This is a genomic window from Hungatella hominis (assembly GCF_014288005.1).
Taxonomy (GTDB): Bacteria; Bacillota; Clostridia; order Lachnospirales; family Lachnospiraceae; genus Hungatella; species Hungatella effluvii.
Genome location: NZ_JACOPB010000006.1, coordinates 230,687 through 288,357, shown reverse-complemented (window position 1 = coordinate 288,357; position 57,671 = coordinate 230,687). Strand labels below are relative to the sequence as shown.

Here is a 57,671-nt window from a genome sequence, read left to right as displayed (position 1 = left end):
ATACTATGTTCATGAGAAGGTGGGAGTTCCATTAATTGTGGCGGATGACGACATATCCGGAACGTTCGCATTTTTCAGGGCTTTGGAGGACAATGGATATGACAGGGAACTGCCGGCTAAGGCGTTTGGGGACACGTGGCTGAACTATATCATTGAGAATCGGACGATTCTATGGTGGGGCGGCCTGGGGCGGTCAACCGAGCATACGGCTTATTTGAATCTGAAGAACGGCATGGAGGCGCCGGAGAGCGGAGCGATCAGGACCAATGGAACCACGCTGGCAGAGCAGATCGGAGCACAGATTTTCATCGACGCGATCGCCATGGCCTGCCCCGATGATCCGGATCTGGCGGTAAGTCTGGTGAGAAAAGCGGCCAGCGTCAGCCATGACGGCATTGCAGTCGAAGCGGCCTGCCATTTAGCGGCGCTGGAAGCGATGGCGTTTACGGAAAAAGACGTGAACGTGCTTCTGGACCGGGCGGGGGCCTATGTGCAGAATCAGGTTTTAAAGGATATGATCGGTGATGTCCGGGATATCTGCGGCAGAGAAACTGACTGGAGAAAGGTTCGTGATTACCTGGATCCGAAATACGGCTATGAAGTATTTCCGGGCTGCTGTCACATGATTCCCAACCACGCCATGGTGATCGCGGCCATTCTGCTGGGCGGAGACGATTTCCAGAAATCCATCTCCATCGCCTCCTCGGCTGCCTGGGATACGGACTGCAACGCGGGCAATGTGGGCGCGTTCAACGGAATCCGGCTGGGGCTTGATGGAATCAATGCGGGAGCGGACTTCCGGACGCCGGTGGCCGATTTGATGTATGTCGTTACCTCGGATGGCGGGTCTGTTGTCTCTGATGCGGTGATAGAGAGCAAAAAAGTGCTTCAGGCTGCGGCCGCACTGCACGGGGAATCGGTTTCCGTATCGGACAAACGGTACACCTTCGAATACCCCGGTTCTCTTCAGGGCTTTGCAGTATGTGACTACGACCACGGCAGTCAGGCGTGCATTGAGCTTTCCAATTATAATGAAATATCGGAGGAGAACGGCCTGCTGATCCGCTGCCGCCACGTGGCGGACGGAGTGACCGCAGACGTTTCCACACAGACATTTATCGATTTCTCAAAGCTGGCACAGAATTTCTCTACCGTGGCGTCTCCGACGCTTTACTCCTCTCAGAAGGTGGTGACGGAGGCGGGCTTGGCTGGTTCTCCCCGCACCGGTTCACAGGAGGCAGTGACTCTGCGTCCGTATATTCTCTATTACGATATTGAAAATCAGGTCAGAGTCATGTACGGAGATGCGGTTCTGCTGGATGAAACGAAAAAGACATTTGAGTGGACCGTACCGGATACGAAGGGCATGTCCATCTTTAAACTGGGTTATGAGATTGCTGGCGGGAAACGTTTTGACGGTGATGCGGTGATCTACAGCATCGACTGGAAGGGAGCGCCCACGGACTTCGCACAGAGAGGCATGCTGATGACCTCCATCTGGAATACGAATCCGCTTTGGCTGGCCGGCTTTGCCAGCTCCGCGGTTCAGTTTGCGGCAGATTTCAAACATACCTACTGTGTATCCAATGTGGAAGCAGATGGTCTGGTGACGATCGGCAGCAGGGAATGGGAAGATTATACCGTGTCATCGACAGTCTTCTACAGCCTTCATGAGGCCGGAGGCCTGGTGGTGAGGAGCAGAGGCCATAAGCGGTACTATGGAGCTGCGCTCATGGATTACAGCCGCGCCGTGGTATATGTACAGAAGGACCGGGAACGGGTGATTTTGGCGGAGGTACCCTACTCCTATCAGGAGGATGTGGGATATACGCTTACCTTTGCGGCCCATCAGGAGAAACTGGAATTCTCAGTGAACGGGGAGAAGCTGATCGAGGTGGCGGATGCCGCTTACTCGGGCGGCGGAGCCGGATTTACAATATCAAAAGGAACTATGACGTGTGACAGCTTTATTGTTTCATAGGATGGTTCGTCCTATGAAACAATAACCCTCCGGGGGGATGCGCACTCCGCGCTTAGGGAATATGGCCGCTGAAGCGACCGCGGGGTCTGACCCAACGGAGTGCGGCCCCGCACGAAGTGAGGTCACTCCGGCGCGCGAGTCCGGCGAACCGGACTCTTTGTTTTTCATAAGAAATCGGCTGCATTACAAATAGGAGACAGAACATGGATTATATCATAGCATCGACAGTTGTTACGGATGAGATAAGATTTGCTGATAAAAAGACAGTGGAAAAGAAGGCGGGCGGAGCCGGGATCTATGCGCTGTGCGGAATCCGGCTCTGGTGCGACAGCGTTATGCCTGTGACGGGCGTGGGAAAAGACTATGAAGAAATGTTTGGAGAATGGTATCAGAAGAATCATATTTCCATGAATGGCCTGATCCAAAAAGACGAGAAGACACCTTACAACGTAATCCAGTATTTTGAGGACGGAGAGCGGAGTGAGACGGCCCTGTACGGGGCGGACCATTACCGGAAGATCGAGGTGACGCCAAAAGAGCTGGAGCCATATTTTGAGACGGCAAAGGGGATCTATATTTTTAAAAATACCTCCCCGGAGTTCTGGAACGGGATTCTTCCCATGATGGAAAGCAGTTTTCAGACACGCTCCCGGGCGGCCGCCGTCATGTGGGAGATTGCCAGCGATTCCACCTGCCCGGAATGCCTGGAAGAGGTGAGACGGATCGCCGGAAATGTAGATATCTTTTCGATTAATTTAACAGAGGCCCGGAATTTATTCGGTACAGAGTCTTTGGACGAGATAATTGGGAAATTCAGGGGCTGGATGGGCGGTCCCACTCCTTTTGCCGGACAGAATCATTTGAAGCTGATTTTTCTGCGCAGAGGTTCTAAGGGGGCGGTGATGATTACGCCGGAAGAGGTGGTATACGTGCCCACGGTGGATCACGTAAATGTGGTGGATCCCACAGGCGGCGGCAACAGTTCATCGGGGGCGGTGCTTTACGGGTGGTGCAGCGGCCATACCCCGGAGGAGTGCGGCCTGATGGGAAGTATATCGGCCGCCATGTGTCTGGAACAGTACGGCGTTCCGGACGAGATTGGAATGGAGAAGCGGGAGGCCGCAGAGAGACTTTTAGCAGCAATGAAAGGAAATAACCCGAATGAAAAGTGAGGAAATCAGAAAGAAACCGTCCATCAGACGGATACATGAGCAGTATGAATACTATAAAAATGTGCCGGAGCGCGGGCTCATGATCAAAGGACGTCCGGCGCTTACCCAGATTGACCACGAGAAGGTGGGGGATTTTGTCCTGATTACGGTGAGGGATCCCCTGTGCGCCTACGATGTGGACCCGGCGAAGAAGATTGCGGACAGACTGGAGAATGCGGAGCTGATCGGCAATTCCGGGATGTTTACCTCTTATACGGGAACGTATAAAGGGGCGAAAATCACCGTGGTCAGCGGCGGCAGCGGATCGCCGGAAATGGAACTGATTCTATATGATTTTATGGAATATACGGACGCGGGAACGTTTCTGCGGGTCGGCGGTTCGGGCGGAATCGGCGATGAGGTGAAGCCGGGAGATGTGGTGATCGCCAGCGGTGTGGTCAGGGAAGAGGCCATGACGAAAGCGTACATACCGGCAGGTTATCCGGCGGTCAGCCACTATGAGGTGGTAGGCGCCATGGTGGAAGCCGCCAAAACGCTGGGAGCGCCATACCATGTGGGAGTGACCCTGTCCGTGGACAGCGATTTTGTGGGCGGCGGCAGACCGGGGGTCGGCGGATACTTACAGCCGTGGAATATTGAAATAGCCGGAATCTACAACCGGGCCGGCGTGCTGAACGGCGACCGGGAATCTGCGGCGATCGTGACACTGTCCGCGCTGTTTGGACGCAGGGGCGGTTCCATCTGTTCCGTTGCGGATAATCTTTGCACCGGAGAGAAGTTTGAAGCGGGCGGCGGCCATGAGTTTGCGATTGATATCGCACTGGAGGGCTGTGCGGTTTTAAACCGGTTAGATCAGGAAAAGAACGAGAAAAAGGCAGAGGAGAAGCAGTGATATGAGTGAAACGTTGACGAAAGAGTACGACAACCCCATGTGCAGACAGGCGATGAGCCTCCCGGAGCTGATCCGGAGCCAGTATGAGGATCTGGAAGTAAAGACCAGAAAAGTCCTTTCTTTTCAGGAAATATTTAATATTCAGCGTGTGGTGCTGACGGGATGCGGTGATTCCTATGCGGCCTGTATGGCGACGAAGCATGTGTTTGAGATGCTGACAGGTATTCAGGCTGAGGTGGTGACAGCTATCGATTTTGGGCGGTATTACAGTGAATGCCACATGGGTGTGGACTGCCAGAATCCCCTCGTAATCGCGGTCAGCAATTCAGGCCGGATTGCCCGGATCTCGGAGGCGGTACAGCGTGCAAAATTCCATGACTGCTTCGTCCTTGGAATCACAGGAAATTTGACTTCCCCACTGGCTCAGAATTCGGATAAGGTGCTGAAGCTGGATATTCCGCCCTTTGAGAGCGCGCCGGGAACGAGAAGCTATATGGTCAGCGTAATGGCGCTCCTTCTGCTGGCTGTCCGTATCGGTGAGGTACGGGGCATGTACACCATGGATCAGGCCATGGACTACCGCTATGATATGAAAAATCAGGGAGATTTGCTGGAAGCTCTTCTGCCGCAGATGGCGGAAACGTGTGCGAAGATGGCGGAAGAATGGAAGGATTTCCCCTGCTTTGACTTTGTAGGAGCGGGCTTCGACTACGCGGCGGCATGGTTTGGCCAGGCGAAGATGCTGGAGGCCACAGGAAAATATTCCATGCATATCAACTCGGAGGAATGGTTCCATCTGAACTGTTTCGCTAAGGATCCGGAACACATCGGCACCGTGGTGGTGTCCAATACCACGAATCCGGGACTCAGCAGGACAAAGGACGTAATTCGTTACGGAAAGAAGCTGGGACGGCCGATGTTAGTCATCACCGATGGAGATGGAGCAGAAGGCGTATCCTGTGTAACCGTGCCGTCTCCCAAATATCCGGTCAATATGCCGGTGACCCAGTTCGTCCCGATATCTCTTCTCGCCGGTTACCTCTCCGCCATGTTGGGAGAGCAGTATGGGCGCGGATGTGAGGGACCATGGAGCTTCTGCGAAAATGGCTTCTGTGTCCAGAATAATGAGATCGTTTTGAAATAGCGGAGGATGGAAAAATGCTGAAAAACTTTAAAATAAAGACGAGATACAATGAGGTTTACGATATCACGGAACACGTGAAGAAGGCGGTGGAGGAAAGCGGAGTAAAAGAGGGCACCTGCCTCGTTTATAATCCTCATTCCACAGCGGGTCTGGCGGTATTTTCTCCATGGGACCCGAACGGGTTCCTGGATCTGGACGAGGAGATTCGCAGGCTGGTGCCGACCCGGATCGATTTCAAACACCAGCACGACACCCCGCAGGATGCGGCGGGCCATGTAAAGTCGGCACTTCTCGGCATTTCCGGGAATTTTATCGTGCATGAGGGAAAGCTGCTGGCCGGCGGTTCCCAGGGCATCTATTTCCTGGAATTCGACGGACCGAGAAACCGGGAATTCTTTGTAAAGATTCAGGCGGATGCGTAGAAACGCTCTCGGAACTGGAAGAAGTTCGCAGGAGTACTCAGATTGAGAAAAGAGGAGAATAGAATGGATAAAAAGAAAATAATCCTGGACTGTGATCCGGGTATGGACGACTCCATGGCCATTATCATGGCCTGTAAATCAGACGCTTTGGAGGTAAAGGCGATTACAGCGGTAAATGGAAACTACCGCGTCGATGTAACCAGTAAAAATGCGCTGAAGGTGCTGGAGCTGATCGGAAGAACGGATATCCCGGTTGGTAAGGGAATGCCGGAGCCGATGGTGAGAAAGTGCCCGAAGGACCCATTTACCCATGGGAAAGACGGTCAGGCGGAAAATAATCTTCCCGATCCGGTGACACCGCTGAGTGATAAGAACGCGGTGGAATTGATCATAGACACGGTTAAGGCAAATCCGGGAGAAATTTACATCCTCTGCACCGGTCCCATGAGCAATGTGGCCATGGCCATGAAAAAGGCGCCTGAGATCAAGGAGATGATCGCCGGGATCTATGCGATATCCGGAGCGTTCGGGCTGAACCGTTACGCATATACCAATGCTACAGGCGATACGCCGCAGAGCGAATGGAATGTGTATGTGGATCCGGAGGCGGCCGATATTGTATACAATTCCGGTGTGAAGCTGGTGGCGCTGGGCCTCGATGTGGCGACTCATTTCGATGTGAATTTGACGGATGAAGATATCCGTATGCTGGAGGAGAGCGACAAGCCGGAGGCAAAGTTCTTCTTGCAGGCCGTTCATTTTGTAAATGAAAGAGGCTTTGAGGCGTACTGTGCGGTAATCGACTGTATGGCGGTTGGATACGCCATCGATGCTACCCTGGTAAAAACCATTTCCGGCCATGTGGGTATTGAGACGAAGAGTGATTTGACGCTGGGAATGACGGTTCTGGACCGTAGACACCATTTCGTATGGGAATCGCTGCCGGTTGTGGAAATCGGAGAGAGCGCCGATTACGAGAGATTCTTAAAGCTTCTCATGAAGCTTGTGCTGGCTTAAGCGGGAGGTTTGCGTATGTTTGAAAAAGAAAAGATCTATATAGCGGGACCCGAGTGTTTCTATAAGGGCGGCCCGGACATTTTAAATGCAATGAGACGGAGGGCGGAGAGCCTGGGCTTCGGTGTTACGCTTCCCAACGAGCATCCTCTGGATATGGGAAATCCGGATCTTCAGAAGCGGGCAGACAGCATTTTCGAGGATCTGAAAATGATCATGAAGGAGACTACGGTCATCATCGCTGACTTAGAGGCTTACCGCGGCTCCGAGGCGGACAGCGGAACAATCTATGAGATCGGAATGGCGTATGCGGATGGGTTAAAATGCTACGGCTACACGAGAGATAAACGTCCGCTGGCATGGAAAGATCAGAAGTATGTGATGAAGGATGGCGTTGTCTACGATGAAAAGGGAAAAAAAGCGCCTTACAAGGAGCTGCCATTTTCACCGGCCGTGGTAGGTTCGACGAAGATCGTGGAAGGCGATTTTGACGACTGTCTTGCCATGCTGATGACGGATTTAGAGGAGGAGTGGAAGGCTGAGGGAAGAACGGGCGGAATGGCCGCAGCGCGGGATGGAAAAGCGTTTGGGGCGGCGAATGAGGCACAAGGCCGGGCGAATGAGACACATGATCCGGCTGACGTTCCGGCGAAGCCGAGAATCTACTTATCTGATGTGATCCGGTATGAGGAAGATGCGGAGGAAATTTATGGCCGCATGAAAGAACTCTGCGCTTCTTATGGTCTGGAGGCTGTCACTCCCTGCGACTGGGCGGAAGGATTTCCGGAGACGAAAGGCTTCAATCCCTATGTGAGAGCGGCAGCCCTGACGGAGAATTACTGCCGGCTGGTGAGAAGCTGTGATGCAGTAATTGCCGATCTGAGTGATTACCGCGGTTATGAGTGCTCCAACGATGTAGGATTCGAATGCGGTATGGGGTTTGAGATGGGAAAAAAGCTGTTCGCCTATATGAAAGACGCAAGACCGTGCATTGAGAAAATCCCACATCTGGGCGAGGCCGCAGAGTTCCGCGATATGACAGGCAGCAATGTGGAGAATTTCAATTATCCGGCCAATTTAATGTTCGGAAGCTCCATGAAGATTTATGAGGGGAGCTTTGAACAGGTGATTGAGAGGGTGGCGAAGGAACTGAACGGGTGAGATTATGGGAGAAATAGGAAAGGAAGTTTCAGAACATGGCTCGGATTTTAAATTATGGATCGCTGAATATTGATCATGTATACTCGGTTCCGCACATTGTCAAACCGGGAGAAACCATTTCCGCCGTGGGATTTAAGGATTTCCCGGGCGGAAAAGGTTTAAACCAGTCGGTGGCGATGGCGAGAGCAGGAGCCATGGTCTTTCATGCCGGTAAAATTGGAAATGACGGCGAATTCTTAAAAAAGATTCTGGTGGCTGACGGTGTGGACTGTACATGGCTGAAAAACAGCGGGGGACCGGGCGGGAGCGCCATCATACAGAAGGATGCAGACGGCCAGAATGCGATCATCTGTTACGCCGGAAGCAACGGAGAGATCAGTCCGGCGGAGATCGACGAGGTCCTGGCCCATTTCCAGGAAGGGGACATTCTCGTATCCCAGAATGAGATCAGCAATGTTCCATATCTGATTGAAATGGCGGGAAAACGGGGAATGCGGATCGCCTTTAATCCGTCGCCGATCGATGATACCGTGCTGCGCATGGACTTGTCTAGAGTTTCCTGGCTTATTATCAATGAGACGGAGGGCTGCGGCCTGACCGGAGAAGAGGAACCGGAGAAGATTGTGAAAAATCTGATTACCCGGTACCCCGGGATGGCCGTAATTCTGACACTGGGAGAAGATGGCTCCATGTATTGCCGGGGGGACGTGATCCTGCGGCAGGAAGCCTACAGCTACGGGGTGAAGGATACGACTGCGGCCGGCGATACGTTTCTGGGGTATTTCCTGGGAACGTATGAACTGGAAGGCGATGTGAAGGCGGCGCTCGATATGGCAGCCCGTGCGGCCGGTATCGCGGTTTCGAGAGAAGGGGCGGTGCCGTCGATTCCGGGGGTGGAGGAAGTCAGGTAGAGATAACGGCGGGAGGAATCACCCTTTCTCCTGCCTGTTACGACAGTTTCAAGCGGTGGTATTTGAAAAAAATGTTTGTGATAAATGTGGTGAGAAAATTTTTGAAAAAGCTATTGAAATATGAAAGTAAATTCGTTATAATATAAATGTATTAAAGATAATACATTGGAACAAGAGAGAACAAAAAACGAAAACGAAAACAAAAACGAAATACAGAAGCACTTCAATTTTTTTTACCATCAAATGTATTAAAGCTAATACATTAATAACTATAGCTAAAAGGAGAGGAAAGCTTTGGCAAAGAAAATGGTAATAGTATCTGTGGACGCATTGGTTGGCAAAGATTTAAAACTTGCATCCACACTTCCGGGATTTAAGAAAATTATGGATGGCGGAGCGAGAGTGGAGCAGGTTATGAGTGTCTATCCGACACTGACTTATCCTATCCATGTAGTTCAGATGACAGGAAGAAATATGATGAATCATGGAATTTACAACAATGAGCGTGTCATGCCGGGGCGTCTTTCGCCGGACTGGTTCTGGCAGATCTGGGACTGCAAGGTTCCGACCATATTTGACGCAGCTCACCGGAAAGGACTGACAACTCATGCCGCGATGTGGCCGGTGACGGCACAGGCGGATATTGATTGGCTTCTGCCGGAAGTATGGGATTTACAGAAATGGGAGGATCCTGCAATTATATATAAGAAGAACTGTTCTCCGCAGCTGTTTGACAAGTATTTTGAAAAACACCGGTTTAAACTCGGCTGGCATCCGAAGCCGGAGCTGGATGAATTTGGGGTATCGGTCGCAGAAGATGTGATTCGGAACGAAAAGCCTGATTTAGCCATGATTCATGTGTCGGCAGTGGATATTGCACGCCATGGTAACGGTATGTTTGGACCAGCCATCGACGATGCGATCCGGAAAGTGGACAGCTGGCTCTGCAGATTGGAGCAGGCGGTTTCAGAAAGCGGCAGGTTAGACGAAACCAATTTTATCATTGTTAGTGACCATGGACATTTAAAGGTGGATAAGCAGGTGAATTTAAATGTACTTTTTAAAGAGGAGGGACTGATTCAGACAGACGATCACGGTGAGCTTGTAAGTTATCAGGCATACTGCCATTCTTCCGGGCTTTCGGCTCAGATTCTGCTGGCAGATGCGGCCGATACAGAGGTTCGTAAAAAAGTGGAAGCCGTCCTGGAATATGCAAAAGACACAGAAGCATTTGGGATTAAGGCGATTTATACGAGGCACGAAGCCGAGGAAAAATTCCAGCTGTCAGGTCCCTTTGAGTATGTGATTGAAGGCGTGGGCGGCGTTGCATTTGCAGCAAAATGGGATAGCAGGGTTGTGATCAACGAGGAAGATCCTGATTACGATTACGTGAAGACCTCTCATGGACATCGGCCTCATTTGGGCCCGCAGCCGGTCATGCTGGCGAAAGGCCCGGATTTTAAGAAGAACGTCACAATCCGGGAGTGCAGTATTCTGGATGAAGTGCCGACATTTGCAGCAGTTCTGGGAGTGGAGATGGAAGGTCTGGAAGGCAGATGCTTGCATGAATTGTTAGTACGCCCTTGATACGGTATACTAACCTGGCCGAGAGGAGGGGGACTTTAAGTGGCTGAGATTATACTAAAGGATATCTGTAAAAGCTTTGGGGAGACCGAGGTGGTGAAACACGTAGATCTGACGATCGAGGATGGGGCATTTTCGGTAATTGTAGGGCCTTCCGGTTGCGGGAAGTCTACAATTCTCCGGATGATTGCCGGGCTGGAACAGCCGACTTCAGGAGAAATATGGATTTCGGGGAAATGTGTTAATTATGTTCCGCCGGGAAAACGGGATATCGCCATGGTTTTCCAGAATTATGCGATCTATCCGACAATGAGCGTGAGAGATAATATTGAATTTGGACTTAAGAACCGAAGGGTTCCGAAAGAAGAACGCGACACCCTGATCGGGGATGTCAGCGAAATTGTGGGGCTGACAGAATACCTGGGCAGAAAGCCGAGCGAGCTCTCGGGCGGTCAGCGCCAGAGGGTTGCTCTGGCGAGGGCTATGGTGAAAAAGCCCAGTGTATTCCTCATGGACGAACCACTATCCAATTTAGACGCGAAACTGCGGGGGCAGATGAGAAGTGAGCTGATTCAGCTTCATGACAGACTGGGAACGACTTTTATTTACGTGACTCATGACCAGGTAGAGGCGATGAGCATGGGCAATAAAATTGTTATTATGAATCAGGGAGAGATTATGCAGGTAGGAAAGCCGATGACGGTATACCACTGCCCTGAAAATATATTCTCCGCTCAGTTTATTGGAACCCCGCCCATGAATATACTGGCTGCAGAGGGGCTTCATGATGCGGTATGTTGTCCGCCGGGCTGCCGGTATGTAGGCTTCCGACCGGAGCGGATCAGCCTTGACAGGGAATGCAGCGAGGCTCTGGTCCTTCCGGCTGTCGTACAGACGAGAGAGCTTCTGGGAGCGGAAGCGGTCTATACCTTTGAATCAGAGGCGGGAAAGATTCAGATGAAGAATTATTCAGATTATTTACCCGAGCCGGGAGAAAAGGTGAATCTGATAATAGAGCGAAAACATCTCTTTTTCTTTGATGACAGTGGAAAAACGTTTGGTATGGACTGCGGGAAAAGAGAGGGGTAGAGAATATGAGAAATAAGAAACAGACCTCGTTCCGTGATGGGATCCGGCCTTACATAATGGTTCTGCCGTCGATTGCAGTTTTTCTGTGCTGTTATATTTATCCCATTTTCTATATGATTTACTTAAGCCTTTTTAAATGGGATTTCATAAGTCCAACCAAGGATTTTGTCGGCCTGAAGAACTTTATCACTCTGTTTTCCAAGGCGGAATTCCGCCAGGTGCTGTCCAATACGCTGATCTATACGTTCTGTTCCGTTGGAATAGCGATCGTCCTTGCACTTGTGCTGGCGGTTTGGTTAAACCATCCGGGAAAAATGTTCGCATTTGTACAGGGAGCAATTTTCAGCCCCCACATTATTTCTCTCGTATCCGTATCCTTTATCTGGATGTGGATGATGGAACCGTCCTATGGGTTGTTAAACTGGCTGCTGGGACTGTTTGGTGTCAAACCCTCCATGTGGCTGCAGCGGCCGGATACGGCGCTGATGTCTTTGGTGCTGGTATCTGTCTGGAAGCTGATTGGATACGATACTCTGATCCTGATATCTGCGCTGCAGAGTATTCCGAAGTCGATTTACGAAGCAGCGCTTCTCGATAAGGCGCCCGGAATCGTCACCTTTTTTAAGATCATACTTCCCATGATTTCGCCTAACCTGTTTTTTTTGGTGGTAATGAATACCCTTACCTCATTCCAGGCGTTTGAAACCGTGTCCATCATGACCGAGGGCGGGCCTATGAATTCCACCAACACACTGGTTTACTATATCTACCAGAATGGCTTCCGCTTTTATAAAATGGGATACGCCTCTGCGGCGGGAGTGGTGCTGCTGGTGCTGGTCGGAATTATGACGATTATTTATTTTAATTTACTGGGAAGAAAAGTACATTATCAATAGGGGGGTGAAACGATTGCAACTGACATACCGACTGAAAAAAATAGTATTGACGGTCGTGCAGTATATCGGATTTGCCATACTGCTGGTACTGTTTATTATTCCATTTGTCTGGATGGTATCCACGTCAGTCAAGTCCATCGGGGAAACGCTGACAAATCCGCCGATTTTTATTCCGTCTGATTTTCATTTTGAGAACTATGTAAAGGCATGGAAATCGGGGCCGTTTCTGCATTTCTTTTTAAACAGTGCCATTATCACATTTTCCAGCATGATCCTGCAGCTGTTGTTTGTTGTTCCGGCCGCTTATGCATTTGCCCGGTGCAAATTCCGGGGGAAGACGATCCTGTTTGGGATTACGATGATGACGCTCATGATACCGGGACAGTTGATCTTTATGCCGCTGTTTTTGATCTTTTCCAAGATGGGACTGATCAATTCCTACGCCAGCATGATTCTTCCGTTTTCTACCAGTGCGTTTGGGATATTTATGCTGCGGCAGAGTTTTATGCAGATTCCGGAAGAGCTTTTAGAGGCGGCCAGGCTGGATCAAGCCAGCGAGTGGCAGATCATACGGCACATTATGGTTCCAATGGCGAGGCCAACTATCGTCACGCTGATGCTTCTGACGTTTATCAGCCGCTGGAACGATTATTTCTGGCCGCTTGTTATGACAACCAATGATAAGGTCCGCACGCTTTCCATCGGTGTTTCCATGCTGAAAAATACAGAAGGCGGCGCTTCCTGGAACGTTTTAATGGCAGGCAATGTGATTTTAGTTCTGCCGATTCTGATAGTCTTTGTTTGTGCCCAGCGCCAGATCATACGGGCGTTTACCTATACAGGAGAAAAGTAAACAAGAGAGAAAAGGAGAGGTTGAAGATGAAGAAAACATTAGCTATGATGTCAGTTTTGCTGCTTGCCGGCACCCTTTTAAGCGGATGCGGAAAGAAGGCTGTTGAAGAGACGGCGGCGGGGCCTGCCGATACCCAGGGAACCACACAGGCAGAGACAACGGCAACGGTAGCTGCAGCCGACACTGGAGGAGAAAAAGTAAAAATCGAGTTCTGGTACGCCTGGGGAGACAAGATCGGAGAGACAAATGAGGAGCTGGCCAGACGGTTTAACGAGTCCCAGGATAAGATTGAGGTGGTGGCATCCTATCAGGGCAGCTATGACGATGTGCAGTCCAAGACACAGGCTGCTTTTGCAGCGGGTGAAGCACCAGCCATTACGATGAACGAAACGGCTTCGGTCGGTACGTTCGCCCGGTCGGGAATATCAAGGGACTTAACGGATATTATCGCCAGGGACGGGTATGATCTGAACAATTTTAATACAGGCCTGATGACGAATTCCTATGTGGACGGAAAGCTTTACGCACTTCCGTATATGCGCAGTACGCCTCTGATGTTCGTAAATACGGATATGCTGGAAGCCGCAGGACTCGATCCAAAGGGACCGGAAAACTGGGATGAGCTTACACATTATGCGGAAGTGATGGCGGCGCAGGGGAAAGACGCCCTGTGTTTCCCGATCGTAAATGAATGGTATTTTGAGGCATTTTTAGGACAGGCTGGCGGAACCATTTTTAACAAAGAAGAAAATGGTTTTGACTTTAACAATGAAGCCGGTGAATCCGTATTAAATTATTGGAGAGATCTGCAGAAAACAGGCGGAGTCAATATTCTTTTCGGAAGCGATTCCAGCAATATGTCGAAGGCAGAATTTGCATCTCAGAACTGCGCTATGCTTTTCGCTTCAGTAGCGGATATCAATTACTTTCTGGATGTGGCAAAGGACAACGGATTTAACTGCGCGACTGCATTTTTGCCGGGAAATAAGACGTTTGCGATTCCAACAGGAGGCGCTAATCTAATTATTACCTCTAATAAGAGCGAAGAGGAGACCAATGCGGCATGGGAATTCATGAAATGGGTGCTGGAGGATGAGCAGACGATTTATGCGTCACAGAATACCGGATACGTCCCGGTGACAAACAGTGCCGTGGAGAGTGATGCCATGAAGGCCTTCTATGCGGAAAAGCCGCAGTTTAAGGTAGCAGTGGATCAGCTGCAGTACATTCTGGCCAGACCGATTTCAAAACAGGGGCCGGAAGTGCATAAGGCCATTAAAGACATGGTAACGGAGTTCCTCATGGACGAGAATGTCTCTGCCAAAGAGGTTCTGGATAAGACTGAAAAGCAGTGTCTGGAAATTTTAAATGAGTGATAATAAAATATGGCTGCCGTAAAGATGCGGCAGCCAGCAGAGGCAGGAGAATTTATGGGGGTAAAATTAATTGTGTGCGACGTGGATGGCACATTGATTGATCATTCGGAAACCGTGATCCCGGAGCTGATTCAGATTGTGGATCAGTGCAGAAATGAACACATTTATTTTTCTCTCGCTTCCGGAAGAACGAAGGAATTAATTGAGGATATCCGGCTGAAGCTGCATGTCACGGAACCGTATATTGCAGCAAACGGGGCGTGCGTGTTTGTAGATGACACCTGTGTCCTGATGAAAGGCTTCTGCGCAGAACCGATCAGGGACATCATAAACGACGCAAATCAGGCGGGGCTTACGGTAACCTGTTCCGATGCATACCAGGAGCGCGCCCTGAGTGTTACCGATTATGTAATGGAACATCGGAAAATGGGAAACCGGTTTAAGCAGCTGCTGGATTTTCATACGGTGGACTGGAAAGAGCAAAAATTTGTTAAAATTATGTTTATGGATGAACACAGGACAGGAAAAATAGAAAGGATCAGAATGGCTTTAAAGCCATATTCCTCCCAATACTGGATCACGACGTACTCCGATGTAGCGGTTGAGCTGGGACCGGTACAGTGCAATAAAGCGACGGGAGTCCGGGAACTGGCGGGACTTATGGGAATTGGTATGGAAGAGGTGATGGCCTGCGGGGACTTCACGAATGATCTGGAAATGATCCGGGAAGCAGGAATCGGAGTTGCTGTGGCTAATGCCAATGAAATCCTGAAAAGCTCGGCGGACTATGTTGCCACCTCCGCCTGTGCCTGTGGGGTGATTGAGGCGGTGAAAAAGTTCTGCCTGGCGGGCAATGGAGTTCCATAATCTGGGAAATTATGATATACTGAAAAGTGCTTGAAAACTGCTTTCTGCCGTCCGGGAGCACTTGGCGAAGCGTTTAACTAAAATGATCAGAAGAGGAATGAAACAAATGGGGAACAGCAATGGTATCATGAATGAATCACCGATTCCACTCTACTACCAGATCTATGTCGATCTGAAGAACAAGCTGTTGATTAACAAGCTTGTAGATGAAAACGGAAAACTTCCGGCGGAAAAGGAACTGGCAGAATCGTATAAAGTGAGCCGGGTTACCATGCGGCAGGCCATTGCGGAGCTGGAAAAGGACGGTCTGATCGTCCGCTACAGAGGCCGCGGATCTTTCTTAAAATCGCAGCCGAACCCGATTCTTCATAAGCTGGGACTGCCGGGGCAGGCGGGCAGAGTGCGGATTGATAAGAGCCCAGAGATTGTGGAACTGAGCCATTTTGACACGACGTATGAGTACATTGGCCGTGCTTTAAACTATGAAGGAGATATCTTCTTTATTAAGCGTATTTTTCGCGTCGATGGCAATCCGGTTGCAATCAACCGAATCTGGATTCCAGCGGTCTTCACCCCGGAACTGGATAAAAAAGGCTTATGTGTGGAAGGTTCTCTCTCGAAGACCTTGAAGGAAGTATACCATTTAAAGATAGACCGCAGAGAAAATGTCATCGAGGCTGTAAGGCCCTCGGTATCCGACGTAGAGCTGCTGAAGATCACGTATGACACACTGATTCTCCAGATCACGAGCAAATCCTTTTTAAAAGACAATGTTCCGTATGAGTATTCCGTTACCTCCTGGATCGGCGATGCCATCAGGCTGGAGGTCGATGTGGAAGACATAGAGCACGGTATTACATTTCTGAAATAAGAAACCCGGCAGAAGCGTATTCTGCCGGGCTTTTTTACTAAGAGGAAGGCAGTAAGGATAAAAAATTTTACAGGTGCTGCAGGCATCTGCTAAAGCAGGAGGTTTTTAACTATGGAACGAATTCCAGTACAATTGGTGGTGTGCGATATCGACGACACCTTGATTCATAAAGATGACCATTTAAAGGAGGAGACAATCCAGGTAATTCAGGAACTGAAAAGGCGGGGAATCCAGTTTACCCTGGCGACAGGGAGAATGCCTTACCGCGCGGAATCCTATGCGAGAGATGCAGAACTTACAATACCGTATGTTGCGAATAATGGCAGCATTTTATATGACCGTGGGAGAATGATCTGGTGCAGGATGCTGTATGCGAAAATAATACAGGAGATCACACAGCGATACATGGAAATGTATCCTCAGTTTACGGTCATATTCAGTTTTACAGACCGGGAATGCCCTCTGGTAAGAACGGAGTGGATCAGGAAGCGTCTCGGTAAATATAAGGGATATGATGAGACACTGGGCAATACGCCGGAGGTTTGGAATCAGGCGGTGCACAAAATCTATGTTCTGGACGATGCGAGGTCCGGAATCATCGGAGCATTTGCCAGGGAGCTGGAACGCTGCGCAAATGAGATCAGCTTTTTTCAGTATGGAGAGTTTTCCATAGAGATAGTGGCCGGCGGCTGTTCCAAGGCATCTGGTCTTACAAGACTTTTAGAGTTTCTTTCCCTGCCGTCTGACTGCGTCATGGCGGTGGGAGATCACACGAACGACATTGAAGTGATCAAAAAGGCCGGGATTGGTGTGGCTGTGGCAAACGCCAATCCGCAGCTGAAAGCAGTGGCGGATTATATCACGGAAGGAGAACGGGACCAGGGGGTGAAGGAGGCGGTTGAAAAGTTTGTGTTTGGAGACAGGCTGGGGACTGATAAAATAATTTATCAGGCAGAAATATATTGAAAAATAACTAGATATAAATTATAATTAATTTATAGGTAAAAATAAGATAAATAATAGTGAACGTTGGTAATATAATTTAACTGTCCTATTATGTAATGAAAAACAGGAGGTAGAAACAATGTCAACACCACATAACCAGGCCTGCAAAGGCGATATAGCTAAAAATGTATTAATGCCCGGAGATCCGTTGAGAGCGAAGTTTATCGCAGAGAATTTCCTGGAGAAGCCCCGCCTTGTGAATGAAGTGCGTGCCGCATATGCGTATACGGGAATGTACAGGGGAAAAGAAGTGAGCGTGATGGCGAGCGGTATGGGGATGCCCTCCATGGGAATTTACTCATACGAGCTGTTCAGTATTTATGACGTGGATAATATTATAAGGATCGGTTCTTCCGGCGCCTATGTAACAGACTTAAATCTCTATGATGTAGTGTTGGCTGAGAGTGCTTGGAGCGAATCAAGCTTTGCCAGAACACAGAATGGCTCTTCTGATGACATTTTATATCCAAGCAGAGAATTAAATGACCGGATTCTGGAGACGGCTGAGAAATTGGGTTATCTGCTTACTCCCACACGCGTTCACTCCAGTGATGTCTTTTACTGTGAAGCGAACATGGACGATTACAGAGAAATTAACAGAAAACACCAGTGCACCTGTGTCGATATGGAAAGCTTTGCACTCTTCCATAACGCTAAGGTACTGAATAAAAATGCAGCCTGCCTTCTGACAATTTCCGATTCCTTCCCTACAGGGGAAAAGGCCTCCGCAAAGGAGCGCCAGGAGTCATTTACCACAATGATGAAAATTGCGCTGGAAGCCTGTACAACCATCATAAAGATACATACAAAATAGAATAGAAATGCCTCCCTTCCGACAAAACCAGTAATCAAAGGTTCTTGCCGAAAGGGAGGCATTTTTATTGCATTTCACCTCTCCGTAAGCGGAGCTTTAAATATAGATAAATATGAGATAAATAGTTAAAGAAAATCAAGAAAATACTGGACAACAAAAGGTGGAAAGGTGTATAATAAGGAAAATTGCTAAAGCGCTTTAGCTAAATAAAAAAGGAGGTATTTTTATGAAGAGGAACGGGTTTTATTCAGCAGTGCTTGCTGCTGTCATGGCTGGAGTGATGATAGCGGGCTGTTCTTCCGGAACGGGGAAGGGAGCTGCAGAGACTCAGGCACCAGCAGGGGCACGGACACAGACAGAGACTGCGGGGGAGCAGAAGGAGGCCGATCCGGCACAGGAGAAAGAATTGATTATGTGGCACAACAGGGGAGGCTCTAATGGAAAGTTTATTGAAGAGCAGTTGATTCCGGAGTTTAACGACACTGTCGGTAAATTGGCTGGGGTGAAGGTGGTGCCGGTTTATCAGGATGAAGATATTGTGAGTAAGCTAAAAGCGCTGATCCTGGCAAATGATGTGGCGAATATGCCCGATCTTGTCACTATTTATGCCGGCGATGTGGAGTACATGAGCACGGTAAAGAATGTCGTCCCTCTGGATTCGTTCCTTGAGGCGGACGCGGATTTTAAGAAGGAGGACATGGTACAGTCTCTGTGGGATACATATAATTTCAGGGGAAAACAGTACAGTATCCCATTTACAGGTGATGCTATGATCTTCTATTATAATAAGACGGCATTTGAGAAGGCGGGACTCGATCCGGAAAATCCGCCGAAGACCATTGCAGAGATGGCGGACTGCGCAGAAAAACTGCTGATTAAAGATGGTGATACGGTGAAGCAGTACGGAATCACCCTTGGCCTTCAGAATGTATACCTAAACAACTGGATCGGCGGCCAGGGTGATTACCATTTCATCGGCAACAACGAAGGCGGCAGGACAGGGCGCATGACGAAGGTGACCTTTGATGAGGATGGAACCATGCTGACTCTCCTGAATGAGTGGCAGAAGGTTCTCGATACGGGGGCTGTACAGAGTGTTGATGTGGACGATCAGCCAAAGGATGAGTTTTGTTCAGGCTTAAGCGCCATGTTTTGCGGTGGAAACTGGGCTATGACCTCAATCATTGAAGCGGCCAAAGAAAATGGATTCGAGCTGGGCATTTCGGAGCTTCCCAGGGTTCTGGATACGGATAAAGGCGGAGTATGTCCGGGTGGTACATCCCTCTATATTCTGAACAGAGGTAATTCAGATGTAGTGAGTACCGGATGGGAATTTATGAAGTACTGGTCCTCGGCGGAGACGCAGACAAAGCTGTGTATCGCAACCGGCTATATACCGACCAATGGAAAGACCATGGAAACAGAAGAGATGAAAGCATTTTTGAAAGACAATCCCAGCTACCGTGTGGCATTTGATTCCCTGATGAAGTCCAACCCGAAAGTTCAGGAGCATCTGGCACCGACTCAGCAGGAGTTCCAGCTGATTTTCAGAGATACTTCTTTGAGATGGGCCAAGGGAGAGATTACGGCCCAGGAATGTGTGGACAGCATGGCGGAGCAGTGCAACAGAGCGCTGGATGAATATAATGAGGCGAATCCGGTCGAAGAGTAAGATACTTCGCAAGAGTATATACGGGGAGAGGGGCGGAAACGTTGAAAAGAAAAAAGAAAATAACTCCATATCTGCTGATACTGCCATCCATGTTTTTTCTGGTGCTCTTTATCTATTATCCGGCAGTTAAGACGCTGTTTAAGAGTCTGTTTCTGATTAATTCCAGCAATATACCTGTTAAATTTGTGGGGATGGGAAATTATCGGAAACTGTTCAGTGATGAAACATTTTTAAAATCCATTGTCGTAACATTCGAGTACGCACTGGTTGTCATACCGGTGACGATTCTGATGGGGTATCTCCTGGCGCTGATCTCCGCGTCTGGGAGACGCCTCTCACCCGTTTATGAATTGATGTATGCGATGCCCATGGCAGTGTCCATGTCTGTGGCTTCTGTTATTTTTAAACTTCTTTTAAATGGGAATCTGGGATTTATCAATCATGTGTTTCACTTAAACATCATGTGGTTTACAGATAAGAAGTATGCGCTGTGGGCGATCATTATCATTGGCATCTGGATGGGACTTGGGATGACTTATATATTCCTGCTGTCTGCGGTCCGGTCGGTATCGGAAGAATTGTTGGAAGCGGCCACTGCAGAAGGAGCCGGGATCTGGCAGAAGGTGCGCTATATTTATACCCCTATGATAAGCCCAACCCTGTTTTACCTGTTTTGTGTCAACGTGGGAAGCGCGCTGATGATGTCCGGGCCTGTGATTATCCTGACCCAGGGAGGACCGGACAGTTCCACATCTACCATTATGTACTATATGTACCAGAAAGGATTTTACGTATATAATTACGGCCTTTCGTATTCGGCGGCTGTAGTAGGTTTTATCATTGGATTTACGGTTATTCTCATATCGTTTATCTGGGAGAAGAGAGGTGTTCATTACTGATGGGGAAACGCAGGATATGGAAGAGTGTACTATATCAGGCGGCGTCGACAGGAATTGGACTTCTGGTCATATTTCCTGTGTTGTACGCACTTGGTACATCCTTTATGAAGAGTACGGAGATTTTGAGCCTGAATCCCAGAATGCTCCCAAGGAGGATTGATTTTTCCAATTACCACGCGGTCTGGGAAAATACGATGATGCTGCGGTTTATCTGGAACTCGGTCTTTGTGACCACAATCACGTGTTGTCTGCGCGTGGTGACGGCGGCCCTGGCCGCTTATGGATATGCCTGCTTCGATTTTAAGGGGAAGAATCTGTTTTTTTATTTGACTGTGGGGACCATGCTTATTCCCGGTGAGGCGACACTTCTCACCAATTATGAGACCATATCGAAGCTTCATATGATCAATACTTACCAGGGAATTATAGTTATGTTTATTGGCTCAGCGACCAGTGTTTTTATTATAAGACAGTATTTTCTGGGAGTCTCGGCCTCTATAAAGGAAGCGTCTCTAATGGACGGGTGCGGAGATATCCGCTTCTTTACCAGAATTCTGATTCCGATTTCAAAACCGATTCTGGTTACCGTATTTATCACGGCGTTTGTTGAAATATGGAATGTATACTTATGGCCTATGCTGATTACGAACCGCAATGAGATGCGGACAGTCCAGGTAGGAATCGCGCAGCTGAACAGTTCGGAGGGATCCGCCTATGGTGTTATTATGGCGGGGGCCGTAATCGTCCTCATTCCGTCGCTTCTGGTATTTATCATCTTTCAGAAGCAGATTATCAATGGAATGGTAACCGGTTCAGTAAAAGGATAAAGAAAGATTGGAGAAAATGATGATCTACGAGACCAGGGTGGAAAAAGCAATAGAAATGACGGAGAACGGCCAGCCTTACATCAATCCTTACGATGGCTGTGTGTCTGGCTGTCCGTTCTGCTACTGGCTGGAACGGGAGGGCTGGGAAGGCAATATCGCCATCAGAAGCAATATCGCAGAGATCCTGGATCAGGAGTGTGAGAGATGGCCGGAAGGAGTCCGGCTTTATATCGGAGACTACTGCGATCCGTACATGCCGGTGGAGGAGACGTACGGGCTGACGAGACAGTGCGTGGAGGTAATTAAAAAACATGGTATTCCTCTTACCATCTGTACCAGTGCGAAGTCTCTTCTGATTGAGCGGGATCTGGATTTACTGAGGGGGATGGAAGATCTGTGTATCGTGACAGAACTGTGCCGTCTGGATGAAATTGAAAAGCTTAAGTCTGGAGAAGGACATGCCGGGATTGAGACGGGAAACCGACTGAGAGAAGCGGGACTGCCAGTGATTGCGACGTTTGCACCCATCATGCCGGGGATCACGGATGTGGACCTGGTGTTGGAAGCCTTAAGACCGGACATACCGCTCTATATTGACCGTTTCTACATGAAACCAGATTCCATACAGGAGATCAGGCTGATGGAATATTTAAGGGAAAAACGCCCGGAATTAATGGAGGAATACAGACGTCTGATCCGGGAGGGGAGTGACGCAGAATATGAGGCTGTGATACGCCGTTGTCAGGGCGGCGGCCGGGTGAGACAGCTGCCGTTCTGATTGACTGGAACCATTGCATTTTAAGGGATTTTCATATACAATGATAGATACACTTTTGTTAAAATATGGAAGTACTGTAAGACTGGAGACGTTATATGAAAATCACCGCAAAAGATATTGCCAGGGAAGCTGGGGTCTCGGAGGCCACGGTTTCCATTATTTTGAATAACAAGGCCGGGCACTACCGGATTTCTGAAAAGACGCGGCAGAAAGTACTGGGGATTGCAGAGCGTTATGAATTTACCTGCAATCCGATTGCGGTATCCCTTGCAACACGGAAAACGCATACGATTGGCCTTATTCTGCCAAACCTTGTGAACCCTTTTCTGGCCAATATATCCACGGGTATTGAGAAATGCGCTCAGGAAAATGAGTACGCCCTTCTGTTGTGCAACTGCGAGGAAAATGTACAGCAGTGTGTGAAGTATCTGGATATTCTTCAGAAGAGGTATGCGGACGGGATTCTGCTTGTGCTGCCAAGGGAGAAAGAAGTGAATGCCAATCAGAAGCTGGTAGAGGCGGCACTGCGAAAATGCCGGGTACCGGTAATTCTCATCGAGCATTACTTACAGAAAGCACCCTGTGATTTCATAGCTGTTGACAACGTTCAGGGCGGCTATCTGGCAGCCGAGTATCTTTTGAAGAAGGGGCATACCAGGATCGGCCATATTGCTGGAGAACAGTTTACCAGACAGCGTACCTGCGGCTATTTGAAAGCATTGAAGGATTATGGCATACCGATTGACCGCAGCCTGGTGATGCAGGGGGATTTCTCGATTGAATCCGGATATGAATGTGGAAAACGCCTTCTGCAGCAGGGAGTGACCGCTGTCTTCGCAGGGAATGACTATATGGCGCTCGGCGTCTGGCGGGCGGCCAGAGCGCTGGGCTTGCGCATCCCGGAGGACGTGTCTCTGGTTGGTTTCGATGACGACCCGGTGGCGGTGGTGATGGATGTCCCTCTGACCACGGTCCGTCAGCCTGGAACCACACTTGGAAAGGCCGCCAGTGAAATGCTGGTGCAGAAGATAGAGGCAGAGCGGGGCACATATCAGCAGTACTACTTTCCACCGCAGCTGATTGAGAGAAGCAGCGCGGCGGCCCGTTGAGCCGTCATGAAAACTGCACGGAGCTGTAGGGATTACAGAAAGGGGAGTCTGAACAGGAGTGAGTACGTGAATACTCATGATGTTCAGACTCCTCTTTTGGTTTTTCTTCCGTAAAACAGTAATATAATCTGCCCCAGGCTACAGGGTATAAAATTTTTCGACAGACTGTTCGATGGTTTCATCCGCGCAGATCAGCGAGATGCCTTTCGTTTTATGTTTCCGGTAGACGACAAGGATTTTGGAGAGATTCCAGGGAACCAGGATGCGGTCCTTGTCGGATGCGGGGATGGTTACCGTTTTCGTTATCGTCTTTTCTTTCGTGTCTGTGGTCTCCGTACTGTAACTATAGCCAAATTTTGTCTCTAACTCTGTGGCGAGCCCCAGTTTTACGCCCTTCAGCAATCCGGAGGCCTCCCCCTTGATCAGGGAACGGACGTCGACGGAGCATACATTTGTCTGTTTTAAGACGGATACCTGAGAGATTTTTATGGTAGTCGTCTGTGACTGGCCCGCCGGAAAGGTCTGAATATTGGAAGGCGCAGTATAGGCCACATACAGGACGGCCCCGAAGTAGCTGTCAACGAGCTGTTGTTTCTTCATCATATTGTCGTACTTCGGATCATTGATAACCGGCCAGTATTTCTGGGGGATATCATAGGGATCGGACAGGCTCAGGAAAACCGGTTTCGGGGGATAGCTGTAGGGAATATTCAAAAGCTGGTTCAGCGGTTTGCCTGTATTCTCCCCCATATCATTTTTTAATGCTTCCCAATTGGAAATATCCATGGTGTTTCCTCCTTAATCCACTTTTGTAATGGTCAGCAGATGATTGAAGTGGTGGCCCCTTGGCGGCAGTTCTTTCCAGCCGTCTACGCTATACATGCCGGATACTTTTAATGAGGACTTATTATCTTTTGAGTAAGGTACTTCGATTGACAGAGTCAGGGAACCGCTCGCCCCAATCCAGGTACACTGGCCCTGATAGCCGGTGGCGGTACCCTTAGATGCCCGGATTCCAAATACTTCTTTGGTTTCTCCAGCACCGATGGAGACAGGGGCGCTTTTATCCTTTCCTCCAAGGTACCAGATTCCCCAGTTCCTTTCATCGTTCTGTGCAACAAGAGTTTCCCCTGTCTGATTGCTGATTGTCATGTGGTAGGTCCATTCTGTACTGCTCATATTCTTTTCGAAAGCCTATCGTGAACAGGCTTTCTTCCTCCTTTCAAGAGTGATGTGTAATTGGTGTCTGAATCAGTAGCGCTACACTATTAATCCGATAAAACGAACGTATGTACGAATAAAATCAAATAAAAATAAAAAAATACTCTGGAAATAGATTAGAATCATTTTCCAGAGTTGTACCTAAGGTATCTTTTTTACAATAACGGCCGAAAAATCAAATAAATCCGCCTTATGAGTCGAAAAGGAATACTCGAACGGCATGCCGTTGTCCAGGAAGGCGATCTGCTCCACGACGGCTACCGGGCTGCCTGGTTCCAGCTGGAGATTCCTGGCGATGAACTCGGACGCTCCCTTGGCGCGGATGCGGACGTGGGAACTCTGAATCTCATAATGAAGCGTCTGACGGATATAGGCATAGATGGACGATTCCAAATGCGCCATCTTGAGACCTGGAATCAGATCAATGGGCATATAGGTTTCTTCTATTACACAGGGAACCCCGTTCCGGTTCCTGACACGGATAATCTTGTATACGAAGTCTTCTTCTGTGATATGCAGATTGGATGCGATCTTCGGTGTCGGCGGTATGACGGAAAACTCCAGGACGGTGGAGGTCACAGCTTCCTTGGCATACTGCCGGCTGAAACCGGTCAGGGCCTGCTGGGTATTGCATAAGTTCTCTTCCATAATATCCAGCTGCTGCTGCGATAACCCCTTTACAAAGGTTCCATGCCCTCTTTTTTTATAAATCAGCCCCTCGTCGACCAGGATGTCAAGCGCCTTTTTAATGGTCATCTTGCTGGCTCCATACTGGATACAGAGATCCTTCTCGCATGGAAGCTGGTCGTTTGGATGGTAAAGATTATCTTTTAATATGTGGTTCCTTAATTCATTCGATATTTCAATGTATTTATTCATAGAAAAATCCCCTTTTATAATAGCTTTATTCTAACACGGACGTAAGTAAAAAGCAATTACTTATATAAATGAAAGTATTGTTATAATAAACAAAAAGTATATATTAATTTAGGGAACAATGACGAAAATCATATAAGTATATACTTTTGGGCTTAAAGTACTTGATATATAGCTTGAAAAAGTATACGATAGGTACATAAAGATTCCTATCATATCAAAATAAAAGGAGCAGAAAAATGATTAATATTATGGAATTTGGAGCTGTCGGCGATGGCGTCACGTTAAATACGGAAAGCATACAGGCCGCTGTTGATCGGGCTTCTGAAACCAGGGAAGCTGTAATGATTCCCTGCGGAGTTTTTATTACAGGAACAGTTAATCTGAAAGGGGCGTCATTATATCTGGAAAGCGGAGCGGTACTAAAAGGTTCAGAGAATTTGGACGACTATCCCGAACAGGACTATATACACAATGAGTTAGGTGCGCTTCGGGCAATGCTGATTATCCGTGACTGTGATCATGTTACGATAGAAGGAAGCGGTACTATTGATTTCAGCGGAAGGGCTTTTTATGATACTTCAGCCAGAAATGTACCTGACAGCCGCGTTCCGTTTAACGACGAACAGATTTCTGAGTGTACCTATCCGATTGGACAGCGTCCCAATGAATGTTTGTTTTTTCACAATTCCCAAAATATTGTGGTGCGCGGCATTAAAATTATTGATGCACCATGCTGGACCATAAGCTTTCATGAATGCGAGAATATAAAGGTTATTGGCCTTACAATTGATACGGATTTGAATATGCCGAATAATGACGGCATGCACTTTTGCAGCTGCAAAGGGGTTATTGTTTCTGACTGCAACATCTCAAGCGGAGATGACTGCATTGCAATATCTGGTATAACAAATTGGGAAAAGCCGTGTGAGAATATTGTCATTACCAACTGCATACTGCGTTCCTGCTCGAAAGCAATTGTGATTGGTTATATATACAGCTGTGTCCGTAATGTAGCTATATCAAACTGCATTATTAAGGAAAGCAACCGTGGCTTGTGTATTATGTGCAATGATGAGAGCTCGCTGGTTGAAAATGTCCGTGTAACCAATATGATTATTGACACCGTAATTCGCGCAGGAAACTGGTGGGGCAACGGGGAGCCAATATTTATGATGGCAGTTAAGCATGATTATCATATTGCAGCCAATCAGCATCCGGAATACAAAACGGATTGTGCAATTCGTAATGTGTGCATAGATGGAGTGAGCTGTACGGGGGAAAATGCCATTGGCATTATTGGTCAGAACGGTAATATCAGGGAAGTGGAATTAAAAAATATAAATTATGTGCGCAAGCCGTCAAAAAATCTGTCCCTTAAGGGTGAAACGTTTGATTTTTCACCTGGCCGTGTGGACGTGGACATTCCAAGATCCTGTGGAATTTACGTCAGCAGAGATGCCGATGCAGAGCTTAAACAGATTAACACGCATGAATGGTCTGTGATAACGGATCAGAGTCCATTCTCAGGCATTAGTTAGATACATAGATTCATAATCGGAAATTTAAAAGTATTGTCATAATTAACAAAAAGTATATACTTAATTTAGCGAGAGTGCTGAAAGTGATATAAGTATATACTTTTTGGTTTAAAATACTTGATATATGTAGCGTAAAAGTATATGATAGTCACATGATGAATCACATTATTAAAAAAACAAAAGGAGAAGGAAAAGTAAAATGAAAAAAACAGGAAAACGTTTAGTAGCGGTGATGCTTGTTTCGGCATTGATGGCAGCTTTGACTGGCTGCGGGGGAAAGAGCAGCGGAGAAGGAAGCGGAACGGAAAAGGCAGAAGCAAATAAGGACGGAGTTACCCTTTCATTTGCATTTAATGTGGAAGACACGCCGGATAAATACGGTGTAATGGTGGAACCAATTCTGGAAGAATTTAAAGCGCTGCATCCGGAAGTGAAGGGCTTTGAGTATGTCAACTGTTCCAAGAGAACGGAAGAACAGGTAGTTACGATGATGAAAAGCGGTAAGTTTGAGGATGTTATGACCGCACCAATGGCTGTTTCCATCAAGGAGTATCCGAATTACTTTGCCTCCCTGGGAAATGCGGAAGAACTGAATGAGAAGTATTTTTACGGAGACTACATGTCCTATGAAGGTCAGACGTATGCAATGCCAATCGGTGTTGTCTATGAAGGGATCTTATATAATCAGAAGGTTCTGGACAAGTATTACGGCGGAAAGGTTCCGAAGACTCTGGACGAATTAAAAGAGTGCTGCGGAATTTTAAGAGATAACGGTGTGATCCCATTCTATACCAACGCGGGTGCAAAGTGGACGATGCGTTTCTGGGATAATCTGGCGGTTACCTGGTCAGAGGATATCAATTATGCCAACAGCATTGTAGAGACAAAAGCGCCGTGGGCAGACGGAACACCGCTTAACGAAGTCCTCTCCTTTGTCGGAGAACTGGCGAAAAACGGGGAGATCGAACCGGATACGGTTACGGAGCAGTGGGATAAGTCCAAGGTTGCCATCGCCTCCGAGGAAGCGTGCTTTATGCTTACCGGCTCCTGGGCCATCCCTCAGATGAAGGATGCGGCGGAGGAACTTGGCGGAAGCCGGGATGACATTGGATTTGCGCCATTTCCATATAAGAATGACGTAGGTCCGGATAATAAGCTGAATGTAAGAGTCTCTGAGGACATCTTCGTGGTCGTGAATAAAAACAGCCCCAATGTGGAACTGGCAACTGAATTTGCAAAGTTTTTCTGTGAGAGAATTTCTTTAAACCGCGGTATGAATGAAATCATGAGAGACGGCGGAAAGGTGGTAGACGATTTAAAGAACTTTGAAACCATGGATTATATCAACTTATACAGCGTCCCTACAAAGGATGTCCGGATATCAGAGATGGCTTCCAACGCTCAGATCGACGTGTTTTCACAGGGCTCCTACATAACAAAGTATGTCCTTGAACCGTGTCTTGCCGGTGGGGAACCGAATTTTGACGGATTAAATGGGGAGTGGGCTAAGAACTTTAATTAGTTGAGAGACAGGGCCGCCGGTGTCTTCCCGGCGGTCTGATAAAGGAAAGAGGGGCTCTGATGAAATCGATAAAACGTTATAAGAGGGAAAAGACAATATTGATTGTCAGCTTTCTTGCGATACCGCTGTTTTTGCTTCTGTTGTTTACCTTTTATCCAATCGCGGTGATGCTGATTAACAGCTTTACGGAATGGAACGGGCTTTCGTCGCCTGAGCAGTTCGTGGGCTTCGACAACTATTTGAGAATCTTTACGACAGAAAAATACCGTATGGTATTTAACAATGTGATCTACTATCTGGCTGCTGGCATGATTCAGCAGGTCCTGGCACTCTATTTTGCCACACTATTAAGCAGACAACTGCGGGGAGGCGGATTCTTTAAAGGGGTTATCTTCTTCCCGTTTATCATGAATACAGTAGCGGTTACCTTTATTTTTCAGATGTTTTTTGAAATCAACGGCGGTTTCGACTCGATTCTGGCTTCCATCGGTATGGCGGAGACAGGGCTTAAATGGATTGCGGATCCGAAGCTTGTCAAGTTCACACTGGCGTTTATCTATCTCTGGAAGAACATTGGTTACAGCTTCGTAATCTATTTAGGTTCCATGCAGTCGATTCCCAGCGATTACTACGAGGCGGCTTCCATCGACGGGGCCAATTCCTGGCAGTCCTTCTGGGCGATCACCTTTCCTGGCATGAAATCCATTATCGGCCTTTTGACGACTTTTGCCATTGTAGGATCTGTGGCGGTTTTCGATATACCGTATATTCTGACAAGGGGAACCAACGGAACGAATACATTTACGACCACGTTAATTGAGACGGCTTTCCAGTACAACTTATATGGCGTGGCGTGCGCGATGGCGGTACTCCTGATGATTTTCGTGGCAATCGTCATGGCAGTGAAAAATATTGTATTCAAGGAGGATGAGTGATGAGTGCAAAAGTAAAAAAGAATCTCATACAGGCAGGCAAATATATTTCTCTGATTCTCATGGCGCTTGTGGTGTTTGTGCCGATCATCAGTGTCGTATTTTCCTCCTTTAAAACAAAACTGGAGTATTTGAAAACGCCGAGGTTTACACCTCCGGAAAGCTTCTTAAACTTCGATAACTACATAAGAGTCTTTACAGACGGCAAGATTCTTCTGGGAATGGTCAACACCGTTATCATTATTTTAGGATCGCTGGTTTTGGGATTGTTGTTCGGAACCATGACGGCTTACGTCTTAAGACGGTTCCAGTTTCCTGGACGGAAAATCATCGAGGCGGCTTATTTGATCGCATCTTTTATACCGTCTGTAATCGTCCATCTTATTGTGTTTACCGTTTTTTCGAAGATCGGGCTGGTAGATACGCTGGCAGCCCCCATAATCATCTATGCCGGTGTGGACGTGGTGAGTCTCTATTTGTTTATGCAGTTTATCAGCCAGATTCCGTATGATCTCGATGAGGCGGCGCTTTTGGAGGGCAGTTCGTATTTTGGCATCTACAAGGGAATCATTCTGCCTCTTTTAAAACCTGCGATGATGACGGTAGCGATCTTAAAGATTACATCCATTTACAATGATTTTTACATTGCGTTTTTATACCTGCCGGGAGAAAAGAAGGCGGTTATGAGTACGATGCTGTACCGGTTTATGGGACCGTATTCTTCCCAGTGGAACGTAATCGCCGCTGGAATTCTGGTGGTTATCCTGCCGATTTTTATCATATTCCTGATTGCTCAGAAGCATATTTACAAAGGCTTTGTGGATGGGGCGGTAAAAGCATAGGAGAGAGGAAGCTGTATGAACTTTTATCTGATTTTTGATATGGGCGGAACTTCCGTGAAGTATGCCTGCGGAGATGAGGAGGGCTGTTTAAAAGACACCGGGGCATTTCCTACGCCGTCGGAAGGGCTGGAGGCGATGCTTGATGAGATGAGGCGGGTCTTTAAGACGGCTAAAGAGAAAATCGCCGGTATTGCCTTAAGCTCTCCGGGGGCCGTCGATCCTGTGAAAGGGATTGTCGGTGGAATCAGCGCAATTCCGTATATCCATGAGATTCCCCTTGCTGAGCGGATTAGCCGGCGGTTAGACGGACTTCCCGTCACCATTGAGAACGATGGTAACTGCTCGGCTCTGGGCGAATTGTGGAAGGGAGCCGCGGCCGGAAAACGCAACATCGTGTCCGTGGTGTGTGGCTCCGGAATTGGCGGTTCGATCGTCATAAATGGCACTGTCTGCAGAGGGCGGACCAATAACTGCGGAGAATTCGGAAACTGTCTGGTGAACCGTGCGGATGGTCACTATAAGACGTGGAGTTCCTATACCATGGTAAAACAGGCGGCAAAATATACTGCGGCGACAGGAAAAAGAACGGATGGAAAAGGTCTGTTTGTACTGGCAGAGGGCGGAGATCCGCTGGCTTTACAGCTTACGGAGGAGTTTTATGAGGCCATGGCGGTTGGACTGTTTTCCATTCAGTTTACCCTGGACACGGAATTGATCGTGCTGGGGGGCGGGATCAGCGAAGCGCCTTTTGTTATACCGGAAATCTATAAGAGAATGGAGAAAATGGCAAAAGAGGACCGGTTTGGCTTTCTGACACCGAAGATCGTTCCCTGCCGCTTTGGCAATAAAGCAAACTTATATGGGGCGCTGTTTCACCATTTACAGGAAATGAAGCAATAAAAGAAGTGAGGTTATTATATTTATCAATCAAATTTGGAAAATGAATGGAGGATATCATGAAATATCAATTCAACGACAATTTTTTATGGGGGGCCGCCAGCTCCGGGCCGCAGTCAGAGGGGACGTTTCCGGGAGACGGAAAGGCGGAGACGGAATGGGATTACTGGTTTAAGCAGGTGCCGGAGCAGTTTTTCGATGGAGTAGGACCTTCCGTGACCTCGGATTTTTACCACAAATATAAGGAATACGTAAAGCTGATGAAGGAAATCGGAATGAATTCCTACCGCACATCAATTCAGTGGAGCCGCATTTTTAAAGATCGTGAGGGAACGGTCAATGAAGAAGGCGTAACGTTCTACCAGGCGGTTATCGATGAGCTTTTAAGTCAGGGAATTGAACCTGTTCTCTGCCTTCATCATTTCGATATGCCGATGTACTGGATGGAGAAGGGCGGATTTGAAAACCGGGAGACAGCCGAAGGCTTTGCGGCCTTTGCGGCTAAATGTTTTGAATTGTTTGGCGGAAAGGTAAAACGCTGGATTACCTTTAATGAACCTATCGTGATTGCTGAGGGCGGATACATCTATAAACGCCATTATCCCGCTGTCTGCGACGCAAAGAAGGCGGCGCTGGTCGGCTACCATATTCAGCTTGCCAGCAGCATGGCGGTAAGAGAATTTCGAAAGAGCGGCAGAGAAGGCAGCATTGGGATCGTACTGAATCTGACGCCAACCTACTGCAAAGAGCCGGACAACGAAGAAGACAGGAGGAGCGCAGAAATCGCAGATCTGCTCTTTAATAAATCGTTTCTGGAACCATCGATCAGGGGCGAGTATCCGGAAAAGCTTGTGGAACTCTTAAAGGAAGAGGGAATCTGCCCGGAGGCAGCAGAAGAAGACTTAGAGATCATTGGCAGCAATACGGTTGATTTCCTGGGGGTAAACTACTACCATCCGAGGCGGGTCACCAGAAGAAGCACACCATACGAAGGACCGCTGATGCCGGAAAAATACTTTGAAGAGTATACCTTTGAGGGGCAGAAAATGAACTTTTCCCGCGGCTGGGAGATCTATGAGCCTGCCATCTATGAGATCGCCGTCAATCTCCGCGATCATTATGGAAATATACCCTGGTATATCTCGGAAAACGGGATGGGTGTGCAGGACGAGGAACAATTTCTGGATCAGGACGGTATCGTGGAAGACGATTACAGAATCGAGTTTATCCGTGACCATTTAATCTGGCTGAACAAGGCAATCGGAGAGGGCTGCAACTGTTTTGGATACCATTTGTGGGCGCCATTTGACTGCTGGTCCTGGAGAAACGCGTATAAAAACAGGTATGGCATGATCCGGGTGGATATTAAAAATGGCGGCGCTCTTTCAATCAAAAAATCAGGCCGGTGGTTTAAACAGGTTACGGAAAATTATGGATTTTGAGGTGAATCTTATGGAAAAGAGACAGATGAGAGAGGAACTGAAGTATCTGATTGAGTTTACGAAAATATACCGTTCGGAAACGGATAAATATATCAGGGAGGCGAAGTGTCTCGACTGCCAGATCCGGAAAATACTCGTCCCGATGACAAAAGAGGAGAAAATCGTCGGACGGGTGAGGCATATGGTAGTGGGCTTCAGCCCCCAGTACGGCGGTCTTTATACATACTTCTTTCACAACGTCCAGGTGGAAAAAATGATGGAGAAGGCGGGGAGCTGCTTAACCGGAGAGGAGCGGGAAGCGGTATGGGAGTGTTACCGCTTCTGGCAGGAGGAAAAGACGGTTCAGAAGCTGCAGCGGCGTTTTACCGAAAAACACGGGGAACTGGAAGTTGATTATAAGCCGTATGGCCCCAATATCGGTATGGATGATGTGCGCGCCCTGCCGGGGGAAAAGACGGAGGTCATAAAAAGCCTGGGCGTCGGCTCTTATCCGACAGCCAGAATCGCACTGACGATTCCGGATGATGATAAGCTGGTGCGCATGGGGATTCCCGGACTGCGGGACGAGGTGAAGCGTAAACAAAAGGAGAACGGCGAGAGCAGTTTCTACACGGCGCTGCTTATGATGCTGGATACTGTCTGCCTTGCCGCAGACACCTACAGGCAGCAGGCAGAACGGCTGGCAGATGCAGAACCGGAATACAGGGAAGCGCTTTTAAAGACGGCTCATACGCTGAAACATATTCAGATCCAGGCACCGGAGAACTTTCAGGAAGGCCTTCAGCTGTACTGGCTTTACTCGGTTATTTCGGATCAGATGAATACCGGGCGCATGGATGTATTTCTGGGCGATTTATACGTGAACGATCTGGAGACAGGCATTCTCGATGAAGAGGGAGCCATCGCCCTGCTGACCAGTCTCTATCAGCAGTATCTGTTCATTAATAAGGTGCACGATACGAGAGTCATTATCGGCGGAAAAGGCAGAAGAAACGAGGCGAATGCCGACCGCCTGGCGCTTGCAGTCCTGGAGACCTCCAGACGTGTGAAGGATGTGGTTCCCCAGCTCACTCTCCGATATTACAGGGGGATGAATGAGGAAGTCTTAAACAAGGCGCTTCTGGTGGTGGGAGAAGGCTGTTCCTTCCCGCTGCTTTATGGGGATGACACCAACATTCCGGCTGTCATGAAGCTGTACGGTATTTCCGAGGAGGAGGCCGAACAGTATATTCCGGCCGGGTGCGGGGAGTATGTCATCGAAGCAACCAGCACCGGGACGCCAAACTGTGGTTTCAACCTTCAGAAGGCTGTGGAACTGGTCCTTCACAACGGAGACGACGCCTATATGAAGTGTCAGGCGGGGCCGAGGACCGGGGAACCGGAAGAACTGGGTACCTTTGATCAATTCTGGGAGGCATACCGGAAACAGGTGGAACCGGAGATGCTCCGGGAAGCCTGGGGAGAGGCGGAGTGCTATTATACAGCGGCAGAAAACGCTGGTTATTTACAGCTCAGCCTTCTGATGAACGACTGCCTGGAACGCGGCAGGGCGATGCTTTCAGGTGGAGTCTGCTATATGAACGGCGCTCCCGAGATTGTGGGAATGGTGACTGCGGCGGACAGCATGACGGCGATCAAAAAGTATGTGTACGATGAGAAACGCTTTACACTCCGGCAGGTGAAAGATATGCTGGACTGCAACTTTGAGGGCTTTGAAAAGGAACGCAGGCTGTTCTTAAACGCCCCCAAATACGGCAACAATGATCCGGAAGCCGATGCCATGGTGTTAAAGGTGTATGAACATGTGGCGAGGGCGGCTATCGAATGTACGGAGACGGTAGGACTTGACCACTACACAATTGTGAGCGTGAACAACAGCGCCAGTGCGGACTGGGGAGAGTATACGATGGCCTCCGCCTGCGGCAGGAAAGACGGAGATCCCCTGGCTAACGCCAACGGAGCCTCAATCGGAGCCGATAAGTCCGGAATTACAGCGCTTCTCCACTCCATGAGCAAGTATGATCACAGCCTCCATTCCGGCGTGATCAACAATGTAAGAATCAGCAAAGAGCTGTTTCAGAATTCCTATGAAAAGGTGAAGGCTCTTGTCTGTACCTTTCTGGAAAATAACGGAACGCAGCTGAATCTGATGGTGATCGGCAGAGATGACCTGGAAAATGCCGTTAAACATCCGGAAGAATATCAGAATCTGATCGTCAGAATCGGCGGCTTTTCGGCCCGGTTTGTGACGCTGAATCCGGTGATACAGAACGAGATCATCAAGAGAACTACGTTTGAAAACTGACGGATGGGGAAAAGAACGATGGGAATTGTATTTGATATACAGAAGTTCAGCGTACATGACGGGCCGGGGATCAGGACATCTGTCTTTTTGAAAGGCTGCAATCTGTCCTGTATCTGGTGCCACAATCCGGAATCCATAAAGAGTAAGCCGCAGCTGGCCTTTGAGAGCAGCCTGTGCATCGGATGCCGGGAATGTGAAGCGCGGTGTGAAAACCAGGCCCATGATTTCACGGATGGCGCCCACAGGATCGATTTTACCCGCTGTGCCGCGTGCGGAAACTGTGTAAATGGCTGTCTGGCGGAAGCTTTGAAAATCTATGGGAAAGAAATGTCAGTTACCCAGGTAATGGTCGAAATCGTAAGCGACCGGATCTATTACGAGCGGTCGGGAGGCGGTGTGACATTTACCGGCGGAGAGCCGACGATACAGTTTGATTTTCTCATGGAACTGATCGGGGCGTGCCGGGGGGAAGGGCTTCACGTCTGTGTGGAAACCAACGGCATTTTAAATGATGAGAAGAGACGGCGGCTTGCAGAGACGGTGGATTTGTTCCTGATTGACTATAAGGCCACTCCCTCGGCTCTCCACAAAGAGCTGACTGGCATGGGAACGGAAGAAGTCTTAAAAACGCTTGCATACCTGGAGAAAATGGAAAGGCCTGTGATTCTGAGATGTCCCATGATTCAGGGCGTGAATGACAGCGAAAACCATTTTGCAGAGATCAGACGGATCAGAGATACGTATACCAACATCAGGCAGGTGGAAATCATGGCGTATCACTCCACAGGGAGAAAGAAATGGGAGACGCTGGGAATTCCATATCGGCTGGAACAGTTAGATTCGGCCGCGCCGGAGCAGAAAAAGCGGTGGGAAGAAATGCTGCGGGATCATGGATACGCCAAACCGGAAGTTCTTCGGGGGCAAGATGGATTTCCTGCCGGGAAAGATGGAAAAAATGGTGCAGGATTATTCGATTGAAAACGAGATAACCCAGGAAAGCCTTATTATAGAACCGTGTCTGGAGAACTGCGAAAAGATGCTTTTCGAACCCACATGGCCAGAATAATTCCCTGGTTTATCCCATCTGTCCTTTTTCGCCCCCTTCTTTTTTTCTATAATGAATACAGATGATATGCGCCGGCAGCGGCGGCATATGAATTCATTACAGGAGAAGAGAAGGGGGCGTTATTTTATGTTACCATGTGATATTTTAATTAAAAATGCGGCAGTTCTGATGCCCGATAAGAGCATTGCCAAAAATCAGACCATCGCCATTTCCGAAAACCGGATACTGGAGATCGCAGACACAAAACTTACCGATCAGACCAGTGGCTTCCAGGCCGATACGGTGATCGATGATCCGCATCTGTTGTGGATGCCGGGCCTCACAGACGGCCATCTTCACACCAGCCAGCAGTTCTTAAGGGGAAGTCTGCTGGATGAGAAGCCGGTGATCTGGAAACGGATCAACGTGCCGTTTGAGGCCTCTCTGACGGAGGAAACCATGGCGCTGTCCGCCAGGCTTGCCGGCGCGGAGATGATAAAGAGCGGTACCACATCCTTTGTGGATGCCGGCGGGCCTCATATCGAAGCCGCGGCCGAAGAGTATTTAAAAATGGGGATGCGGGGAGCTCTGACCTGGCAGACAACCGACGGCGCGAAGGTGCCGGACGGTCTGCGCATCGGCACCAGGGAGGCGCTGCCGCGCCTGGAGAAATTTCACAGGGAATACCACGGGAAAGGTGGCCTGCTCCAGGTGTACTATTCCGTAACCTCTTTGATGGCCTGCACGGAAGACCTGTTCCGCACCATATTTCTCGCGGCCAAAGAGCAGAAGGTGACGGCAGAATGCCATATGAACGAATACGCCAGCGAAGTACTTGATTTCATCGAACGTTACGGAGAACGGCCTTTCAGCTACTTAGACCGGATCGGCGCGTTGTCGGACCGTTTTGTAGCAGCCCACTGCATCATGCTGTCTGAATCCGAGATTCAGACGGTGCAGGAACGGGGGATTAAGGTGGTGCACTGTCCGTTCAGCAACTGCGGCAAGGGCATTCCCCAGACGCCGCGCCTCCTTGCGGCCGGGATTCCCGTGGCCTTCGGTTCCGACGGCGCGGGCCACGGCGGACTGGATTTATTCCGTGAGATGCGGGCATTCCGGTGCATCATGAACGTGGCCTACGGAATCACCACCGGAAATCCTGAGATTATGCCGGCTGGAACCCTTCTTTCCATGGCCATGGAGGGTGGAGCACAGGCCCTGATGAACAGCAGTCTGGGAGCCATCCGCCACGGAAACTTCGCCGATATGATCGCTGTCAACTTAGACCAACCCCATCTGACGCCGACCGGAAGTCTCGTCAATACCGTGATCGAGAGCGCCTCGGGAGCCGACGTAAAGCATTCCATCATCAACGGGAAACTGGTCATGAAAGACCGGAAGCTTCTGACTATTGATGAGGAAAAGGTTTTGTCGGAGGCCAATGAGGCAATGAAACATCATAAGCTGTTTACAAAAGCGGGGGCTTATGCGGGTTAAGCAGTGGGAAAGCTGAAACGTCTCATAGTATAATCTCATCAAGACTTCTTTTCGGCACATAATGGACCTGCTCCGCGTCACGGTAATAGCGCACGTCTCCGTCCGCCCCAACCGGCACCACCACGACCTTTTCCTTTGGCTTTCCAAGCGCCAGCACGAGATCAATAGAGTACTTTGCGGTATCGATATCCAGAAGCTCCGCCAGCCGTTTCCTCTCCACATTGCCGAGCATACAGCCGCCGTACCCCATTTCCACCGCCCCCAGCATGATGGTCTGGGCGGTGATCCCGTCGTCCTGAAGCTTATTCTTCCCAAGGGCAAGGTCACAGAGGATGATAAGATAGGCCGATGGCCGTTCTCCCTTTACGGGCCCGTCCCAATCCGGCAGCGCGCCCGCCCATTTCAGTGTTCCAAACACCCGCTCATTTTCTTCGTCCGTTCTGCAGATCCGGAACTTGAGCGCCTGGGAATTTGCGGTGGAAGCGGTCATCCTGGCCAAATCCACCAATTCCCGAAGCGCTTCTGCCGGGATTTTCTCATCCTCATAAAAACGCCGGTAAGATCTGCACCGGGCTACTAAATCCTTTAACATACAAAAGACTCCTTCCTATAGAATCAAGATCTTTCCTTATTATACCTTCTTATTCTTCTTCTGTGAATCCAACAATTTCAAGAATTTCTCCAGAATAAACTTATAAATTTACAGAATTATGAAAAGCTGCTTTCGACAATAACTTTAGCTGGATTTCGTGGTTTTTGTTCCGCCAGGCAGCCGGGGCCAGAGCGCTTTCCCCCAGTTTCGGCGATTTTTGCAGGGCGCCGGCAGCTCTTCCAGTCCTTTTCATCTATAATAAAGAACGATATCGAATAGAAGCAAAAAACAGTGAAATAAAGAATGAATATGACTGTACCCGTGCAATAGGCAGGGGTTTATTTTCGATACAGTTACAAGGGGCAGCGGCAATATTTATATCAAATATAAAAAGAATAAAAGGGAGAAAGCAGAGGAATTCCAAGCAGAAATTTATAAAAAATATCTCCAACATTGGGGTTATAATTCTGTAAGTTTATACTGAATTTCCCTTTCCCACCTTGGCAGCCCCTGCGATCTATGGTACAATACTTTGTCACGATTTCAGAATGGAGGATACCAAATGAATCATATGCAAAAGGTTTGGATTTGCGGAGCAAACGGCAGAGTCGGCCGCAAAATGACGGAACTTTTGGAAAATACGCCGGTGGAGCTGCTGCTTACGGACATCGACGCTGTCGATATCACCGATTCGAAAGCAGTCAGGGATTATGCAGGCATGAACCGGCCGCATTTCATTGTAAACTGCGCGGGGCTTACGGATGTGGCCGCGTGCGAGGAGAATAAAGAGGAAGCGTTTAAGGTCAACGCGCTGGGAGCCAGAAATTTAAGTGTGGCGGCCCGGATGGGAAAAGCCAGGATGATACAGCTCTCTACGGATGACGTGTTTGACGGAAGCGGACAGACGCCGTATACGGAGTTTGATACGCCGAATCCACAGACTATCTACGGAAAATCGAAGCTTGCCGGGGAGAATTTCGTGAAGGAATTCTGCAACCGCCACATTATCGTCAGGAGTTCCTGGATATTTGGAGAGGGCAGCAGTTATTTTTCGAAAATTATGAAGCTGGCGGGAGAGGGGAAGACGATTTATGCGGCAGCCGATCAGACCGCTGTGCCGACCGGAGCCTCGGAGCTGGCGGAAAAGATCATCGAACTGATGGAGTCTGCGCCGGATGGGTTATACCATGTGACTGGCCAGGGAAGCTGCAGCCGGTATGAATTTGCGCAGGAGATCGTGCGCCTCTCCGGATCACAGACGGAGGTAGTGCCGGTAGCGGCTGTGGATGACAGGCTTACCGCCATGCGCCCGTCGTACTCCGTTTTGGACAACATGATGCTGCGCATGTCCGGAATCTCCCTGCTTCCGGAATGGAAAATCATGCTGGAACGTTTTATAGCAGACAGGAAGGATTATACCAGTATATGAAAAACAGAAAAAAGACAGGATTGACAACAAAGATATTTATTGGGCTGCTGGCAGGCGCCGCGACAGGAATCCTGCTTCATTACGCCGTACCGGAGAGCGTGATACGGGATGAGTTCCTGATCGGAGGCATATTCTATGTCATCGGAAACGGATTTTTGCGGCTGATGCAGATGCTTGTGGTTCCGCTGGTGTTCTGCTCGCTGGTCTGCGGAAGCATGGCCATGGGAGATACGAAGAAGCTGGGAACCATCGGCGTCAAGACGCTGTTCTTCTATCTTTTTACGACGGCTCTCGCCATTACGGCCGCCATACTGGTGGCCAATGTGATAAATCCGGGCGTGGGGCTGGATATGTCCTCCATCGAGCGAAGCGAGGTAGCCATCGCAGGCAAGGTGAGTCTGCCGGATACGCTGCTGAATATCATACCGACCAACCCGCTGGGGGCGCTGGCAAGCGGAGATATGCTGCCAATCATCTTATTTGCGCTGATTGTGGGGATAATTCTTGCAAAATTGGGCGAGAGTGTGGAAACTGTCGGCAATTTCTTCAGCCAGTTTAACGATGTGATGATGGAAATGACGACCATGGTCATGAAATTAGCGCCTTACGGCGTGTTCTGCCTGATCGCGAAGACATTTTCGGGAATTGGATTCGATGCATTTCTGCCTCTTCTCAAGTATATGGCAGGCGTGCTGCTGGCGCTGGCGGTTCAATGCCTGGTGGTCTACATGGTGATGCTGAAAGGCTTTACGGGACTGAGTCCGTTTCTGTTTATCAGGAAGTTTCTGCCGGTTATGGGCTTCGCCTTTTCCACGGCGACCTCCAATGCCACAATCCCGCTGTCCATCGACACGCTCCATCAAAAGATGGGGGTCTCCAAGAGGATTTCTTCTTTTACCATTCCTCTTGGAGCTACCATTAATATGGATGGAACGGCCATCATGCAGGGTGTTGCCGTGGTATTTGCCGCGCAGGCGTTTGGGATCAGCCTGTCTGCCGCCGATTATATGAAGGTCATTCTGACGGCTACCCTGGCCTCCATCGGAACGGCGGGCGTGCCGGGCGTAGGGCTGATCACCCTTTCCATGGTGTTCACATCTGTGGGACTTCCGGTGGAAGCCATCGCGCTCATCATGGGAATTGACCGTATCCTGGACATGTGCCGGACCGCCGTCAACGTCACTGGTGATGCCGTGTGCACGACGATCGTGGCCTGTCAGGAAAAAGCAGTGAAAAAGGAAGTATTCTTAAATCCGGAAGCCGGTAAGCTGGCGAATTAACGGTATTTGGAGACTTCCTCGTAGTTTTCGGCCAGTCTAGCTTCGTTGAACGGCTGTGTCGGCCCGAGACGGAATACCGGCTTTAACAGGATCGGCGTGATGATTGTGGTAATGACGACCACGATGACCACCGGACCTAAGAAGTTAGAGCCGAGAAGACCTAACTGCTGGCCCTTGCTGGCGACGATCAGGGCGACCTCGCCACGGGAGATCATGCCGACACCGATTCGGATGCTCTGGTAATTCTTATAGCCGCACAGCTTCGCGCCCAGGCCGCATCCGATGACCTTTGTAAAGATTGCCACAAGCGTCAGGAATACGGCAAACAGGATGATCTGTGTCGTCATGGCGGGCAGTTCCACCTTAAGTCCGATGCTTGCAAAGAATACGGGCGACAGGAGTAAATACGACAGTGTATCAAACTTGGACGTCAGATACTGGGACTTCTGTGTATTGGAAATAATAACGCCCGCGATGTAAGCGCCCGTGATATCGGCTACGCCGAAGAATTTTTCTGCGGCGAAGGAGAGGAGCAGGCAGAGGGCAAAGGCGGCGATGGTATGACGCTGCAGTCCGTGCTCGGCGTTGTTGCTCCATCTGGCAAAGAGACGGTAGACGATGACGCCGCCCACTCCCGATAACAGGAAGAACGCCGCGATCTTTAACAGGACCGTAACCAGATTCACATTGGAGTCGGCCATGCTGGTGATGATCGTCAGAGCGATGATGCCCAGCACGTCGTCGATAATGGCCGCGCCCAGGATGGCGTTGCCGGAGTGGGTTTTCAGTTTTCCCAGCTCCTTTAAGGTCTCGACGGTAATGCTCACGGAGGTTGCCGTTAAAATGACTCCGATGAACATATTCTGAAGAAATGCGGTTCCCGATGCGTCGGAGGCGATGACTGACGGCCTGTTAAAGTAGGCTGCCACCGCGTATCCGCCGGCCAGCGGAACGATTACACCGATCAGAGCGATGATAAATGCTGATTTTCCGCTTTTTTTCAGCTCCCTTGTATCCGTTTCCAGACCGGCACAGAACATCAGGACGATGACGCCGATTTCGGCCAGTTTGTCCAAAAATTCAGTTTCGTGCAGCATATCCAGCACGGCCGGGCCCAGAATGACGCCGGCCAGCAGCGCGCCGACCACCTGTGGCATGTGAAATTTCCTGGTTACGAGTCCGAGTACTTTTGTGCTTAGTAAAATAATTGCGAGATTCAGTAAAAATTGATAGCTTTCCATGATGTCCCCCTGTGTAAAAGTAGTGAATAATTATGTATAATTCCGGGATTATCTTACGCCTCTTTTCGGAGGAAGTCAAATGAAACAGCGGAGAAAATTACAATCGTGTAATTTTCTCCGCTGTTTTGCCGTGATGTCTGTTTTTTGCCTTTAAGAAAGGGTAATCCAGTACCTCTGTGTAATCCTTTCAGCCGTCCTGATCTCATCTTCCAGAACCCCGCCGTTGTTCATTATCGTTCTGGCCGAGGCGAAGTTTAGCTTATTACAGGTGATTAAAACACGCATGATATGCATTTTCCTGCATTCCTCTAAGGCCAGGGACAGCATCTGGGTGGCATACCCCTTTCTCCGCTCGTCTTTCCTTACGCTGTACCCGATATGGCCGCCGCATTTTTCCAGGGCGTCATTCAGGCGGTGGCGGAGGTCCAACATTCCGACCAGCCTGTCGTTTTCATCGACAGCCAGAAATGTCGTGGCGGGAACAAGGCCTTCTCTCACCGTTGCCTCACAGGAATTGTCCAGGAGTGCCTCGTACCACTCTTTAAAGGTGCGGAAATTCAGTAATCCTGCGGTTCCATCCAGGCTGTCACCGTCTCTTTCAAATGATGCTTTGTAATCCAGAACCTGTTCCTCGTAGTCTTCCGTTGGTAATACCAGTCTTATCATAGTGATTCCCTCCTGTAAAATGATTGCGCCGATTCACGCCTGTTTTTTATTATCCGTACATTTTAGCACAGATCCGTGCCGATGGATAGCGGAACCGTAACCGGAACATGCAGCAGGAATAAAACCTTCCCGACTCTTCATGGACAGATACTCCACGGACGGTTATAATAGAAGCAGAGTAAAGGCCGCCTGCCTGCGGCCGAAATGATATGGAAGGAGCGCGAAGAGCGGTCTGCGGTCGGCCTGACGGCAGGCGTTCTTAAGAAGCACGGATATGAGGGATCGAGACAGCAGGACAGAGCGCCTGGTGGATGTGGCCAGGCTGTATTATGAGAAGGACCGGACTCAGAATGAGATCGCGGGGATTTACGGAATTTCCCGTCCCATGGTCAGCAAGCTTTTAAAGGAGGCGAAGGAGGAGGGGATTGTAAAAATCACAATTGCAGCGCCGGGGGAGGCGGAAGGGCCGGGGCAGGGAGATCCGTGGCTGGACCGTCTCCAGGATTGCTTTGGAATCCAGGGCGGGGCCGTGGTGGAAAACGGTCCCAATGATTTAGCGACCAACAACGCGGTGGCGAACGCGGCTTTAAAGCTGCTTGCCGGGCTGAAACAGGACAGGCTGGGAATCGGCTGGGGCCATATCATCGGCGATCTGACGGCCAGGATTGAGCGGAATCAGGGACCGGTCAGAATTGGAGGCCACATCTGCCCGTTGATCGGAAACGGCGGCGTAGGGCTGAAAAACTACCATTCCAACGAGCTGGTGCGGGTGATTGCCGAGCACAGCGAAGCCGAGCCGGAATTTATCTATACGCCGGCCTGTGCGCTTTCCGAACAGGAACTGAAGCTGACCATGGCCCTGGAGAATTATCATAAAATCTATCAGGCATGGGAGCGCCTTGACGTAGCCCTGGTCAATATCGGGAATTTTCCATCGGTGCCCGACTTCGCGTCGGAAGCGAGGTATGGCAGCCTGCTGGTGAAGCAGAAGGCGGTGGGGCGGATACTGAATTATTTTGTGACGGAGGAAGGGCGGGTGATCCGCTCGGACACGGACTATGCTATCCAGATTCCCCTGGAACTTCTGCGCCGGGTCCGCTATGTGGTGGGAATCTGTTCGGCCAATACGAAGCCGAAAGCCTTAGCGGGTGTCTTAAGGACCGGATATGTCAACAATGTAGTCGCACCGAAAAATGTGGTGAGTGCGGCGGCAGAACTGAATAATGAGTTACATATGTAACTGAGATATGGTGTGTTAAGGCCTTTAAAGCCATTTACGCACCATATTTTTGTGCAAAACTGTTAAAAAATAACAAAATAAAATCCGTTTATTGACAATAATATGTGAAAATGATAGTCTTTATTTATGACAAACGATAAAAACAAGAGAAAGGAGGTTACATATGTTACTTTCAAAGCCTGAGATAACCAGCATGCTTCGTGGTGTAGCCCGGCTCTGGTGCGCGAATAAGGACCGCTTAAGCGAGATTGATTCACGCTTCGGAGATGGGGATCACGGAGTCACCATCGGCAAGATCGCCGGACTCATCACCAAAAACCTGGACACATGGGAGGACGACGATATTGAGGAATTTCTCCAGTCCCTGGGAGACGATACGATGGAGATTGGGGGCGGAAGCGCCGGACCCCTCTACGGAACGATGATCGGAGGGCTGTCAGATCCGCTGTCAGGCAGCGACGCCATCGACAGCGAGGGGCTGAAGGCCATGCTGGAAGGATGCCTGGCCGCTATGGAGGACATTACGACGGCACGGACCGGGGACAAGACGATGATGGATGCCCTGATTCCGGCGGTTTTGGCGGCTAGAGACGTGGAGGGAGGAATCCCGGATATCTTAAAAGCGGCGGCAGATGCGGCGGAGCAGGGCGCCAAAGACAGCGAGCAGTACTTATCAAAGTATGGAAGGGCCAGGAGCTACAAGGAGCAGACCATAGGAACTCCGGATGCGGGGGCAGTCAGCACGTCGCTGTTTTTCAGGGGATTGTATGACGGTCTGATGGAAGCGGAACGATAATTCTTAGAACAGGAGAAATGAATGATGAGAATGAAAAAATTTATCAATGATCCGGAAAATTTGACACCTGAATTGCTGGAAGGATTTGCAGAAGCCCATAAGGAGCTGGTGGAGCTGGGAGACCAGCGCATGGTCATAAACAGGAAGCTTCCGGATGCGGACCGTGTAACGATCGTGACACAGGGCGGATCGGGACATGAGCCGGCGATCAGCGGATTTGTCGGAGAAGGAATGGTGGATATCTCTGTGGTGGGAGATGTCTTCGCTGCACCGGGACCGCAGGCATGTGTGGATGCGATCCGGATGGCGGATAAGGGAAAGGGCGTTCTCTATATCGTTCTCAACCACGCCGGCGACATGCTGACCGGCAACCTGACCATGAAGCGGTGCGCTAAGGAAGGCCTGCATGTGGTTAAGGTGGTGACTCAGGAGGATATTGCCAACGCACCGAGATCCAACGCAGACGACAGACGGGGCCTGGTGGGATGTATTCCTACCTATAAGATAGCAGGCGCCGCGGCCGCGGAAGGAAAGAGCCTGGAAGAGGTTGCAAAGATCGCACAGCGTTTTGCAGATAATATGGCGACTCTCGCTGTGGCCGTGACAGGAGCGACTCACCCGGCAACGGGAAGTCTTCTGGCCGATTTAGGAGAGGATGAGATGGAGATCGGCATGGGACAGCACGGAGAGGGAGGCGGTGGACGCCAGCCTTTAAAATGTGCCGATGAGACGGCTAAAATTATGCTGGATGGCCTGATTTCCGATCTGGATATCAAGTCGGGCGAGAAAATCATGCTGATTTTAAATGGCACTGGCGCCACCACGCTGATGGAGCTGTTTATCATTTACCGGAAATGTGTTTCCTATTTAAAAGAGAAGAACATCGAGATCGTGGCAAACTACGTAGGCGAGCTGCTGACCGTGCAGGAGCAGGGCGGATTCCAGATGTTTATGGCAAGAATGGATGACGAGCTGCTTCGCTACTGGAACGCACCGTGCAATACCCCATACCTGAAAAAATAGGAGGAGGTCCCTATGGCGGCAGAATATATGCATATTGGAATCCCTGTGCTGAACAGGAAAGAGGGAATGGTTTACAATGAGGCCATGAAGTTCTGGGTAAGCAATGTGGACGACTATGATTTTAAGATCGAATACTTAAAGTTTGAGGAGGGGACGCCGTTTCCGGAGATCCTTTCCAAGCAGCCGCATGTGGCTTACCGGGTAGATGATTTGGACGGCTATGCGAAGCAGGCGGACCGGGTCATCTTCGGACCGGTCGACGCGGGTCCGGGAGTACGGCTGGCCTTTGTCATCTGGGATGACGCGATCATTGAACTGTATGAAGAAAAGTAAGGAGCTGGCTGAATGTTAGTAAATATGAATGAGGTACTTGCAGCTGTCCAGACGCGAGGCTGCTGTGTGGGCGCGTTCGATACGCCCAATCTGGAGATTTTAATGGCCGTTATCCGGGCCGCGGAAAAACGGAAGGAGCCGGTCATCATCCAGCACGCCCAGCTTCATGAGCCGGAGATGGCGCTTCGCGTGATCGGGCCGATCATGATCCGCATGGCGAAGGAATCGACCGTGCCGGTCTGTGTGATGCTGGATCACGGCGAGGACCTGGACTATGTAAAAAAAGCCCTGGATCTGGGCTTCTCAGCGGTCATGTATGACGGCTCCTCCAGGCCATACGAGGAAAATGTCCGCATGACAAGAGAGACCGTTGCCATGGCTCAGGAATACGGCGCCAACGTGGAAGCGGAGATCGGGATCGTGACCGGCCATGAGGGAAAGGAATTCGTGGGCGGCGCCTATACGGATCCGGAACTGGCCGCAAAATATGTGAAAGAAACGGGCATTGATGCGCTGGCCGCATCAGTGGGAACTGTACACGGCTTCTATGCCGCCCAGCCAAAACTGGATTTTGACCGCATTGTGAAAATCAGAGAGCTGACCGGTGTTCCGCTCGTCATGCACGGCGGTTCCGGAATCAGCGTGGAAGATACCCAGAAAGCCATCCGCTGCGGAATCCGGAAAATCAACTACTTCTCCTACATGTCCAACGCCGGCGTAAAAGGCGTGCAGAAGCTTCTGGAGGAGAAAAACGTGAAGTATTTCCATGAGTTAGCCAATGCGGCGATCGATGCGATGGAAGTAGATGTTTTGAATGCAATGGCGATGTTTGCATTAGAGTAAGACAGATCAAAAAAAGTATGTATGTAATACCGCGGCCGGACTTTTTGCGGAAAGTCCGGCCGCGGTATTTTGCCTTGCCTTTCCCTGCCCCCTCTTGTATAATACTTATATAAAACGATTCATAAAAGAAGATTATCGGAGACGATTCCATGATAGAAAAGAAGAAGCTGAATAAAATCAAGATTGCAAAATTTATTCGTTATAAAGGCAGCACGTCCAAACCGGAGATCGCTGCGGAGCTGGGGATCAGTATGCCTACGGTCTTACAGAATGTGAAAGAACTGACGGAAGCCGGAATTGTCGGGGAGATCGGAGAGTATGAGTCTACTGGAGGCCGAAAGGCAAAGACCCTTTCTATCACAGCCACATGGAAAATGGCGGTGGGGCTGGATATTACGTTAAACCACATCAGCATGGTCGCGCTGGATTTAAAGGGAGCCATAACGGGGAAGAGACGCATCAAGAAGAATTTTGAAAATTCGTTCGATTACTATAAGGCATTGGCGGAGGAGCTGGATTGTTTCCTGGAAGACATGGGCGCCGCGCCGGATAAGATCCTGGGAGTCGGCATCTCCATACCGGGAGTAATCGACCAGAGCCGGGAACTGATTGTCCGATCCCACGTACTGCACCTGGACAACGTGAAATTTCAGGTGGTCAGCCAGTTTATCCGGTATCCGGTATCCTTTGAAAATGACGCCAACAGCGCGGCGCTGGCGGAATTTGTCCACCGGGACCGTGACGCGGTTTATCTGTCCTTGAGCAACTCCGTAGGCGGTGCAATTTACGTGAACAGGGAAATCTATGCGGGGGACAATTTTAAGAGTGCGGAATTCGGCCATATGGTCATAGAACCGGAAGGAAAAACGTGTTACTGCGGAAAAAAGGGCTGTATGGATGCGTACTGCTCGGCCAGAGTGCTGTCGGATCACACGGATGACAGCCTGGAGCTGTTTTTCCAGAAGCTGGAAGACGGCGACGATGCCATACGGGATATATGGGATTCCTATTTAAGCTATCTGGCAATATCGGTGACGAATCTACGGATGGCCTTTGACTGCGACATCATACTGGGAGGATATATCGGCCAGTATTTAAAACCGTATATGATTGACTTAAGCCAGAAAATGGCCGGCTATAATATGTTCGAGCAGGACACGGTTTATTTAAAGAACAGCCGCTACGGCATGGAAGCCGCGGCAGTGGGCGGAGCCATGAAATATATTGAAGCATATTTTGAAGAGCTGTCGTGAGGAGCTGTTACTCGAAACGGATCAGACAAAAGAGATAGTATGGAAAGCGTTATGGTTTTCCGTATCCTCTTTTTTGTCTGAGGTCTGTTCCTTTACAGCATCTAAAAAATATGGTATACTAAAAAAGCGCAGGCTGATAATAATTATCCTGCAGCAGCCGTTTTATCATCATTCAGAAGGAACGGCCTGCCACGGAGGTCCTTTATGAAAACCCATTCTTTTTTTAATCCATACAATCCCACGTAGAAAACAACAATTTCAGAATTACCATGCGTTTTGGCACTGTAGATCACAGGGCTTATTTTGCGTATCGTAAAACGGGCGCCGGGTTATGAAATTTGTGAAATCGATGAAAATGGAGCAGAAAGTATGAAGATAAAAAGAAATATCTATCTGATGTATGGGATTTCCCTCCTGCAGGGAATGGTATTTTACGGACCGATCGCCACGCTCTATCGGCAGGCGGCGGGAGTTACCGTGTTTGAAATAACTTTAATTGAGAGCATATCGCTTGCCCTGTGCATCGCCCTGGAGATGCCGTGGGGCGTAGTGGCCGACAGGATCGGATATAAGAACACTCTGGTGATCAGTTCCCTGATCTATGTGGTATCTAAGGTGGTGTTCTGGAAGGCTGACGGTTTCGGCGGATTTCTTCTGGAACGGGTGATGCTGAGCGTTGTGATGGCGGGAATGTCGGGCTGTGACGTGAGCCTGCTGTACCTGTCATGCCGCGAGGGGGAGAGCCACCAGGTGTTCGGCGTGTATAACCTTTTAAATACCGCAGGCCTGCTGGCTGCGGCTCTGATCTTTTCTGTCGCTATCGGCGATGATTACCGGCTGGCCGGATTTTTGACCGTACTGACGTATGCAGCTGCGGCGGCGCTGGCCTTCGGGCTAAAGGAAGTAAAGGAAAAAGAGGACAGAAAGCCGGTGAAAGGCCGGTTCCTGACGTGTTTGAAGGAAGTGGTGAGTGATAAACGCTTCCTGCTCCTTCTGGTGGGCATGGCATTTCTGGCGGAGACGAACCAGACCATCACGGTGTTTTTAAACCAGCTGAAATACGAGGCGTGCGGGATAGCACCGGCTAATATGGGATATATCTATATCCTTGTAACCGTAAGCGGAATGGCCGGAGTCTGCTCGGCCGGATTTACGGGGAAAATCGGTATGAAACGGTTTGCCCTTCTTTTATTTTGTGCAGCCTCCGTCGCCTGTGTGATACTGGCCCTGACCGGAAGCGGTGTGCTTGCGGTGGGAGGCGTCGTGCTGCTTCGCCTGTCGGCCAGCCTTTTCGTGCCGCTTCAGACGGAGATACAGAACCGTCATATTAAGGCGGCAGACCGTGCCACCGTTTTAAGTATCTACGCAGTCTTGGCGGAGGGAACGGGAATCGCCACCAATCTGCTGTTCGGCGCGGCGGCCCAGGCCGCCCTTCCGGCCGCTATGTTCTGCGGGGCAGGAATGTGCGCGCTTGGCGCTGTATTTTTCATAATTTGGCACCGTACTGCAAAATAAGGTGAAAAACAAGATGTAAGATAATATGCAGAATAAGATGCAGAACAAGATGCAGAACAAGATGCAGAATAAGATGGCCCGCCGGATGTTGCACACCGTCGGCCGGGATGATATACTGAGAGCATCTGGTATTGAACCAGGATGAAAATCAGGCGGAGGTGACCGACATGAAAAAGTATCCGGGAATTATCCTGGCAATGACAACGGCTGTGATGATCACATCCTGCTCGTCTGTCTTGAACGGAGGAGACACAAAGAGTACACAGGAAGGCGCGGCCAGTGAGAGTGTGACGACGGAAGCGCAGACCGATGCGATAAAGATAGAGAATGAGACGGATCCCGAACCGTCCTCCGAAACGGAGACATCGCCCGAGGCGGAAACATCTGCTCCGTCTCAGGAGTCGAAGCCCGGAGAGACAGAGGCTATGCCGGTCTACACCGTAACCGCGGTTCAGAAGACCATGTATGTGACTCAGCCTGTCCATGTGCGGGCCAGCTATACGACGAAGTCCGACGTTCTTACCAGCTTTGGGACCGGCCAGAAGGTCAGTGTTACGGGCCAGTCGGCCAACGGCTGGATGCGGATCTCCTATAAGGGCGGGGACGCTTATATATATAAGAAGTATTTAAGCAGCTCAAAGACGGAGAGCGAGACTAAGGCAGCGGCATCGGTGCCGTCACCTGAAAACACGCCCACGGGACAGAACGGCTCGAATTCCTCGAATACTCAGAACACCTCAGCGCCCTCCGGCCCTTCGGTGCCAGGCGGAAATGATAATATTCCGATCGTGGAGCCGTCGCCGCTGACGCCCTCCGCGGGAACGCAGAACACGAATTCCACGGCAGGGCCTGGCTCTTCGACTGCACCGGGAAGCAGCAGTGGCGCCGGAACCGGGATGATTACGTCGATTGGCCCGGGAATGTGAGAGCGTGGGAAGGTTAAAAGATGAGTAGATGAGTAGATGAAAAGAGGCGGTTACTCCAGGAGATGGAATGCTCGTGGAAGTAACCGCCTTTTTTGTTTCACAGGAAAGTTCATCCTATGAAACAAAAAACCTCCGAGGGATGCGCACTCCGCGCTTAGGAAATATGGCCGCTGAAGCGACCGCGCTCCGGCGCGAGAGTCCGGCGGGCCGGACTCTTTAGTTATACTCTGTTTACTCCGCCTGAATTTCCCTCTTAAAGAAATGGGCTCCGGCCAGAAGCAGAAGATAGCAGAGGGACAAAATCAGGATGTGGAAGCCGGTTTTGATAAACAGCGGAAGCGCCGCGAACGGATCGCAGACGGAGCTTGCCGCATAGTAGATTCCGATCGCCATCACCATGAGAAGGGCTGGTTTCACAATCATATCCCATGCATTCCAGGAGAAGGAGACCTGCTTTTTCAGGGAGAAGATGTGCATCAGGGCCAGAAGCAGCTCGCTGGCCAGCATACCGATCAGGTACGCCATGATTCCGAATTTCGGGATGCCAAACAGCACGAAGGCCAGTCGGACGAAAAGAGCCGTCACGTTCTGAATAAACGTGGTGGAGGTTTTTCCAAGGCCGTTTAAGATACTTCCCATGGTGGTGACCAGATAAAGGAAGGGACAGAGCCATGCCAGGGTCATGATGAAGGATCCGGCATTTTCATCCTTAAAGACACTGACGCCCAGATCGTTGCCAAACAGGGTGAAGATTCCGATGCACAGGATTCCCACGTACAGGCAGTAGCGCAGGGACATGGAGATAGTACCTGCGATCCGCCGTTCGTTTCCTTCCGACTGGGCCTCGGCTACCGTGGGAAGCAGCAGGACGGCCAGCGAATTGAAGATCGTGGAGGGGAACAGGATAAATGGCAGCGCCATTCCCGTAAGGACGCCGTAAATACTGAAGGCCTCGGAGCTTGATAAGCCGAACCGGTTTAAGGAACCGGGAATCCAGATCGCCTCCGCACTTGAAAGAATATTCAGGAGGAGGCGGTTGCCCATAAGCGGCAGCGCCAGGGTCATGAGTGCGGGTGCGGTTCGGCGGAAGGAATCGGCCGCGGCCGAAAAACGACGGCCGTCGGAATCCGTATCTTTCGCGTAGGTGCCATCCGGCAGTTTCGGCGGGAAAAACTGACAGGCCGCGACGGTATAGAGGGTGGAGGCGATCTCCCCGATCAGATGGCCGGCCACAGCCAGCTGGACGGTGATCTCGATCCCGGCTTCCAGCATAATATCCGCAATCAGAAACACGGCACCGATGCGGACAGACTGTTCAATTACCTGAGCGAATGCCGGAACCCGGGTACGCTGCATACCATAATAGTAACCGTTGATGCAGGCATGGATGGCGGCGCAGGGTACGGAGACGGCTATGTAGGTGAGAAGCGGTGCACAGCGCGGTTCCATCAGGATGCTGCCGGCCAGAAAATCCTGGAACCGGATGATGAGCCAGGCCAGGACAAAAGAAGTTGACATGGAAATGACGAGGCCGGTCCGGAAGATGGAACGGCCTTTCCTTACATTGGCGGCAACGGACTGGGAGATGGCCGTCTGGATGGACCCTGCGCACAGGGCAAAGCAGATGCCGAATACCGGATGGACCATGTTGTAGAGCCCCAGTCCCTCCGCACCGATGGTTCTGGAAAGAAAGATTCGGTAAAAGAACCCCAGCACGCGGGTAATGAGCCCTGTAGAAGTAAGGAGGAGAGTGCCCGTAAACAGGGCATATTTTCTTGGCGAAAGTTTTTGGGAAATCTTTAAAGAATCCTTCATGAAAACTCCATGATATGGGAATTATTATAATATATTTCTAATGAGCCCCCTTCATGACATTTTTCACTTAGCTTTCAGAAAGAAGGTTACCATTCACGGCCCGGTCTGGCCTGCGCTGTCCGGTCTGGCCCTGCCGGTTGACGCGGCCTTTCCGGTTCCGGTTTCGGGGATAAGCACTTCTAAACGTGCAGAATTTTTCTAAAAACCAGGGGAAATCCCCAAACTCGCTGGCGCTCAAACAGGTGGGGATTTCCCCTGAACGAAAAACTCTGCGCGTTAAGAATTGCTAATACCCTGCAAAGTCACCGGAAAGGCCGCGTCAACCGGCAGGACCAGACCGGACAGCGCAGGCCAGACCGGGCCATGAATGGTAACGAAGGAAGACCCAACTGTAACAAAAACGATAACTATTCCTATTGAAATTATAGGAAATCTGTGTATAATAGAAAATGTAGATGAAGCTTTTAACTTTAGGACTACAGAAAGGCGGAACTAACAATTATGAAACGATTTATTTATCTTGACAATGCAGCGACGACAAAGACACGGCCGGAGGTTGTGGATGCGATGATGCCGTATTTTACGGAATTTTATGGCAATCCATCTTCCGTGTACGAGTTTTCCAACGAATCCAAGAAGGCGATCAACCGTTCCAGAGAGACGATTGCAGATGCCATTGGAGCAAAAACCAATGAGATTTACTTTACAGCGGGAGGCACTGAGTCCGATAACTGGGCACTGGCCGCGACGGCTGAGGCTTACCAGGCGAAGGGAAATCACATTATTACCAGTAAAATTGAACACCATGCAGTTCTTCACACATGCGAATATCTGGAGAAGCGCGGTTTTGAGGTGACATATTTAGACGTAGATGAGAATGGTGTCATCAAAATCGATGAACTGAAGAAGGCAATCCGCCCCACCACCATCCTGATTTCCATTATGTTTGCCAACAACGAAATCGGAACGATAGAACCGGTGAAGGAGATCGGTGAGATCGCGAAAGAGCACGGAATTATCTTCCACACAGACGCGGTTCAGGCCTTCGGCCACGTTCCGATCAATGTAGATGAGTATCATATTGATATGATGAGCGCCAGCGGCCACAAGTTAAACGGCCCCAAGGGAATCGGATTTTTATATATCCGTACCGGAATCAAGACGCGTTCCTTTATGCATGGAGGCGCCCAGGAGCGGAAGCGCCGCGGCGGCACCGAGAACGTTCCGGGGATCGTTGGCTTTGGAAAGGCCGTAGAGATCGCCATGAACACATTGGAAGAGCGCACGAAGAAAGAGTCTGAGCTGCGCGATTATTTGATGAAACGCGTGATGGCGGAGGTTCCCTATGTGAGAATCAACGGTCACAGAACCAACCGGCTGTCCAACAATGTGAACTTTGCCTTCCAGTTTATCGAGGGAGAATCCTTACTCATCATGCTGGATATGGATGGAATCTGCGGTTCCAGCGGTTCTGCCTGTACGTCGGGATCTTTGGACCCATCCCATGTGCTGCTGGCCATCGGCCTGCCTCATGAGATTGCTCACGGATCCTTAAGACTGACGCTGAATTCCGATAATACCATGGAAGAGATGGATTATGTGGTCGAATCCATCAAAAAGATCGTAGAGAAGCTGCGTAGCATGTCACCTTTATATGAGGACTTCGTAAAGCGTCAGAATCGGTAATAGGCTTACGTAAATTGTCGATATATTACTAAATATAGGAGAAAAATAAAAATGTATACAGAAAAAGTTATGGATCATTTCGAGCATCCAAGAAATGTAGGAGAAATAGAGAATGCCAGCGGCATGGGTACGGTAGGAAATGCGAAATGCGGCGATATCATGAGAATTTATCTCGATATTGATGAAAACGGAATCATCAACGATGTAAAGTTTAAGACATTTGGCTGCGGCGCAGCGGTGGCTACCAGCAGCATGGCAACCGAGATGGTGAAAGGCAAATCGATCCAGGAAGCGATGGAAGTAACTAACAAGGCGGTGTGTGAGGCGCTTGACGGACTGCCGCCAGTTAAGGTACACTGTTCCTTACTGGCAGAAGAAGCCATTCACGCTGCCTTATGGGATTACGCCCAGAAGAACGGAATCGAGATTCAGGGCCTGAAAAAACCGAAGTCAGATATCGGTGAGGAAGAAGTGGAAGAAGAATATTAAAGCCGGCGGTGAACCGGATGCCGGCAGAAGAAACGGAATGTGAAGCGATGAATAAACCAAAAGTAGTAGTAGGAATGTCAGGCGGCGTGGATTCCTCCGTGGCAGCATGGCTGCTGAAGGAGCAGGGCTATGATGTCATCGGCGTCACGATGCAGATCTGGCAGGACGAAGAGAAAGAGGCCGTGGAGGAGAGCGGAGGTTGCTGCGGCTTAAGCGCGGTGGACGACGCCCGCCGCGTGGCCTGGGATTTGGGGATTCCATATTATGTGATGAATTTCAAAGAGGAATTCAGAGAAAATGTAATAGACTATTTTGTGGATGAATACAGGAACGGCCGCACCCCGAATCCATGTATCGCCTGCAACCGGTATGTCAAATGGGAATCGCTGTTAAAACGGAGCCTGGATATCGGAGCGGACTATATCGCCACAGGTCACTATGCCAGAATTGAGCAGCTGGAAAACGGGCGGTACGCACTGAGAATGTCCGTTACGGCGGCGAAAGACCAGACGTACGCACTCTATAATCTGACGCAGTACCAGCTGGCTCATACGCTGATGCCGGTTGGCGCCTATTCTAAGGATCAGATTCGTGAAATCGCGGACCGGATCAATTTAAAGGTCGCCCATAAGCCGGACAGCCAGGAAATCTGTTTTATCCCCGATCACGATTATGCCAAATTTATTGAAGAAAACACGGGAAAAGAGCTGCCGAGAGGCAACTTTGTGGACCTGGATGGCAATGTTCTGGGACAGCATGAAGGAATCACCCACTACACGGTTGGCCAGCGGAAGGGATTAAACCTGTCCATGGGCCATCCCGTCTTTGTCACGGAAATAAGGCCGGAGACGAACGAAGTCGTCATTGGAAATTCGAATGATGTCTTTTCCGATACGCTCCGCTGTAACCGCCTGAACTGGATGGCGGTCGACGGACTTCACGGCGGTGAGATGCGCGTAAACGCAAAGATCCGCTACAGCCACAAAGGCGCCCCCTGCACCATCCGGGAAGTGGGCGAGGATCTGGTAGAATGCCGGTTTGATGAGCCTCAGAGGGCGATTACACCGGGGCAGGCCGTCGTGTTTTATACAGATACTTACGTTGCCGGAGGAGGTACGATACTGTGAATAAGAAGAGAAGAACCGGAATTTATATCGTAACCGCGCTTGTGTGCCTCCTGACACTGGCCGGATGCGGCAGGAAGTATGAACCGGTCGAGGTGCCGACGCTGGAAGAGGCTTCCGGTGATATCACACTGGAAAATGGAGAAGAGACGGCAGCGGTTTCTATTGAGAATGAGACCGGGAATGGAAAAAACGGGACAGAGAAGCCGGGGGGCCAGGCGGGGACAAGCGCCCACGAGGCCGCTGTGACTACGGAGACGGCTCCCGCCTTTACGGTGGTGGATGAAACCGTATACGTAACCGGCAGTCAGGTTAATATCAGAAAGAGCGCGGGAACGGGCGGTGCGGTGATCACTACGGTTTCCAGGGGAACTGCTTTGAAACGGACCGGATACAGCGACAGCTGGAGCCGTGTCATCTATCAGGATCAGGAGTGTTACATATCCTCCAGCTTTGTGTCAAAGGAACAGCCGGCTCCGGAACCGGAGACAACGGCTCCTGCAGTCACAGGCTCCGGTTCCGGCAAGATCATTGCCATCGATCCGGGACACCAGGCGAAGGGCAATTCAGAAAAAGAACCGATAGGGCCGGGGGCATCGGATAAGAAGGCCAAGGTTGCCTCCGGAACGCAGGGAAATGCGACGGGGATACCCGAATACAAGCTGACGCTTGCGGTCTCCTTGAAGCTTAAGGAAGAACTGCTTAGCCGGGGCTATCAGGTTTATATGATCCGGGAAACTGATGACGTGAATATCAGCAACGCAGAGCGGGCCGAGATGGCCAACAAGAGCGGTGCGGATATTTTTGTGCGCGTTCATGCCAACTCTTTAAACGATACCAGTGTTCATGGCGCCCTGACCATGTGCCAGACATCGAAGAACCCTTATAATGGAAGCTTATACAGCAAGAGCTCTGCACTGTCCAAGGCAGTGGTAAAGGGCATCTGTGACACCACAGGCTTTAAAAACCGCGGAGTCCAGGAGACCGATACCATGAGCGGAATCAACTGGTGCAAAATCCCGGTTACCATTGTGGAGATGGGATTTATGAGCAATGCAGAGGAAGATAAAAAGATGGCCACCGATGAGTATCGCGCGAAGATCGCAAAGGGAATCGCGGATGGGATTGATGCTTATTATGCGGCTGGAAATTAAAGATTTTGGGAAATTTTCTATAAGATGCAGACAGTTATACAAACAAAAAGAAACGGCAGGTGCCTGCCGTTTCTTTTTGTTTGTAAATCATGTTTCAGTATACGCTCTAGCTCATAGACTTCGTCATCTTCACGGACACCGATTACAGCAACCAGCATATGATCGCTGCAACGGATAAGTTGGTATACGATACGCAGACCGGCGCCATTTCCATAGCCGCCTTCGCTTTCAGGTAATGGATTTTGCATGTTTTATCAGCTAATACTGGAACTTTTTAAGGATTCCATGTAGGCCTTAGGGGTAACTCCGGTGTATTTTCCAAATACGCGGATGAAACTGTTTGCGCTGTTGAAACCGACCATCAGGCTTAATTCTGCGATTTTAATACCATGTTCCTTCTGGAGGAGTTCTTTGGCTTTTTCGATTCGATAGCGGTTTAAGTAGTCTTTGAAGTTTTGGCCGCTCAGCTGTTTGAACAGGATTCCGCAGTACTTGGGGGAGATGTTGAACTGGTCCGCCATGTCGTTTAACATGATATCGTCGGTGTAATTCGTGTGGATATAACGGATCATCTCATTCAGAAGCTTCTCATCGTTGTTTTCGCCCCGGCAGCTCACCGCGGTCAGAATGTCCTGAATTGCGTGTCTTAAGGTGGTAATGGTGACCGAATCACTCCAGTGTTCATACAGATACATAAAATTAATATCTTCTTTTAAAAGTGCTTCCGGCGATGTCTTCAGTTCCTGGAAGACACGGCCCAGTGTACCGATCAGGACATAGACGAAGCTCTGAATCGACTCGATCGACAG

53 protein-coding genes (2 of these 53 running past the window's edge) are annotated in these 57,671 nt (G+C 49.7%); 45 read left to right on the top strand and 8 right to left on the bottom strand.

What is annotated here, in order from left to right; translation table 11 throughout:
• From H8S75_RS15725 to H8S75_RS15620, 22 genes are all read left to right on the top strand, one after another.
• On the top strand, positions 1–1,981 hold the 3' portion of the coding sequence (locus tag H8S75_RS15725) for an ADP-ribosylglycohydrolase family protein (protein ID WP_187022440.1). Its footprint begins 128 nt before the window's first position; only the last 1,981 of its 2,109 coding nucleotides appear in the window; the start codon falls outside the window, past its left edge; the stop codon is at positions 1,979–1,981.
• 203 nt (positions 1,982–2,184) lie between these two features.
• Positions 2,185–3,153 (top strand): carbohydrate kinase family protein, encoded by a 969-nt coding sequence (locus H8S75_RS15720; protein ID WP_187022439.1) that lies wholly within the window; start codon positions 2,185–2,187, stop codon positions 3,151–3,153.
• Positions 3,143–4,045 carry a nucleoside phosphorylase gene (locus H8S75_RS15715; protein ID WP_117634378.1) on the top strand — a complete coding sequence of 301 codons (903 nt, stop codon included), beginning with the start codon at positions 3,143–3,145 and terminating at the stop codon, positions 4,043–4,045. The genes H8S75_RS15720 and H8S75_RS15715 overlap by 11 nt, the downstream gene beginning before the upstream one ends.
• A gap of 1 nt (position 4,046) precedes the next feature.
• Positions 4,047–5,189 (top strand): SIS domain-containing protein, encoded by a 1,143-nt coding sequence (locus tag H8S75_RS15710; RefSeq protein ID WP_187022438.1) that lies wholly within the window; start codon positions 4,047–4,049, stop codon positions 5,187–5,189.
• A gap of 14 nt (positions 5,190–5,203) precedes the next feature.
• Positions 5,204–5,611: a secondary thiamine-phosphate synthase enzyme YjbQ gene (locus H8S75_RS15705; protein ID WP_187022437.1), complete on the top strand. Its 408-nt coding sequence runs from the start codon at positions 5,204–5,206 to the stop codon at positions 5,609–5,611.
• 63 nt (positions 5,612–5,674) lie between these two features.
• On the top strand, positions 5,675–6,628 hold the full coding sequence (locus tag H8S75_RS15700; protein ID WP_187022436.1) for a nucleoside hydrolase: 954 nt from the start codon (positions 5,675–5,677) through the stop codon (positions 6,626–6,628).
• Positions 6,629–6,643: 15 nt separating this feature from the next.
• A complete protein-coding gene (locus tag H8S75_RS15695; RefSeq protein WP_187022435.1) occupies positions 6,644–7,786 on the top strand; it encodes a nucleoside 2-deoxyribosyltransferase in 1,143 nt (380 codons plus the stop codon).
• 35 nt (positions 7,787–7,821) lie between these two features.
• The gene (locus H8S75_RS15690; protein WP_187022434.1) at positions 7,822–8,697 is read left to right on the top strand and encodes a ribokinase; all 876 of its coding nucleotides are present in this window, start codon (positions 7,822–7,824) and stop codon (positions 8,695–8,697) included.
• A gap of 294 nt (positions 8,698–8,991) precedes the next feature.
• On the top strand, positions 8,992–10,284 hold the full coding sequence (locus tag H8S75_RS15685) for an alkaline phosphatase family protein (protein WP_187022433.1): 1,293 nt from the start codon (positions 8,992–8,994) through the stop codon (positions 10,282–10,284).
• A gap of 39 nt (positions 10,285–10,323) precedes the next feature.
• On the top strand, positions 10,324–11,370 hold the full coding sequence (locus tag H8S75_RS15680; protein ID WP_187022432.1) for an ABC transporter ATP-binding protein: 1,047 nt from the start codon (positions 10,324–10,326) through the stop codon (positions 11,368–11,370).
• A 5-nt stretch (positions 11,371–11,375) separates the two neighbouring features.
• A complete protein-coding gene (locus tag H8S75_RS15675; protein ID WP_187022431.1) occupies positions 11,376–12,266 on the top strand; it encodes a carbohydrate ABC transporter permease in 891 nt (296 codons plus the stop codon).
• A 4-nt stretch (positions 12,267–12,270) separates the two neighbouring features.
• Entirely contained in the window at positions 12,271–13,119 is an 849-nt protein-coding gene (locus H8S75_RS15670; RefSeq protein ID WP_187022430.1) for a carbohydrate ABC transporter permease, read from the top strand.
• Positions 13,120–13,145: 26 nt separating this feature from the next.
• Positions 13,146–14,495, top strand: coding sequence for an ABC transporter substrate-binding protein (locus H8S75_RS15665; RefSeq protein WP_187022429.1), 1,350 nt, complete (start codon positions 13,146–13,148; stop codon positions 14,493–14,495).
• Between the two features lie 54 nt (positions 14,496–14,549).
• Positions 14,550–15,362 (top strand): HAD family hydrolase, encoded by an 813-nt coding sequence (locus H8S75_RS15660; RefSeq protein WP_187022428.1) that lies wholly within the window; start codon positions 14,550–14,552, stop codon positions 15,360–15,362.
• Positions 15,363–15,468: 106 nt separating this feature from the next.
• A complete protein-coding gene (locus H8S75_RS15655; protein WP_187022427.1) occupies positions 15,469–16,233 on the top strand; it encodes a GntR family transcriptional regulator in 765 nt (254 codons plus the stop codon).
• A gap of 111 nt (positions 16,234–16,344) precedes the next feature.
• Entirely contained in the window at positions 16,345–17,199 is an 855-nt protein-coding gene (locus H8S75_RS15650; RefSeq protein ID WP_187022426.1) for an HAD family hydrolase, read from the top strand.
• Between the two features lie 118 nt (positions 17,200–17,317).
• Positions 17,318–18,052 (top strand): purine-nucleoside phosphorylase, encoded by a 735-nt coding sequence (gene deoD / locus H8S75_RS15645; protein WP_187022425.1) that lies wholly within the window; start codon positions 17,318–17,320, stop codon positions 18,050–18,052.
• Positions 18,053–18,278: 226 nt separating this feature from the next.
• Complete coding sequence (locus H8S75_RS15640) at positions 18,279–19,724, top strand: ABC transporter substrate-binding protein (protein ID WP_187022424.1); 1,446 nt, start codon at positions 18,279–18,281, stop codon at positions 19,722–19,724.
• Positions 19,725–19,765: 41 nt separating this feature from the next.
• Positions 19,766–20,623 carry a carbohydrate ABC transporter permease gene (locus H8S75_RS15635; protein ID WP_110325168.1) on the top strand — a complete coding sequence of 286 codons (858 nt, stop codon included), beginning with the start codon at positions 19,766–19,768 and terminating at the stop codon, positions 20,621–20,623.
• On the top strand, positions 20,623–21,450 hold the full coding sequence (locus tag H8S75_RS15630; protein WP_187022423.1) for a carbohydrate ABC transporter permease: 828 nt from the start codon (positions 20,623–20,625) through the stop codon (positions 21,448–21,450). Before H8S75_RS15635 ends, H8S75_RS15630 begins: the two co-directional genes overlap by 1 nt.
• Before the next feature lie 7 nt (positions 21,451–21,457).
• Positions 21,458–22,228: an SPL family radical SAM protein gene (locus H8S75_RS15625; RefSeq protein WP_187022422.1), complete on the top strand. Its 771-nt coding sequence runs from the start codon at positions 21,458–21,460 to the stop codon at positions 22,226–22,228.
• 95 nt (positions 22,229–22,323) lie between these two features.
• Complete coding sequence (locus H8S75_RS15620) at positions 22,324–23,337, top strand: LacI family DNA-binding transcriptional regulator (protein ID WP_187022421.1); 1,014 nt, start codon at positions 22,324–22,326, stop codon at positions 23,335–23,337.
• A 138-nt stretch (positions 23,338–23,475) separates the two neighbouring features.
• On the opposite strand, the gene H8S75_RS15615 is transcribed toward H8S75_RS15620, so the two are convergent.
• From H8S75_RS15615 to H8S75_RS15605, 3 genes are all read right to left on the bottom strand, one after another.
• Positions 23,476–24,123, bottom strand: a complete 648-nt coding sequence (locus H8S75_RS15615) for a phosphocarrier, HPr family protein (protein ID WP_187022420.1) — start codon at positions 24,121–24,123, stop codon at positions 23,476–23,478.
• Between the two features lie 12 nt (positions 24,124–24,135).
• Positions 24,136–24,516, bottom strand: coding sequence for a hypothetical protein (locus H8S75_RS15610; protein ID WP_243270286.1), 381 nt, complete (start codon positions 24,514–24,516; stop codon positions 24,136–24,138).
• 183 nt (positions 24,517–24,699) lie between these two features.
• Positions 24,700–25,437 carry a GntR family transcriptional regulator gene (locus H8S75_RS15605; RefSeq protein WP_187022419.1) on the bottom strand — a complete coding sequence of 246 codons (738 nt, stop codon included), beginning with the start codon at positions 25,435–25,437 and terminating at the stop codon, positions 24,700–24,702.
• A gap of 236 nt (positions 25,438–25,673) precedes the next feature.
• On the opposite strand from H8S75_RS15605, the gene H8S75_RS15600 reads away from it, so the two are divergent.
• From H8S75_RS15600 to H8S75_RS15560, 9 genes are all read left to right on the top strand, one after another.
• Positions 25,674–26,975 carry a glycoside hydrolase family 28 protein gene (locus H8S75_RS15600; RefSeq protein ID WP_187022418.1) on the top strand — a complete coding sequence of 434 codons (1,302 nt, stop codon included), beginning with the start codon at positions 25,674–25,676 and terminating at the stop codon, positions 26,973–26,975.
• A gap of 199 nt (positions 26,976–27,174) precedes the next feature.
• Positions 27,175–28,497, top strand: coding sequence for an ABC transporter substrate-binding protein (locus tag H8S75_RS15595; RefSeq protein ID WP_187022417.1), 1,323 nt, complete (start codon positions 27,175–27,177; stop codon positions 28,495–28,497).
• Between the two features lie 59 nt (positions 28,498–28,556).
• Positions 28,557–29,432 carry a carbohydrate ABC transporter permease gene (locus H8S75_RS15590; protein WP_002601198.1) on the top strand — a complete coding sequence of 292 codons (876 nt, stop codon included), beginning with the start codon at positions 28,557–28,559 and terminating at the stop codon, positions 29,430–29,432.
• Complete coding sequence (locus H8S75_RS15585; protein ID WP_187022416.1) at positions 29,432–30,271, top strand: carbohydrate ABC transporter permease; 840 nt, start codon at positions 29,432–29,434, stop codon at positions 30,269–30,271. Before H8S75_RS15590 ends, H8S75_RS15585 begins: the two co-directional genes overlap by 1 nt.
• A gap of 15 nt (positions 30,272–30,286) precedes the next feature.
• Complete coding sequence (locus tag H8S75_RS15580; protein WP_187022415.1) at positions 30,287–31,171, top strand: ROK family protein; 885 nt, start codon at positions 30,287–30,289, stop codon at positions 31,169–31,171.
• Positions 31,172–31,227: 56 nt separating this feature from the next.
• Positions 31,228–32,610 (top strand): glycoside hydrolase family 1 protein, encoded by a 1,383-nt coding sequence (locus tag H8S75_RS15575; RefSeq protein WP_187022414.1) that lies wholly within the window; start codon positions 31,228–31,230, stop codon positions 32,608–32,610.
• A 10-nt stretch (positions 32,611–32,620) separates the two neighbouring features.
• Positions 32,621–34,915 carry a pyruvate formate lyase family protein gene (locus H8S75_RS15570; RefSeq protein ID WP_243270285.1) on the top strand — a complete coding sequence of 765 codons (2,295 nt, stop codon included), beginning with the start codon at positions 32,621–32,623 and terminating at the stop codon, positions 34,913–34,915.
• Between the two features lie 18 nt (positions 34,916–34,933).
• A complete protein-coding gene (locus H8S75_RS15565; RefSeq protein WP_243270284.1) occupies positions 34,934–35,893 on the top strand; it encodes a glycyl-radical enzyme activating protein in 960 nt (319 codons plus the stop codon).
• Positions 35,894–36,107: 214 nt separating this feature from the next.
• A complete protein-coding gene (locus tag H8S75_RS15560; RefSeq protein WP_187022412.1) occupies positions 36,108–37,457 on the top strand; it encodes an amidohydrolase family protein in 1,350 nt (449 codons plus the stop codon).
• A 22-nt stretch (positions 37,458–37,479) separates the two neighbouring features.
• Here the strand turns inward: H8S75_RS15560 and H8S75_RS15555 are convergent, their stop codons facing one another.
• A complete protein-coding gene (locus H8S75_RS15555; RefSeq protein WP_187022411.1) occupies positions 37,480–38,049 on the bottom strand; it encodes a nitroreductase family protein in 570 nt (189 codons plus the stop codon).
• Positions 38,050–38,620: 571 nt separating this feature from the next.
• On the opposite strand from H8S75_RS15555, the gene rfbD reads away from it, so the two are divergent.
• Both rfbD and H8S75_RS15545 read left to right on the top strand, forming a co-directional pair.
• The gene (gene rfbD, locus H8S75_RS15550; RefSeq protein WP_187022509.1) at positions 38,621–39,478 is read left to right on the top strand and encodes a dTDP-4-dehydrorhamnose reductase; all 858 of its coding nucleotides are present in this window, start codon (positions 38,621–38,623) and stop codon (positions 39,476–39,478) included.
• The gene (locus tag H8S75_RS15545; protein ID WP_187022410.1) at positions 39,475–40,758 is read left to right on the top strand and encodes a dicarboxylate/amino acid:cation symporter; all 1,284 of its coding nucleotides are present in this window, start codon (positions 39,475–39,477) and stop codon (positions 40,756–40,758) included. Before rfbD ends, H8S75_RS15545 begins: the two co-directional genes overlap by 4 nt.
• Here H8S75_RS15545 and H8S75_RS15540 read toward each other — a convergent pair.
• Both H8S75_RS15540 and H8S75_RS15535 read right to left on the bottom strand, forming a co-directional pair.
• Positions 40,755–41,999 (bottom strand): cation:proton antiporter, encoded by a 1,245-nt coding sequence (locus H8S75_RS15540; protein ID WP_002601187.1) that lies wholly within the window; start codon positions 41,997–41,999, stop codon positions 40,755–40,757. The two genes, H8S75_RS15545 and H8S75_RS15540, sit on opposite strands and share 4 nt — an antisense overlap.
• Before the next feature lie 150 nt (positions 42,000–42,149).
• Positions 42,150–42,665 carry a GNAT family N-acetyltransferase gene (locus H8S75_RS15535; RefSeq protein WP_187022409.1) on the bottom strand — a complete coding sequence of 172 codons (516 nt, stop codon included), beginning with the start codon at positions 42,663–42,665 and terminating at the stop codon, positions 42,150–42,152.
• 274 nt (positions 42,666–42,939) lie between these two features.
• Between H8S75_RS15535 and H8S75_RS15530 the strand changes: the two genes are divergently transcribed.
• The 8 genes from H8S75_RS15530 (at position 42,940) to H8S75_RS15495 (ending at position 50,594) form a co-directional block, all read left to right on the top strand.
• Positions 42,940–43,905 (top strand): sugar-binding domain-containing protein, encoded by a 966-nt coding sequence (locus H8S75_RS15530; protein ID WP_187022408.1) that lies wholly within the window; start codon positions 42,940–42,942, stop codon positions 43,903–43,905.
• A 163-nt stretch (positions 43,906–44,068) separates the two neighbouring features.
• Positions 44,069–44,701, top strand: coding sequence for a dihydroxyacetone kinase subunit L (locus H8S75_RS15525; protein WP_187022407.1), 633 nt, complete (start codon positions 44,069–44,071; stop codon positions 44,699–44,701).
• 24 nt (positions 44,702–44,725) lie between these two features.
• Positions 44,726–45,724, top strand: a complete 999-nt coding sequence (locus tag H8S75_RS15520) for a dihydroxyacetone kinase subunit DhaK (protein ID WP_187022508.1) — start codon at positions 44,726–44,728, stop codon at positions 45,722–45,724.
• A 12-nt stretch (positions 45,725–45,736) separates the two neighbouring features.
• Entirely contained in the window at positions 45,737–46,057 is a 321-nt protein-coding gene (locus H8S75_RS15515) for a VOC family protein (protein ID WP_187022406.1), read from the top strand.
• A 12-nt stretch (positions 46,058–46,069) separates the two neighbouring features.
• Positions 46,070–46,900, top strand: a complete 831-nt coding sequence (locus tag H8S75_RS15510; RefSeq protein WP_187022405.1) for a class II fructose-bisphosphate aldolase — start codon at positions 46,070–46,072, stop codon at positions 46,898–46,900.
• A 149-nt stretch (positions 46,901–47,049) separates the two neighbouring features.
• On the top strand, positions 47,050–48,153 hold the full coding sequence (locus tag H8S75_RS15505; protein ID WP_187022404.1) for an ROK family transcriptional regulator: 1,104 nt from the start codon (positions 47,050–47,052) through the stop codon (positions 48,151–48,153).
• A 369-nt stretch (positions 48,154–48,522) separates the two neighbouring features.
• Positions 48,523–49,668, top strand: coding sequence for an MFS transporter (locus H8S75_RS15500; RefSeq protein WP_187022403.1), 1,146 nt, complete (start codon positions 48,523–48,525; stop codon positions 49,666–49,668).
• 167 nt (positions 49,669–49,835) lie between these two features.
• On the top strand, positions 49,836–50,594 hold the full coding sequence (locus H8S75_RS15495; protein WP_187022402.1) for an SH3 domain-containing protein: 759 nt from the start codon (positions 49,836–49,838) through the stop codon (positions 50,592–50,594).
• 231 nt (positions 50,595–50,825) lie between these two features.
• On the opposite strand, the gene H8S75_RS15490 is transcribed toward H8S75_RS15495, so the two are convergent.
• A complete protein-coding gene (locus H8S75_RS15490) occupies positions 50,826–52,409 on the bottom strand; it encodes a putative polysaccharide biosynthesis protein (RefSeq protein ID WP_187022401.1) in 1,584 nt (527 codons plus the stop codon).
• A gap of 501 nt (positions 52,410–52,910) precedes the next feature.
• On the opposite strand from H8S75_RS15490, the gene nifS reads away from it, so the two are divergent.
• From nifS to H8S75_RS15470, 4 genes are read left to right on the top strand one after another with little or no spacing between them, the layout of a single operon-like run.
• The gene (gene nifS, locus H8S75_RS15485) at positions 52,911–54,095 is read left to right on the top strand and encodes a cysteine desulfurase NifS (protein WP_187022400.1); all 1,185 of its coding nucleotides are present in this window, start codon (positions 52,911–52,913) and stop codon (positions 54,093–54,095) included.
• A 51-nt stretch (positions 54,096–54,146) separates the two neighbouring features.
• Positions 54,147–54,584, top strand: coding sequence for a Fe-S cluster assembly scaffold protein NifU (nifU, locus tag H8S75_RS15480; RefSeq protein WP_002601175.1), 438 nt, complete (start codon positions 54,147–54,149; stop codon positions 54,582–54,584).
• A 47-nt stretch (positions 54,585–54,631) separates the two neighbouring features.
• Positions 54,632–55,711, top strand: a complete 1,080-nt coding sequence (gene mnmA, locus H8S75_RS15475; RefSeq protein WP_187022507.1) for a tRNA 2-thiouridine(34) synthase MnmA — start codon at positions 54,632–54,634, stop codon at positions 55,709–55,711.
• The gene (locus H8S75_RS15470) at positions 55,708–56,862 is read left to right on the top strand and encodes an N-acetylmuramoyl-L-alanine amidase family protein (RefSeq protein WP_187022399.1); all 1,155 of its coding nucleotides are present in this window, start codon (positions 55,708–55,710) and stop codon (positions 56,860–56,862) included. The genes mnmA and H8S75_RS15470 overlap by 4 nt, the downstream gene beginning before the upstream one ends.
• Positions 56,863–57,116: 254 nt before the next feature.
• On the opposite strand, the gene H8S75_RS15465 is transcribed toward H8S75_RS15470, so the two are convergent.
• Positions 57,117–57,671: the 3' end of a helix-turn-helix transcriptional regulator gene (locus tag H8S75_RS15465; protein ID WP_187022398.1), read on the bottom strand. Its footprint extends 1,692 nt past the window's final position; the window shows 555 of its 2,247 coding nt (coding positions 1,693–2,247); the start codon falls outside the window, past its right edge — the gene reads right to left on this strand; its stop codon occupies positions 57,117–57,119.

Bases quoted from the DNA above. Each gene is read 5' to 3' on its own strand.
- H8S75_RS15720 (WP_187022439.1), top strand. From the start codon at position 2,185: ATGGATTATATCATAGCATCGACAGTTGTTACGGATGAGATAAGATTT.
- H8S75_RS15715 (WP_117634378.1), top strand. From the start codon at position 3,143: ATGAAAAGTGAGGAAATCAGAAAGAAACCGTCCATCAGACGGATACAT.
- H8S75_RS15710 (WP_187022438.1), top strand. From the start codon at position 4,047: ATGAGTGAAACGTTGACGAAAGAGTACGACAACCCCATGTGCAGACAG.
- H8S75_RS15705 (WP_187022437.1), top strand. From the start codon at position 5,204: ATGCTGAAAAACTTTAAAATAAAGACGAGATACAATGAGGTTTACGAT.
- H8S75_RS15700 (WP_187022436.1), top strand. From the start codon at position 5,675: ATGGATAAAAAGAAAATAATCCTGGACTGTGATCCGGGTATGGACGAC.
- H8S75_RS15695 (WP_187022435.1), top strand. From the start codon at position 6,644: ATGTTTGAAAAAGAAAAGATCTATATAGCGGGACCCGAGTGTTTCTAT.
- H8S75_RS15690 (WP_187022434.1), top strand. From the start codon at position 7,822: ATGGCTCGGATTTTAAATTATGGATCGCTGAATATTGATCATGTATAC.
- H8S75_RS15675 (WP_187022431.1), top strand. From the start codon at position 11,376: ATGAGAAATAAGAAACAGACCTCGTTCCGTGATGGGATCCGGCCTTAC.
- H8S75_RS15665 (WP_187022429.1), top strand. From the start codon at position 13,146: ATGAAGAAAACATTAGCTATGATGTCAGTTTTGCTGCTTGCCGGCACC.
- H8S75_RS15660 (WP_187022428.1), top strand. From the start codon at position 14,550: ATGGGGGTAAAATTAATTGTGTGCGACGTGGATGGCACATTGATTGAT.
- H8S75_RS15655 (WP_187022427.1), top strand. From the start codon at position 15,469: ATGGGGAACAGCAATGGTATCATGAATGAATCACCGATTCCACTCTAC.
- H8S75_RS15650 (WP_187022426.1), top strand. From the start codon at position 16,345: ATGGAACGAATTCCAGTACAATTGGTGGTGTGCGATATCGACGACACC.
- deoD (WP_187022425.1), top strand. From the start codon at position 17,318: ATGTCAACACCACATAACCAGGCCTGCAAAGGCGATATAGCTAAAAAT.
- H8S75_RS15640 (WP_187022424.1), top strand. From the start codon at position 18,279: ATGAAGAGGAACGGGTTTTATTCAGCAGTGCTTGCTGCTGTCATGGCT.
- H8S75_RS15630 (WP_187022423.1), top strand. From the start codon at position 20,623: ATGGGGAAACGCAGGATATGGAAGAGTGTACTATATCAGGCGGCGTCG.
- H8S75_RS15620 (WP_187022421.1), top strand. From the start codon at position 22,324: ATGAAAATCACCGCAAAAGATATTGCCAGGGAAGCTGGGGTCTCGGAG.
- H8S75_RS15615 (WP_187022420.1), bottom strand. From the start codon at position 24,123: ATGGATATTTCCAATTGGGAAGCATTAAAAAATGATATGGGGGAGAAT.
- H8S75_RS15610 (WP_243270286.1), bottom strand. From the start codon at position 24,516: ATGAGCAGTACAGAATGGACCTACCACATGACAATCAGCAATCAGACA.
- H8S75_RS15605 (WP_187022419.1), bottom strand. From the start codon at position 25,437: ATGAATAAATACATTGAAATATCGAATGAATTAAGGAACCACATATTA.
- H8S75_RS15600 (WP_187022418.1), top strand. From the start codon at position 25,674: ATGATTAATATTATGGAATTTGGAGCTGTCGGCGATGGCGTCACGTTA.
- H8S75_RS15595 (WP_187022417.1), top strand. From the start codon at position 27,175: ATGAAAAAAACAGGAAAACGTTTAGTAGCGGTGATGCTTGTTTCGGCA.
- H8S75_RS15590 (WP_002601198.1), top strand. From the start codon at position 28,557: ATGAAATCGATAAAACGTTATAAGAGGGAAAAGACAATATTGATTGTC.
- H8S75_RS15585 (WP_187022416.1), top strand. From the start codon at position 29,432: ATGAGTGCAAAAGTAAAAAAGAATCTCATACAGGCAGGCAAATATATT.
- H8S75_RS15580 (WP_187022415.1), top strand. From the start codon at position 30,287: ATGAACTTTTATCTGATTTTTGATATGGGCGGAACTTCCGTGAAGTAT.
- H8S75_RS15575 (WP_187022414.1), top strand. From the start codon at position 31,228: ATGAAATATCAATTCAACGACAATTTTTTATGGGGGGCCGCCAGCTCC.
- H8S75_RS15570 (WP_243270285.1), top strand. From the start codon at position 32,621: ATGGAAAAGAGACAGATGAGAGAGGAACTGAAGTATCTGATTGAGTTT.
- H8S75_RS15565 (WP_243270284.1), top strand. From the start codon at position 34,934: ATGGGAATTGTATTTGATATACAGAAGTTCAGCGTACATGACGGGCCG.
- H8S75_RS15560 (WP_187022412.1), top strand. From the start codon at position 36,108: ATGTTACCATGTGATATTTTAATTAAAAATGCGGCAGTTCTGATGCCC.
- H8S75_RS15555 (WP_187022411.1), bottom strand. From the start codon at position 38,049: ATGTTAAAGGATTTAGTAGCCCGGTGCAGATCTTACCGGCGTTTTTAT.
- rfbD (WP_187022509.1), top strand. From the start codon at position 38,621: ATGCAAAAGGTTTGGATTTGCGGAGCAAACGGCAGAGTCGGCCGCAAA.
- H8S75_RS15545 (WP_187022410.1), top strand. From the start codon at position 39,475: ATGAAAAACAGAAAAAAGACAGGATTGACAACAAAGATATTTATTGGG.
- H8S75_RS15540 (WP_002601187.1), bottom strand. From the start codon at position 41,999: ATGGAAAGCTATCAATTTTTACTGAATCTCGCAATTATTTTACTAAGC.
- H8S75_RS15535 (WP_187022409.1), bottom strand. From the start codon at position 42,665: ATGATAAGACTGGTATTACCAACGGAAGACTACGAGGAACAGGTTCTG.
- H8S75_RS15530 (WP_187022408.1), top strand. From the start codon at position 42,940: ATGAGGGATCGAGACAGCAGGACAGAGCGCCTGGTGGATGTGGCCAGG.
- H8S75_RS15525 (WP_187022407.1), top strand. From the start codon at position 44,069: ATGTTACTTTCAAAGCCTGAGATAACCAGCATGCTTCGTGGTGTAGCC.
- H8S75_RS15520 (WP_187022508.1), top strand. From the start codon at position 44,726: ATGAGAATGAAAAAATTTATCAATGATCCGGAAAATTTGACACCTGAA.
- H8S75_RS15515 (WP_187022406.1), top strand. From the start codon at position 45,737: ATGGCGGCAGAATATATGCATATTGGAATCCCTGTGCTGAACAGGAAA.
- H8S75_RS15510 (WP_187022405.1), top strand. From the start codon at position 46,070: ATGTTAGTAAATATGAATGAGGTACTTGCAGCTGTCCAGACGCGAGGC.
- H8S75_RS15505 (WP_187022404.1), top strand. From the start codon at position 47,050: ATGATAGAAAAGAAGAAGCTGAATAAAATCAAGATTGCAAAATTTATT.
- H8S75_RS15500 (WP_187022403.1), top strand. From the start codon at position 48,523: ATGAAGATAAAAAGAAATATCTATCTGATGTATGGGATTTCCCTCCTG.
- H8S75_RS15495 (WP_187022402.1), top strand. From the start codon at position 49,836: ATGAAAAAGTATCCGGGAATTATCCTGGCAATGACAACGGCTGTGATG.
- H8S75_RS15490 (WP_187022401.1), bottom strand. From the start codon at position 52,409: ATGAAGGATTCTTTAAAGATTTCCCAAAAACTTTCGCCAAGAAAATAT.
- nifS (WP_187022400.1), top strand. From the start codon at position 52,911: ATGAAACGATTTATTTATCTTGACAATGCAGCGACGACAAAGACACGG.
- nifU (WP_002601175.1), top strand. From the start codon at position 54,147: ATGTATACAGAAAAAGTTATGGATCATTTCGAGCATCCAAGAAATGTA.
- mnmA (WP_187022507.1), top strand. From the start codon at position 54,632: ATGAATAAACCAAAAGTAGTAGTAGGAATGTCAGGCGGCGTGGATTCC.